Annotated in this window: 34 protein-coding genes and 1 tRNA gene; 25 read left to right on the forward strand and 10 right to left on the reverse strand. The window is 39.5% G+C overall.

Going from position 1 to position 46,927, the window contains the following annotated elements; translation table 11 throughout:
- Positions 1-1,116, forward strand: a 1,116-nt coding sequence (tnpC, locus tag ASJ81_RS05125; RefSeq protein WP_095643547.1) for an IS66 family transposase, incomplete at its 5' end; no start/stop codon positions are given.
- A 509-nt stretch (positions 1,117-1,625) separates the two neighbouring features.
- Here the strand turns inward: tnpC and ASJ81_RS05130 are convergent.
- Together ASJ81_RS05130 and ASJ81_RS05135 are read right to left on the reverse strand one after the other, a co-directional pair.
- Positions 1,626-2,879 carry an ABC transporter permease gene (locus ASJ81_RS05130; protein WP_245859825.1) on the reverse strand — a complete coding sequence of 418 codons (1,254 nt, stop codon included), beginning with the start codon at positions 2,877-2,879 and terminating at the stop codon, positions 1,626-1,628.
- Positions 2,872-3,798, reverse strand: coding sequence for an ABC transporter ATP-binding protein (locus tag ASJ81_RS05135; protein WP_245859827.1), 927 nt, complete (start codon positions 3,796-3,798; stop codon positions 2,872-2,874). The genes ASJ81_RS05130 and ASJ81_RS05135 overlap by 8 nt, the downstream gene beginning before the upstream one ends.
- A gap of 139 nt (positions 3,799-3,937) precedes the next feature.
- Between ASJ81_RS05135 and ASJ81_RS05140 the strand changes: the two genes are divergently transcribed.
- Complete coding sequence (locus tag ASJ81_RS05140; protein ID WP_095643550.1) at positions 3,938-4,609, forward strand: dihydrofolate reductase family protein; 672 nt, start codon at positions 3,938-3,940, stop codon at positions 4,607-4,609.
- Positions 4,610-5,930: 1,321 nt separating this feature from the next.
- Complete coding sequence (locus ASJ81_RS05145; RefSeq protein ID WP_095643551.1) at positions 5,931-6,716, forward strand: helix-turn-helix transcriptional regulator; 786 nt, start codon at positions 5,931-5,933, stop codon at positions 6,714-6,716.
- 14 nt (positions 6,717-6,730) lie between these two features.
- Here the strand turns inward: ASJ81_RS05145 and ASJ81_RS05150 are convergent, their stop codons facing one another.
- The 3 genes from ASJ81_RS05150 to ASJ81_RS05160 form a co-directional block, all read right to left on the reverse strand.
- Positions 6,731-7,105: a response regulator gene (locus ASJ81_RS05150; RefSeq protein WP_275112530.1), complete on the reverse strand. Its 375-nt coding sequence runs from the start codon at positions 7,103-7,105 to the stop codon at positions 6,731-6,733.
- Positions 7,077-10,193, reverse strand: coding sequence for a response regulator (locus ASJ81_RS05155; RefSeq protein ID WP_095643553.1), 3,117 nt, complete (start codon positions 10,191-10,193; stop codon positions 7,077-7,079). The genes ASJ81_RS05150 and ASJ81_RS05155 overlap by 29 nt, the downstream gene beginning before the upstream one ends.
- A 546-nt stretch (positions 10,194-10,739) precedes the next feature.
- On the reverse strand, positions 10,740-13,589 hold the full coding sequence (locus ASJ81_RS05160; protein WP_095643554.1) for a cation-translocating P-type ATPase: 2,850 nt from the start codon (positions 13,587-13,589) through the stop codon (positions 10,740-10,742).
- A 577-nt stretch (positions 13,590-14,166) separates the two neighbouring features.
- On the opposite strand from ASJ81_RS05160, the gene mtaA reads away from it, so the two are divergent.
- Complete coding sequence (mtaA, locus tag ASJ81_RS05165) at positions 14,167-15,186, forward strand: methylcobamide:CoM methyltransferase MtaA (RefSeq protein ID WP_170943203.1); 1,020 nt, start codon at positions 14,167-14,169, stop codon at positions 15,184-15,186.
- Between the two features lie 327 nt (positions 15,187-15,513).
- Positions 15,514-17,133, forward strand: a complete 1,620-nt coding sequence (locus ASJ81_RS05170) for a methylamine methyltransferase corrinoid protein reductive activase (RefSeq protein ID WP_095643556.1) — start codon at positions 15,514-15,516, stop codon at positions 17,131-17,133.
- 121 nt (positions 17,134-17,254) lie between these two features.
- Here ASJ81_RS05170 and ASJ81_RS22620 read toward each other — a convergent pair whose 3' ends face one another.
- A complete protein-coding gene (locus ASJ81_RS22620; protein ID WP_170943204.1) occupies positions 17,255-17,416 on the reverse strand; it encodes a hypothetical protein in 162 nt (53 codons plus the stop codon).
- 624 nt (positions 17,417-18,040) lie between these two features.
- Between ASJ81_RS22620 and ASJ81_RS05175 the strand changes: the two genes are divergently transcribed.
- The gene (locus ASJ81_RS05175; protein WP_095643557.1) at positions 18,041-19,273 is read left to right on the forward strand and encodes a GTP-binding protein; all 1,233 of its coding nucleotides are present in this window, start codon (positions 18,041-18,043) and stop codon (positions 19,271-19,273) included.
- A 749-nt stretch (positions 19,274-20,022) separates the two neighbouring features.
- Complete coding sequence (locus ASJ81_RS05180) at positions 20,023-21,219, forward strand: GTP-binding protein (protein ID WP_095643558.1); 1,197 nt, start codon at positions 20,023-20,025, stop codon at positions 21,217-21,219.
- 125 nt (positions 21,220-21,344) lie between these two features.
- Here the strand turns inward: ASJ81_RS05180 and ASJ81_RS05185 are convergent, their stop codons facing one another.
- On the reverse strand, positions 21,345-22,118 hold the full coding sequence (locus ASJ81_RS05185) for a helix-turn-helix transcriptional regulator (protein ID WP_245859829.1): 774 nt from the start codon (positions 22,116-22,118) through the stop codon (positions 21,345-21,347).
- Between the two features lie 1,178 nt (positions 22,119-23,296).
- Between ASJ81_RS05185 and ASJ81_RS05190 the strand changes: the two genes are divergently transcribed.
- The 11 genes from ASJ81_RS05190 (at position 23,297) to ASJ81_RS05250 (ending at position 38,083) form a co-directional block, all read left to right on the forward strand.
- Positions 23,297-23,965, forward strand: coding sequence for a GTP-binding protein (locus tag ASJ81_RS05190; RefSeq protein ID WP_245859831.1), 669 nt, complete (start codon positions 23,297-23,299; stop codon positions 23,963-23,965).
- A gap of 478 nt (positions 23,966-24,443) precedes the next feature.
- The gene (locus ASJ81_RS22625; RefSeq protein WP_170943205.1) at positions 24,444-24,590 is read left to right on the forward strand and encodes a hypothetical protein; all 147 of its coding nucleotides are present in this window, start codon (positions 24,444-24,446) and stop codon (positions 24,588-24,590) included.
- Between the two features lie 303 nt (positions 24,591-24,893).
- On the forward strand, positions 24,894-25,448 hold the full coding sequence (locus tag ASJ81_RS05200; RefSeq protein ID WP_095643561.1) for a TATA-box-binding protein: 555 nt from the start codon (positions 24,894-24,896) through the stop codon (positions 25,446-25,448).
- A 1,250-nt stretch (positions 25,449-26,698) separates the two neighbouring features.
- A complete protein-coding gene (gene mtaC / locus ASJ81_RS05215; RefSeq protein ID WP_095643564.1) occupies positions 26,699-27,475 on the forward strand; it encodes a methanol--corrinoid protein MtaC in 777 nt (258 codons plus the stop codon).
- Between the two features lie 13 nt (positions 27,476-27,488).
- Positions 27,489-28,874, forward strand: coding sequence for a methanol--corrinoid protein co-methyltransferase MtaB (gene mtaB, locus ASJ81_RS05220; protein ID WP_095643565.1), 1,386 nt, complete (start codon positions 27,489-27,491; stop codon positions 28,872-28,874).
- 54 nt (positions 28,875-28,928) lie between these two features.
- Positions 28,929-29,513 (forward strand): acetate uptake transporter, encoded by a 585-nt coding sequence (locus ASJ81_RS05225; RefSeq protein ID WP_095643566.1) that lies wholly within the window; start codon positions 28,929-28,931, stop codon positions 29,511-29,513.
- A 668-nt stretch (positions 29,514-30,181) separates the two neighbouring features.
- A complete protein-coding gene (locus ASJ81_RS05230; RefSeq protein ID WP_095643578.1) occupies positions 30,182-31,369 on the forward strand; it encodes a cation diffusion facilitator family transporter in 1,188 nt (395 codons plus the stop codon).
- Between the two features lie 407 nt (positions 31,370-31,776).
- Positions 31,777-33,783 carry a hydantoinase/oxoprolinase family protein gene (locus ASJ81_RS05235; protein WP_095643567.1) on the forward strand — a complete coding sequence of 669 codons (2,007 nt, stop codon included), beginning with the start codon at positions 31,777-31,779 and terminating at the stop codon, positions 33,781-33,783.
- A 155-nt stretch (positions 33,784-33,938) separates the two neighbouring features.
- Positions 33,939-35,864, forward strand: coding sequence for a hydantoinase/oxoprolinase N-terminal domain-containing protein (locus tag ASJ81_RS05240; RefSeq protein WP_095643568.1), 1,926 nt, complete (start codon positions 33,939-33,941; stop codon positions 35,862-35,864).
- Between the two features lie 175 nt (positions 35,865-36,039).
- On the forward strand, positions 36,040-36,825 hold the full coding sequence (locus tag ASJ81_RS05245) for a helix-turn-helix transcriptional regulator (RefSeq protein ID WP_095643569.1): 786 nt from the start codon (positions 36,040-36,042) through the stop codon (positions 36,823-36,825).
- Between the two features lie 469 nt (positions 36,826-37,294).
- Positions 37,295-38,083 carry a helix-turn-helix transcriptional regulator gene (locus tag ASJ81_RS05250; protein ID WP_095643570.1) on the forward strand — a complete coding sequence of 263 codons (789 nt, stop codon included), beginning with the start codon at positions 37,295-37,297 and terminating at the stop codon, positions 38,081-38,083.
- 85 nt (positions 38,084-38,168) lie between these two features.
- Here ASJ81_RS05250 and ASJ81_RS22630 read toward each other — a convergent pair whose 3' ends face one another.
- On the reverse strand, positions 38,169-38,339 hold the full coding sequence (locus ASJ81_RS22630; protein WP_170943206.1) for a hypothetical protein: 171 nt from the start codon (positions 38,337-38,339) through the stop codon (positions 38,169-38,171).
- Between the two features lie 647 nt (positions 38,340-38,986).
- A tRNA-Arg gene (locus tag ASJ81_RS05255) sits at positions 38,987-39,058 on the reverse strand.
- A 173-nt stretch (positions 39,059-39,231) separates the two neighbouring features.
- On the opposite strand from ASJ81_RS05255, the gene ASJ81_RS05260 reads away from it, so the two are divergent.
- The 7 genes from ASJ81_RS05260 to ASJ81_RS05290 all read left to right on the forward strand — a co-directional run bounded on the left by ASJ81_RS05260 (position 39,232) and on the right by ASJ81_RS05290 (position 46,283).
- Positions 39,232-40,416 carry a redox-regulated ATPase YchF gene (locus ASJ81_RS05260; protein ID WP_095643571.1) on the forward strand — a complete coding sequence of 395 codons (1,185 nt, stop codon included), beginning with the start codon at positions 39,232-39,234 and terminating at the stop codon, positions 40,414-40,416.
- A gap of 148 nt (positions 40,417-40,564) precedes the next feature.
- Positions 40,565-41,239: an undecaprenyl diphosphate synthase family protein gene (locus ASJ81_RS05265; protein WP_095643572.1), complete on the forward strand. Its 675-nt coding sequence runs from the start codon at positions 40,565-40,567 to the stop codon at positions 41,237-41,239.
- 45 nt (positions 41,240-41,284) lie between these two features.
- Positions 41,285-41,779 (forward strand): DUF5817 domain-containing protein, encoded by a 495-nt coding sequence (locus ASJ81_RS05270; protein WP_095643573.1) that lies wholly within the window; start codon positions 41,285-41,287, stop codon positions 41,777-41,779.
- Between the two features lie 534 nt (positions 41,780-42,313).
- Positions 42,314-43,285 carry a DUF128 domain-containing protein gene (locus ASJ81_RS05275; protein WP_095643574.1) on the forward strand — a complete coding sequence of 324 codons (972 nt, stop codon included), beginning with the start codon at positions 42,314-42,316 and terminating at the stop codon, positions 43,283-43,285.
- A gap of 9 nt (positions 43,286-43,294) precedes the next feature.
- Positions 43,295-43,957: an MBL fold metallo-hydrolase gene (locus ASJ81_RS05280; protein ID WP_095643575.1), complete on the forward strand. Its 663-nt coding sequence runs from the start codon at positions 43,295-43,297 to the stop codon at positions 43,955-43,957.
- 380 nt (positions 43,958-44,337) lie between these two features.
- A complete protein-coding gene (locus ASJ81_RS05285; RefSeq protein ID WP_095643576.1) occupies positions 44,338-45,078 on the forward strand; it encodes an ABC transporter ATP-binding protein in 741 nt (246 codons plus the stop codon).
- Complete coding sequence (locus tag ASJ81_RS05290; RefSeq protein ID WP_095643577.1) at positions 45,060-46,283, forward strand: SufB/SufD family protein; 1,224 nt, start codon at positions 45,060-45,062, stop codon at positions 46,281-46,283. The genes ASJ81_RS05285 and ASJ81_RS05290 overlap by 19 nt, the downstream gene beginning before the upstream one ends.
- A 446-nt stretch (positions 46,284-46,729) precedes the next feature.
- Here ASJ81_RS05290 and ASJ81_RS05295 read toward each other — a convergent pair.
- Positions 46,730-46,927, reverse strand: a 198-nt coding sequence (locus ASJ81_RS05295; RefSeq protein ID WP_141241590.1) for an IS66 family transposase, incomplete at its 5' end; no start/stop codon positions are given.

Genomic DNA, 46,927 nt, shown 5'->3' on the forward strand with positions numbered 1-46,927 from the left:
TGTGGACATACCCTAGAGGATGTTGAAGTTGAAGCTTATGAGAAAAGACAGGTTTTTGACATTCCGCCTGTAAATCTTATTGTTACAGAACATCGAAGTCAGATTAAGATCTGTCCTTGCTGTGGAAGATTAAATAAAGCTGAATTTCCAGAATCAGTAAATTCTCCAGTTCAATATAGCCGTAATATCTTAGCTTCAGCAATTTACTTTAAAAATCACCATTTCATTCCTTACGAAAGGATTTCGGAATTGTTTAATGATGTAATGGGGATAAAAATTTGTTCTGCTACCATTATTAAAGCAGAAAGAGAATGTTTCCAGAATCTTGAAGAATTTGAAAACCTAATTCGAGAAAAGGTAATAGCTTCTCCTGTTATCCATTGTGATGAAACTGGAATGAAAGTTCAAGGAAAAAGACATTGGCTTCATGTAGCTTCTACTGACAAATACACCTGTTATTTTACTCATGCAAAAAGAGGATCCGAAGCTATTGATGCTATGGGAATTCTTCCAGAGTTTAAAGGGGTAGCAGTTCACGATGGATGGAAACCTTACAACAGTTATAATTGTGATCATGCTCTTTGCAATGTTCATCTCCAGAGAGAACTTACTGGAATTGAAGAGAATTATAAACAGCAATGGGCTAAAGATATGAGTGAGCTGTTATCTGAAATGAAAAAGTATACTGATGAGTGCAAAGAGCAGGTCAAAGATCTGGATTTTGAACAAGTTAAGGCATTAGAAAAAAGGTTCAATGCTGTAGTCGCGAAAGGAATTGAAGAAAATCCACCTTCTTTAAATCCTGAAAGACAAGGAAAACGTGGTAAGAATCCAAAAACCAAAGCAAGGAATCTGCTTGATAGGTTTATAGAACACAAAGACAAGATTCTGAGATTCCTGACAGACTTGAAAGTTCCGTTTGAGAATAATCAAGCAGAAAGAGATGTCAGGATGATGAAGCTACAACAGAAAACATCAGGAACTTTCAGAACTACACGGGGAGCGGAAGCTTTCTGCAGAATTAGAGCATATATTTCCACAATAAGAAAGAATGGTTTACCTGTTTTAGAGGGTATTCTCGCGGCGCTCAAAGGAGCGCCGCTAACTATACCCTGAATAGTTACAAGAATTTTTGATAAAAAATTATACGTAGATTTAAAAATATACGTAGATTTAAAAATATACGTAGATTTAAAAATATTCGCAGATTTAAAGATATTCGCAAACTTGGACGCTAGATTAAAAATCAGTAAGAAAAATGTCAGTTAGGTGGTTCACAAGGTTTGTTCTATGTCAATGAAGTTCATTACTGGATCAGTTTTGAAGCTGTCCGGTATTTACCTCCATTTCACAGTACTCCCTTATGAACCAATTAATAGTATATAACTAAAATTATAAAACATTGACGATAGAATCATGATTTATTTAACCAGTCTTATATTAAACAGTTAAGCACCTCCGTTTCCTACAAGAGGTCATATTATTCCGAGATTTTAACAAGTCATTATTAGGAAGCGGCTTTATTATTTGGCTTCTTTTGAAGACCAGACACTCAAAAATCCTTTTTAAATAAATTAAAAGTTTAAAAGTTTTACATGGCAATTAAAAGCACTATTTACTTTCGTTTATCTTGATTCTGTCCGGATATTCTTCCATATTTCCTTTACTTTAGGCCTTTTCCCGTACATGAGCAGATAAGTCCTGAAAAGCCGGCCGGAAAGCAAGATCACAACATAAACCGAAATCAACAGAATAAAGATACTGACAAGAATCTGAGAAATAGGCACGGCTGTTACTCCCATCCTGGTAAGCATGGCTATAGGCGAGGTAAGAGGAAAAAGGGAAAGAAAAACAGAAAATGGACTGCCCGGGTTTGTAAGGATAAGCTGCATGAATATCAGTGGTAATGCAGCTGCAAAAGTGAAAATTCCTGCAACCTGCTGGCTCTCCTGAAGGGAGCCAGTAACCGCCCCTATCCCTGCCATCATACTGGCAAAAAAGAGAAAACCAAGCACAAAATAAATAAGAGCAAAGAGGAGAGTATAAGGTTCTATTTTCACAGGAAGTGCATACCCACTTCCGAATACTACTGCTGCAAGCCATATTCCAATTTGAAGAAGGCCGACTGCACCAAGACCCAGAATTTTGCCTGTAAGGATTTCGGTAGGAGTTACGGAGGACAGCAGGATTTCTATTATCCTGTTTTCCTTTTCTTCGGCAACGCCACGAAGCAGAAAGCCCGACGACGAAAAAATACTGAAAAGAAGTAGAAAAGCTGTAAGAATAGGAAGGCCAAAGCTGGCAAAGATATCAGCAATACTTCGCTCAGAAGACTCTCCGCTTTTTCCTATATTATAAAACTTTATATTAACCGGATTTCGGACTCTATTGAGAGTTGACTCGTCCACTTTGCCTTCAAGGAGGGAAGTAATAACAATATCCGAAAGTTCGGAAGATAATTCAAAATTTGACATAGATGCTTCTTTTTCAGGACTATACAGTTCTATTGTTCCGGTTTTAAGGAAATCTTCAGGAATAACAAGGTAGGAAGAAATCTGACCTGCCTGTAAGGCCTGCTTTGCATTGGAAATTTCCCTGTACATTACAAACTCTATAACTGAGGTTTTTGTCTCTGAGGAGCCTATAGAAAGGCCTTCGTTCTGAATTGATTTTGGAAATTCGAAGGATTCTGTCAGATCAATATAACCTACTTTCTGGTCTTCAGCCGGGTTCATGCCTGAAAGCATTGCCGGGAGAATACTGATTCCTGCAAATAGAAGGGGAAAGAAGAATGTCATGAAAAGAAATTCTTTACGCTTTATCGTTTTCGTGAACTCGTGCCTTGCAACAATAAAGGTCTTTTCGGGAAAACTATTCATTGGAAACACTCTCCAGGGTTTCGATAAAGATTTCATTCAGAGAAGGAAACGTTTTCTCAAAACGTGTTAGGTTTGCTTTCCGGACAAGCTCCTCAAGAAGAAGCTGGACACTTATCCCTTCCTCAGGGAAAAGTTCAACCGATTTTCCATGTTCTATTATTTTCTTTATACCGGAAATTTCCCGAATTGCGTTCAAGTTTCCTTTTTCTGCAAACTCTACAATTAGAGAATTTTTCCCATGCTCCTTTCTGATCTCATCCACAGGGCCGTAAAGTACTCTCCTGCCTTTATTAAGCATAAGGATCCTGTCACAAAGTGTCTGAGCCTGCTCCATCATATGTGTAGAGAGAATTATTGTTTTTCCTGATGCCCTGAGTCCCAGAATTCTAACCATAACGGTCTTCGTGTTTACGGGGTCAAGTCCGGAAAAAGGTTCATCAAGGATTAAGAGTTCAGGTTCATGGATAATTGCCGAAAGAAACTGGATCTTTTGCTGCATTCCTTTTGAAAGCTCTTCAACTTTTTTGTTTTTATATTGATCTAATTCCAGGGATTTGAGAAGAGATTCGGCATTTAGACGAGCCTGGTTTTCCGGTATGCCTTTAAGTTGTGCAAGGTAGACCAGCATATCCAGAAGTCTTGTTTTCTTATACAATCCACGTTCCTCAGGAAGGTATCCTATCCTGTTTTTTGCAGCAGGGCTCAGGAAATCCCCAAAGACACGTATTTCCCCTGAGTCCGGTCTGATAATGTCAAGAAGAAGCCTTATAAGCGTTGTCTTTCCTGCCCCGTTTGGCCCAAGGAGCCCGAAAATCTCACCCTGCCTCACTGAAAACGATATATTCTCGAGAATATTTTTTTCTGAGAAAGATTTCGATACATTTTCAAATTCTACAGCATGCATTAAAATTAAATACATTCCAATACAGATAACTTCTTCGATATATTATAGAAACTACGAAGGAATTAAGAGCTGATTAAGCGTTTAAAAGCAGTTTTCCAGCATTAAAAGATATTGGGAGTTCAATAGGAGAATTAAGGAGAGTTCAGGGGATAGTATGATACCAAAAGTAATTATTCACAACAGTATAAGTCTTGATGGCTCTACTACTGGCTTTGAAGCAAATATTGAAATTCACTACAAAATCCTTAGCAGTTTTCAGCCCGATGCCATGATAGTCGGCTCGAACACTGCAAAAACCGGGACCCAGTTCTTCTGCGAAAAAATTCCTCCTGAAGAGGAATCAGACTTCAAGAAACCTGAAATTCAACCCGATGATCCCAGGGCATACTGGCTGATTGCGGATTCGAAAGGAATCCTTGAAGGGTTAATGCATGTTTTCAGGCGTTCCGAATTCAGCAAAGATGCAATCGTCCTGGTCTCGGAAAGGACCCCCGAAGCTTATATAAATTACCTTAAGGAAAGAAATTATGATTTCATCCGGACAGGAGCAGACCGTGTAAATATCAGACAGGCGCTGGAAATTGCAAATGAAAAGTATGGTTTTGAACTTGTAGTTTCGGATAGCGGAGGAGTGCTGAACAGTATATTACTCGAACATGGGCTTGTCGAAGAAATCAGCCTAATTCTCACTCCTGAAATTGTAGGGAAAAAAGGAACAAATCTTTTCAGAACCCTGGAGAAAAACGGTACTCGGCTTGAACTTTTAAGAGACGAAATTGTGGAAAAGCAGTATGTGCATCTGGTGTACAGGGTTTTGAAAGAATAAAAAACTAAAAACATATTTTTTACAAACTTTTCTTTTAAGAGCTTTCTTCCTATCTAATCAATCCATTCTAAGACCATGGTCACTTAGAAGTCTCATAATTTTTAATATATAATTAGTAATAACGGGTTCCATTTCAATTGAGTTCCCCTTTCAATTGAGTTCCCCTTTCAATTGAGTTCCCCTTTCAATTGAGTTCCCCTTTCAATTGAGTTCCCCTTTCAATTGAGTTCCCCTTTCAATTGAGTTCCCCTTTCAATTGAGTTCCCATTTCAATTGAGTTCCCCTTTCAATTGAGTTCCCCTTTCAATTGAGTTCCCCTTTCAATTGAGTTCCCCTTTCAATTGGATTCCCCTTCCAATTTCTGAGCAATAATCAAATAAGTCTTCATTTGTATTCGGTTAAGGATTTTGAGCTGCTGATCTCGATTTCGACGGAAAAACTCAAACCCAAATGTTTAGTGTTTAAATTGAAATCGATATCAGATTCCAGTTTTGCATTTGATGAATAATTTAACAAATTTTATGAAAATCAATGCAATTGATAACGATTTTTCCTTAACCGATGACCAATGAATAAGTCTTTTACCGTAAAGTTTCACGATAGATGAGGTATTACAACCGATATAATTAACGTGAGAGAATTTCAGGATAAAACAAAATAACAAGCATAATAAAAGTGCTTGAAAATCTTTCATGCTAATAACCAAATGCAAGTAATTCTCTTTTTATTTCGTAGTTAACACAGTCCAGGAACCAGGATAAGATAATGCAAAATTTATATATTAGTTGGAATATTATTCCGCGCTTATTGCCCCTTTCTGGAAAAATTGTTTTTAAGAAAGAAGTTCTGAGTAATAGTAAAAACAGTAAATTCCTGCCGCTAAAAAACTCAATATCAAAATTTAACAGAATATTGTCTTCAGGGGAAAATTAGATGAAATACGAAAATCAGGAGAAAATTAGATGAAATACGAAAAAATCGTAAAGAAGACCACTAAAACATAGAAAACTTAAAAACAATTTTAAAGGAAAAACATAGGAAGAAAGAGAAATTGGGTAAAAAATCTTTTAAAGAGAGAGAAAGATAGGGACATAGCTAAAAAAGATATTTAAATTAAAGAAAGAAAGTGCTTTTTGGAAAAAAATATAAAGGATCAATTGAAAAGTAGCGCAATAATGCTGCGAGAAGTTACTTCAAAGTTCTTCTGGAGAAAGAAAGAACTTTTACTAAAAGAACTCTTACTAATTCAGACTGATTTCTGAAAAGAAATAAAGGGGAAATATCTCTTCTAAATATAAAAATCCCGGGGAGATGGAACAAAATGAAAACATCACTTATTGATCTGGCGTTTCTTTCAGAAAAAAGAAAGGACGTATTACTCCTGCTTGAAGAAGGGCCAAAGACCGGAGACGAGATAAAAACAGCACTTAACGTAAACTCAACATCTATAATGCCCCAAATAAAAAAACTAAAAGAAGGACGCCTGATAGTACAGGACGATAGAAATACCTACAAACTATCTGAAATCGGAGAGATAGTAGTCGAAAAGATGGAGCCTCTACTGAATACCGTAAGGGTTTTTGAGGAAAATTACGATTACTGGACAAACCATGACTTTACCGCAATTCCGGAATATCTCCTTAACAGGATTGACGAATTAAGTAACTATTTCATGCTTGAACCCGACCTTAATCGGCTTTTCGAAATTCCTGAAGATTTTAGGAGTAATCTTCTGGAATCAAGGCACGTAAAAATGTTTCTTTCATATTTCAACCCTCTTCACGTTGAGATGTACCTGGAACTTGCAAGAAAAGGGGCAGAAATATGCCTTATCCTGACAGAACCTGTTTTTGATAGGATGAAAAAGGATTACTACGAAGATCTGAAATTTCTTCTGGAATCAAAAAACATTGAGATTTTTATCTGTGAAAAAAGCGTAACCCTGAAGAACGTAGTTACAGAGCGTTTCTGCTCACTTGTGCTTTTCGACAAGAAGGGAAAGTTTGACCATCAACGCCTGATGAGCTTTGACGAGAGTGCATTGACGTGGTGCGAAGAACTCTTCTCATACTATAAAGATAGATCCACACAACTGGAAAAATTATAAATACCCTTCTGAAGTTAAGATAGGTCTTCTCCCAGATACTTATCTATCAGAGCCCTGAACTTATGAATATCTATAGGCTTGGAGACATAGTCCACGCAGCCCATTTCTATGAAATGTTCTTCACTACCTTTCATAGCATGGGCAGTAACCGCTATCACAGGGACATCTGCAGTCGCAGGATTTTTCTTAATTCGATCGAGAACCTCAAGTCCGTCCATTTTCGGTAACTGCATATCCAGCAGTATAATATCGAATTTTGTTTCAGCAAGACGCTCAAGAGCCTTTATTCCGTCCTCGGCTTTAGTTATACTATGTCCGTAGAATTCCAGAAGGTCCAGGATCAGTTCCATATTCATGGGATTATCTTCGACAATCAGGATTTTTTTCATCATTACGCCTCTTCAGCATAGATAATTGTTTTATTTTATTAATTAACTCTTTTCTTCCAAAATTGCCTTTCTTTAGAATAGAAATAAGATGTTCTTGTAGCTCACTGTTCAATTCTTCGAGATTCTTCTCAGTAAGTTCGCCAGAAGTGCACACAATAAGAGGAATATCTTTCGTGCGTACATCGGCCCTCATGCTGGATATAACGTCAAACCCGCTAACCTCCGGCATTATGAGGTCAAGAATCAGAATATCGGGCTGCTCTGAAAAAAGTTTCTGCAGGCCCTCTTTTCCGCTGTGAGCTTTTATAGCCTTGAAGCCCTCGGGCTCAATCATCGAACTTAATAGTTCTATAGTATTTTCATCGTCATCTACTATAAGAACTTTAGGATATTCGAACCGGAACTTTTGGGTAATTTCTCTAAGAGAATTTACCAGTTCAATTCTATTTATTGGCTTTGCAAAGGAGTAAGTAGCTCCCAGGGTAATTCCAAGCTCGTTATTGTTCGTCATGGAGATAATAAGCACAGGTATAGAAGCCGTACAAGGGTCATTCTTTAGCTGCCTCAGGACAAGCCAGCCGTTGGTGTCCGGCAGGAAGACATCCAGAGTAATGACATCGGGCTTCAGTTTCTTTGCGGCCTCTAAAACTTTTTTCCCACTATATAGAAGAGCTACACCATATCCTGCGTCCTTAAGGATAATGGAGAGAAGTTCGCTAGAACTTTTGTCATCATCAACTATCAGAACAAGTTCCTGCTTACTATCTCCCTTTTCAGGAAGACATATTTCGGGGAGCTCTACTTCTTCCTGCGAATTCTCGGCACTTTCGTTTATTGAAAAAGATGCTGCTTTATTCGTCTCAAATTCTATGATTACATCTTTGATTCCAATCTCGCTGGCTTTCCTGAACTCCAACGGTTTCCTGAGAGGAAGTGAAAAGGTAAAGTTACTGCCCTTCCCTGGATCACTTTCAACCCAGATGTCTCCCTGATGCAAGTTCACGATTTTCTTCACAAGAGCAAGCCCAAGCCCTGTGCCGCAATACTGCTTGGTTGATGAAGCATCAAGCTGGGTAAAGGGCTGGAAGAGCTTTACCTGGTCTTCAGCAGAAATGCCTATGCCGGTATCTATGACCGAAATAAGCGCCCGGTTTCCGCTTTCTTTGTAATATATCGAGACTTTTCCGCCGTTAGGAGTAAATTTTATTGCATTACTTACAAGATTGTAAAGGATCTGAATTAAGCGGCCTCTATCGGCTTCAAGCATTGTGGAGCCGGACTCTACATTAAAAGTTACTTCAAGGGATTTTACCTGTATAAGAGGAGAGAAAACGGTTTTAACTTCTTCAAAAATAGAATTGACAGAAAATTCACTGTAGTGAAGTTCCATTTTCCCGGCTTCCACTTTTGATAGATCGAGAATATCATTTATAAGTGATAGCAAATTTTTCCCACTGGTCGAGATGTTGTTTACATATCGAAACTGCTTTTCGTTAAGCTCGCCAAAAACTTTTTCGAGAAGAATATCCGAAAAACCTATAATTGAATTCAAAGGTGTTCGCAACTCATGACTTACATTTGCAAGAAACTCACTTTTAGCGCTGTTGGCTTTTTCGGCTTCAAGTTTTGCCTGAATTAGTTTTTCTTCCGAACGCCTGTGTGCGGTAATATCTAGTCCTGTTTTCAGGACCCCGGTAATCCTGCCGCCTTCGTCCTTTACAGGAACTGAAGTGACCGTCCAGACCTTTCCGTCCTGAGTAACTGCTTCCCCGAACTCTTCATTCCCGGATTCCAGTACTTTCAACACCGGAGATTTACCTGGGTTTTCTTTATATAAAATATACAGATCTTGATAACGACGCCCTGCAACGTCATCCATTTTCATGCCCATGTGATCAAGGGCTGCTTTATTTAGCCAAATTATCTTTAACTCGGAGTCCATGAAGACTACAAGCTCACTAAGAGAATCAAGGATTAACTTTTTTTCGTGTTCCTGAGCTTTAAATTTATCAGAAGTGGTTCTCAAGCGGTCAAGCGTCTGGTTTATTCCCTCGGATAGCCTTGAGAGCTCGTCATCCCCATCCATATAAAATCGTTCAGAGAAATTTTCGTTCATTCTTACTTTCTTCACGAAATTATCAATTCTAACTATTCGGGATGCCACTTCCCTATCAAGAAGAAACTTGCAACTTGCCCCAATCATGAGGCCTGCGAAAAGAAGGAAAAACACCGTGTATCGGAGAGCCTTCTGACCTTCTGCGTAGATACTGCTGTCCGCATCAGTCTGTATTACAATAGCCGGACTTCCGGAAAGGTCCTCAAGCACGGAATAACAGGTAACATGCTCTCCAGTTACTGTATACTTGAAATTCGGGGCAGAGTTTTCAAAAAAAGCCTGCCGAACGTCCGAGGATGAATTGTTGAAACTGCAAAGCGTAAATGAACTTCCTGTACTTTCCTGAACGGCTTCGATAAAGCTCGAGTCAAGATATTTTCCAAGAATGATTGTACCTGAGCTTTCTTTATTATCTGGTGCAGAGAGTACAGGCTGAATGGAAATTATTACAGGGCTATTTTCCAGCAGAAACAGACCATTTAAAGAAGTTTGAACCCCTTTACAGAGGAAACTGCCATCATTAATTATCTGATGAACTTCGAGAAGAGTGGGAGCATTAAGAGTGGAGGCATTAAGAGTGGAGGCATTAAGAGTGGAGGCATTAGTAGAGGGCTCAAGACCCGGAGTTTCAGAGTACACAACATACCCTGAGTTATTTACCAGAAAAATAAAATCACACTCATTGATGGAGAAGATGTCGCCAAATGCAGTTTTATCGAAATTTTGAGGATACTGATTAAGCATTAAACTCCTGACATCATCTCTTGAAGAGAGAGCAGAATTGATTTTCTCAAGCTGTAGAACCTGAAAGTCAATCATGTTCTCTACCTTCTCTATGTTGTCAGTTGCCTCTTTTTCCTGCAAGTCAGAAAAACTGGAACCGAGAATGCTCTGAGACGCAAAAATAACAACCGAAATAAGAAGAGCAAAGATGATATAGATAATAACAAGGATCTTTCTACTAACGTTCATACTTTAATCTCGGTGCTGAGCTTCGGGTTAATTAAGCCTGGAAATAGATTATAGTTAAGACCTGGGTTAGAGTTTGCAGGGAAGTTTACAAGAGAATATTGACAGATGAAATTAAATTGGAATCTATATAAAAGTTTTCTATATGCATAAATAGCAGAATATCAGTTTAAAGTCAAAATAAATAAACAATAAAGCTTAATCTGTCAATTAATAAAGGTTCTATATAAAAAAAAGACTCAAAAGTTGAACATTAGTAAAATAATACCAATTTGAGAATTCTTACGCTATTTGGTTGATAATATATATTAAGAATGAGGGTCGTGTCCCTCAATTATAGATTAATTCTGAAAAGACGAGTGCATATAATGCATTTGATGAATATAATCGGAGATTCTCTCAACTTCGGTTTTCAATGATTCGAACCCACAACCAGAATGAGATAAAACATATTAATGTAAAACGAAGAAAAAAACAAAATTCGCTTATGTTTGCTGTCCTAATTGAGGTTGTAACTTTTATCGTAAATCACACTCTTTGTAATTTTGATTACCATTTAAGGTATCTGATTGCCCAGCTTACATTCCTTCTCAAGAGATATTTCCTCAACTCATCGATTCCGAGCAATAAAATTGCAAAAGGAACAGCAATCAGTAAATATTTAAGATCGAGGGGAGAGGTATTAAAAATGAGATTCGCAATCGGATTCCAAATAATTAATGCGAGAATCAGGAGCTCACTTACAATCCCTACCAGAACCGCACGATTACTAAATAAACCCATTGAGAAGACTGACTGATACCGAGTTCGGGAAGCAAAAACATTAGCAATCTGGCATATAACTACTGCTGAAAAGAAAGCGGTTATTGACTGCATGTAAAGGGGGTTGTTGTTTGCAAGTTGCTCGCCAAAGCTCCATCCTCCTTCATAGAGTACGGCAAAATAGCAGAAGAAGCCTGCAATAGCTTCTACAGGGCCCTTTACTGCGTAAGCTGTAAGGAGCAGAGGAGGAGTCAACAATTTTTCTTCTCTCGCCCTAGGAGGTCTTTTCATAATATCTCCTTCCCCTTTTTCTTTTCCCAGAGCAATCGCAGGCAACATATCCGTACCCAGATCGATTGCCAGGATAAGCTGTACAGGCATGGGAAGTGGAAGAGCAAAAAGGACGAAGGCTATGAAAGGCAAAATTTCAGGAATATTGCTGGCAAGGATGTATACAATGAATTTTTTAATATTATCAAAAACCGTCCTGCCCTCTTCTACAGCATTCACAATCGTAGCAAAATTATCATCAAGGAGTACCATATCTGCAGCTTCACGCGCCACATCCGTGCCACTGCCCATAGCAACTCCCATATCTGCATTTTTAATTGCAGGAGCATCATTGACCCCATCTCCTGTCATGGTAACAATCTCCCCCTGGGCCTGGAAGAGCTGTACGATTTTTAGTTTCTGTACTGGAGAAGTACGAGCAAATACAATGCTTGGGTTTTTCAATCTTGAAGCAAGATCAGCGCTTGAGAGTGTTGCCAGTTCGTCTCCGGTAATAATCTCAAGGTTTCCAGCATTTGCAAGTCCTACATCCTTTGCTATTGATTCTGCAGTGACCGGGTGATCACCTGTGATCATGACAACTTTGATCCCGGCATCATGACATCTTGCAATAGCCTCTCTGGCTTCGGGCCTCGGAGGATCTACAATTCCTATGAACCCCAGAAAAATAAAGTCCCCTGTATACTCTTTTTGTTCATCTCCCTGCCTGTATGCAAGGGCAATTATACGCTCTCCCTTTTCTGCAAGTCTCAGGTGCCGGGCAAGAAGCTCTTTCTGCTCAACTTCACCCAGTTTCTTGATTCCTTTTGAAGCCAGGGCTGAACTGCACATTTTCACAACTACTTCCGGAGCACCCTTGAGATAAACTTCGAGTTTTCCTTCAGGAGTACGGCAGATAACTTCCATTCTTTTCGTAAGCGAATCAAAAGGAAATTCTTCCAGCCTTGGATAATCATTCTTGAGATTTCTTATATCTTCCAGGCTATTTGCGAAAACGAGAAGGGCTCCTTCTGTAGGGTCACCGGTATATCCAGGAGCAGAATCGCGAAGTTTTGCATTATTACAGAGCCCTGCAACTCTTATGAAAACAGATGGCAACTTTTCAGGGTCCCAGACAGGCTTTTCCAGAGCACAAAACCCTTCAGGACCTGAGTCTGAAAGTTTTTCCACAACAGCTTTGTTTGCGCTTTCTTCGGGCTCTTTCTCTGTAATTGTTTTTTTAGTGCTTGCAGGATTTTCGAGAACGAGACATTCAAAACCGATCATTATAGAATTTACTGCCATCTTATTCTGAGTCAGAGTACCGGTCTTATCTGTACAGATAACCGTTGTCGAGCCCAGAGTTTCCACGGACTCAAGCTGCTTTATAAGGGCATTCCGCGAGGCCATTCGCTTGGAAGCAAGGCTAAGTGCAAGAGTGACTGTGGGCAAAAGCCCTTCTGGCACATTGGCAACAATAATTCCAATCGCAAAGAGCAGGCTTGCAAGAAAAACATCCTGAAGAAAAAAAGCAAGTATAAAGAAAACTATTCCAAGGGAAATCGCAATTGTAGATATGACTTTTATGAAATAATTTATTTCTCTCCGAATGGGAGTGTCCACGCCTGAAGTCTGTTGTGTGAGTGTTGCGAGGCTTCCTATCTGAGTATCCTGTCCCGTAGCGAAGATGACAGCTTTTCCATTCCCGCTCTGTACCAGAGTCCCTGAAAAAACCATGTTCCTGCACTCCAGCATATTTGGATGAGTGCATTCAAGGGACCGAAGCTGAGGCTCGGATTCACCGGTAATAGCCGAGTTATCCACTTTGAGAGCATTGGTTTCAATCAAACGCCCATCAGCAGGGACCTTATCCCCTTCATCAAGAAGGACGACGTCCCCTACGACAAGTTCCGATGCCAGAACATCCCTTACCTTTCCATCCCTTAGGGCCCTGGCATGAGGCGGAAGAAGCTGCCGAAAGCTTTCCATTGTTTTTTCAGCCTGGTACTCCTGTATAAACGTAAAGGTCCCATTGATGACGACGACGCCTAAAAGGGCAATTCCTATATACAGGTTTCCCTGCCCGGGGTCAAGATATTCTCCTATGAAAGAGAGAATAGATCCCACAGTTAACAGAATAGAGAATAAATTCCGGAATTGTCTGAGATACTTCTTTATTATGCTCTCTTTTCCTGTTTCTTTGAGAATATTGGCTCCACACTCTTTGAGCCGATTAGCAGCTTCCTGCTCGCTGAGTCCGTTTTCATCAACGTTTAGTTTTTGAAGAAATTCCGAAATTGAAATACTATGTTCGTTCCCCTGGGGAGAACACATCTTGTCGTTACCGCTAGTTAGATTCTTCCCCATTGAATCCCCTTTGTTATTTAATGCAATAAAAGAATAAGAAACATAAGAATAAGAAGCTTGACATAGATTCCAAAAACATCTCAAAATCCAAAGTTAGAGAGATAGCAAAGAAAAAGAGTAAATAAAGTAGAGAGAATTACATTAAATTCATTACCAGATCAGACCTGATTCATTAACGGAGTAGAGTGAAAAAGTGGAGAATTCTATTAATATAAAAGCTGAACAATTCGGTCAAAATTTATGACCTTGTTTATTAAAAATATGGCAAAAAAATATTCTTGACAAATAGCTTTTATAAGTTGTTAACTAAAAAAATGCCCGTACTCTAATGTAATCAAAGGAGCCTGAGAATTATTTTTAGTACCCTGCTTTCCATCTCTGCTCGGGCGCGATGGAAAAGGAGATTCAATTTATTGTTGATTTCCCAGGCAAAACCTATGATTTTGACTACGTTTCGAAACTTTGGATTTTCCATTCCGAGACGTAAAACCTTTTGGCCTTAAAGGTCTAAACAATAATATTGTCAAGTAGGCAATAAAATCCTAATAAAATAAAGAAATTTAAAAAAGGTATGACCATGAGCGAGTTTACACTCAAAACGAGACTCTTAGCTGCCCTTGAAGGCAAGCCCGTTGACAAAGTACCTGTTTGCTCCGTAACCCAGACAGGGATCGTAGAACTTATGGACGAAGTTGGAGCTGCCTGGCCTGAAGCTCACACCAATCCTGAACTTATGGCAAAACTGGCAATCGCCAATTATGAACTTAGTGGACTTGAGGCTGTAAGGCTTCCCTACTGTCTGACAGTGCTTGTTGAAGCAATGGGCTGTCAAATCAATATGGGTACCAAAAACAGGCAGCCTTCTGTCATAGAACACCCATATCCAAAAAGCCTTGACGGCGCAGCCATCCCAGCAGACCTTCTGCAGAAAGGCAGAATTCCAGTCGTACTTGAAGCCATTAAGATTGTCAGGGAGAAAGTAGGTCCTGACGTGCCAATAATCGGAGGTATGGAAGGCCCGATTACAGTTGCCTCCGACCTGATAAGTGTAAAATCCTTCATGAAATGGTCCATTAAGAAGACTGATCTCTTTGAACAGGCTCTTGATCTTGCCACAGAAGCTGCAATCGCTTACGCAAATGCGATGGTTGAAGCCGGTGCAGATGTTATCGCAATTGCAGACCCTGTCGCTTCCCCTGATCTCATGAGCCCTGACACATTTAAACAGTTCCTCCAGTCAAGGTTACAGAAGTTCTCCTCCAGTGTTAACTCCGTGACCGTACTCCACATCTGTGGTAAAGTTAACGCGATCCTCAGCGACATGGCAGACTGTGGTTTCGAAGGCCTCAGCGTAGAAGAAAAGATCGGTAACGCAATTGAAGGAAAGAAGATAATTGGAGACAGGGCAAGATTAGTAGGAAACGTTTCCAGTCCTTTCACTCTGCTGCCCGGACCTATTGACAAGATAAAAGCTGAAGCAAAAGTAGCTCTTGAAGGCGGAATCGATGTACTTGCACCAGGCTGTGGTATTGCACCCATGACTCCTCTTGAAAACATCAAAGCAATGGTTGCAGCAAGAGACGAGTACTACGCCTGAAAAGGCACAAAAATTTCTTTATTTTTTTAAGGACACGTTCCAGATATCTAAAATACTATATATCTAAAATTTTAGATTTCCTGGAATTGTGTTTTACAATATATTTTTTTAATTTTGTCATGTGGAGTGAAAACTCTAAAGCCAGGCTCTGAAAAGCTATGGGCTTTGAAAGGCTATGAACTGAAGAAAGTCATCCTGAACAAACAATTCAGTATAAATAGCTTTAGATCTTATTCAACATAATACTTATCTAAATATATTAAACTCAGAATATGTCTAAAACAGACAGAATAACAGATCTCAAACTTTTTTGGAGGAGGTTAAGGTATGAGAACAGGAGTTGCAATTGACCTCGGAACCAGCGGTTTTAGGGCCCAGAAAATTGACCTGGAGACCGGGGAGATTAAAAAAACCGTCATAACACTGAGAAATCCCCTACCCGGAGCAAACGTAATGGATCATCTCGATTTTGCAATCCATTACGGGCTTGACAAAGCTCACGGTCTTTCGGCAACTGCGGTAAAAAATATTCTTGCTGAACTTGGAGTGAAACTGGCAGAAATGGAAAAATTTTCAATTTGCGGAAATCCAATTCAACTTTCCATCTTCCAGGGTATTCCAATCGACGACCTGGCATATGCCGGAGAGCGTAAAAAGCAAAAATATCATATAGAAGAGCAAAACAGGGATGCCCGCATAGTACCCCTGGCCGAAATAGAAGGATTTGAAGAAGCTACAAATTGCAAACTATTTGTGCCCCCGTCAATCAAACACGAAGTCGGAGCCGATGCTCTTGCTCTTATTGTAAAAGCTGGCATGATTGAGAGTAATGAGATCGCAATTGCAACGGATTACGGCACAAATGCCGAAATGGCTCTTAAAGCAAACGGTATTATATATACAGGCTCGGCTGCTGCAGGTCCTGCTCTTGAAGGTCAGGAGATAGAGTGCGGGTCCATTGCTTCCCCTCACACCATCTGTGATGTGGAGTTTGAGGGAAATAACCTGCGCTGCTATGTACTCGATCGGGACATGAATACCATCAAGGGAGACCTTGTAAATCCTAAAACAGGGGAAGTAGTGGAAAAAGGTGAGATCACCGCAAAAGGCATTACAGGCACTGGAGTTATTGCCCTTATAGAAACAGCTATGAGAAATAAACTAATTGTGCTGCCAAAAATTCAGACCCCTGATGGCATTATTCACCTTCAGGACGGGGTAATATTTACTAATAAAGACCTTATCGCAGCAGGAAGGGCCATAGGAGCACTCCGGGCCGGGCATATTACTCTCTGTGCAGCTGCAGGCATAGACATGGAAGAACTACAGATCGCTCACATGTCAGGCGCTGCAGGCACTTATATGGACGCTGCAAAAGCCCATAAAGTGGGAATGATCCCTTATAATGCGAGTTATGTTTCCCAGATAGGAAATACTTCTTTGATCGTTGCCAGGGAAATCCTGCTTTCCGAAGACAGGCTCTGGGAACTGCAGGCAATTGCAAAGGAAATTGTGGGCACTCATGTAATGTTTGCAACTTCCGAAGCTTTTAAAGAAGCTTATTTGCTGGAACTTGCTTACTGGAACGAAGGCATGGCTTTCAAGATGCTCCAGAAATTCCTGAAAAAGAAAAAACTGCCCATGATTGGTGAACCTTCCTCTATTCTCAAAATTGACCGCCAGGTTGAAAGAGATATTCCCGAACTCGGAGAAGAAGGGCTTGAAGTGCTTGAAAAAGTCGGAACTTACCTTACAATGGTAATTGAGGATTGTGAAGGCTGTCATAAGTGCGTAAAAGTCTGCCCTAACGGAGCCCTAAGAATGGATGACAAGGGAACTGTAAAAATAAGGACTGATCTCTGTGATGGTGCAAATTGCCAGCGTTGCCTGCACGCCTGTCCTGATGATAGATTTAAGTGGGAAAACCTTACCGTGGCAGGAGTATAACAGAAAGCAAAGAAATTAATAACGAGAGTGGACAGCCCGTAAACTGAAGTTTGCGGACTTTCTGCCTCATGTTCAAGAGTGCAATTCAGAACTGGGGATATCCAAATGGGATGTCCATTATTCAAGATAAATATCCAGTCAGGTCTGAGACCCTGAGTGAGTTTTCGGATAATATTGCAACTATTGTGTTTTCAGCGTTTGTGTTTGCAGCGTATTTTATATATTTTAGTTTTGTTTTAATTTTTCTTATTTTTAATTCTCTATTTTGGCTTTCTGAGCTCATGCTCGAGTATTGACATACCACCAGTTTGGAGTTCTCCTTTTCAACACTTTTCTAACAGTTGAGAGTGTTTGATCCAGATTTATGGATTTTAGAGGTAATTAAGTGCTTTAGTTTCCAGTATTAAGTGCTTTAGTTTCCAGTATTAAGTGCTTTAGTTTCCAGTATTAAGTGCTTTAGTTTCCAGTATTAAGGCAAAATTTGGAGATACACCAAATAATATTTGATAGATACCAAATTTTGCCTTAATAAACAGGATAATAAACAAACTGAGCAAACATTAATAAAACGAAAGAAAATGAATATAACAGTCAAAAAACAAAAATCGACAAATAGATTCCTGTGATATCTTAGAATCCGTAAAACTCAGTAAATTTGGGAATATAAAAAAGATATGGATGACAATAATTTGGACATATACCAAAATTTAGTAATGGAAATGATAAATAGGATAAATAGGCCATCAAAAAAGTTTTCACATATACCAAATTAGGGGTAAAAAGATATACTATGAGAGTAAAGAAGTTAAAGTCTAAATTTCGTGATTAGAAAAATCGTGGAGATTTAAGGTTCCTATCTAAAGATAGAAAAAACCATAAGTAAAAATGGAAGAGAAGAGGACAAAAAATGGAAGTAGTTATTGTTGGTGGCTTTTTGGGAAGCGGGAAGACCACAACTGTCATCAATATGGGCAAATACCTGGCAGAAAAAGGAAAAAAGGTCGCAATAATTGTTAACGAAATCGGAAAAATAGGTATCGATGGAGATATAGTAAAGAAATTCGGATTCGATACAAAGGAAATCACAAACGGTTGCATATGTTGCACTCTAAAAATGGGATTGAAGACAGCAGTCAATGCCATTATGAAGGAATATGAGCCTGACATTCTGATGATAGAACCCACAGGAATTGCTTTTCCGAGTTCCATAAAAAACGAATTCAAATTAATGAACTTGAGTGAGGAAGTTAAAGTTGCCCCTCTGGTAACTCTGATAGATGGGAGCCGTTTCAAACACCTGATGAAGGAGGCAAAGAACTTTGCCATTCGGCAAATCGTAGATGCTGAAATCCTGGGTATAAATAAGGTGGATCTTATTGACACGCTTCAAACTCCTATTCTTGAAGTTTCAATCCAGCAACTGAACCCTGATGCAAGAGTGGTCCTGCTTTCAGGGAAAGATACCGGAAAAAAATTTGAAAACTTTATGCAGATGGTTCTTCCTGGTAACATGGAAGTTACGGAAAAAATTAATACAGCAGAAGAAAAAACCGATATTAAGGCACAGGAATACGAGTCTTCAATTGCCGCATCCGGAGTCGGCAGCTATGCCGCAGAATTTTCGATCGAAAGTAAAGAAGCCGTAAGCAAGGAGACTGCCAGGGAAATTACAACTCAAGTAATGAGCAAAATAAAAGAAAAGGCTCTCGAACTAAACCCCGAATTTTTAGGACATATAAAACTTTTCCTGGATAACGGGTCTGAAACTGTGAAACAGAGCATTACTATTTATTATGAAGAGCCTCAGGAAGATATTTTCAAATCAAAAGAAGGAACTGCACCAAGATTTAAAGTTCTTTCAGCGGTCTCAAATATCGAGAAGGAAGCCATTAAAAGTGCAGTCAACAGTTCGGTACAGGAAGTTTTTGAAAGTATGGGGATAGAAGTACATAAGGTCGACCACAGCCATACTCATGATCACGAACATGGACATCACTATGGTCATGATGAAGAACACAATTGCTACCACGAGCATGATCACCATGAACATCGAGTAGATGAAATACATGAGCATCGAGTAGATGAAATACATGAGTACCAGAGATTATGTGATTATCAGAGGTCGCATAAAGTAAAATAAAAAACATCTGACTAGGGTTAACACATCTCGATGGTCAGATTACGAAAAACTGCATCTTGACCCAAAGTTTCGGTCAGAATTTAGTAAGTAATATCATAAGAAATTGTAACTCAACGACTGATAAGCTTTCCAGTTATGTAAAACCCAATATAATTTAATTTTCTTTAACCTCCAAAAACAGCAAGGTGGTTTCTGTGCTCAGGTTTCCTCCAGACCGTTTACCCGGAAACCACCATATCTTCTTAAGTGTATTGAGTAAAGTTGTAATAGATGAGCAAAGTTATAATATATGAGCAAAGTTATAATATATGAGCAAAGTTATAATGAATAAATTATAATATATGAATAAAATTATGATATGCTCAAATACTTGCTGTTTTACGATTTTTCATGCTAGTGCAGCATATCGAATACCTGTAGCCACATGCTTTCAGCCGAAGGTTCTAATAATGTTTTTGATTGCTTGTAGAGTTCAACCTAAATATGTGACCTCTTATGAAACATGTAACTTCAACCTGAATATGTGACCTCTTAATGAAATATGTAACTTTTTAACATGAGATAAAAATCGCTTTCCTTTATCTTCAAACTGTTTCTAGAGAACGGATTATAGATAAAGAAATATATTTAAGAATAGAGAAATTGACAGTTATATCCCTGAGCTAAAGGTAAAGTTTTATACTAATTTTATAAAAGAAAGTGACAGAAATAGAAAACAGTAGAAAACGGTAGAAAACGGAGGAAAAAAAATGGAAGTTATTGTTGTTGGAGGTTTCCTGGGAAGCGGGAAGACAACCACCATTATCAATATGGGTAAATACCTTGCAGAAAAAGGAAAAAAAGTTGCTATTATAGTGAATGAGATCGGGGAAGTCGGCATTGACGGAGATGTGATAAAAAGGTTCGGGTTCGATACAAAAGAGATCACAAGTGGGTGCATCTGCTGTTCTCTGAAAGTAGGGTTAAGGGTAACAGTTACTTATCTTATAAATGAATTCAAACCTGACATTCTCATGATCGAACCTACAGGAATAGCTTTCCCGAATATAATAAAGAAAGAAGTAGAACTCATGAATCTTGGCGAGCAGGTAAAAATCGCTCCTCTTGTGACCCTGATTGACGGCAGCCGTTTCAAGCATTTGATGAAAGAAGTAAAAGAATTTGCCATGAGACAGATTATTGATGCGGAAATTCTAGGGATAAATAAGATAGACCTGATAGAACCTATCCGGCTTCCAATACTTGAAGCCTCGGTCCAGCAATTGAATCCGAAAGCCAGGGTGGTCCTGCTTTCAGGAAAAGATACAGGCGAGAGCTTTAAGAACTTCATGCAGTTAGTGCTTCCGGATCTTGAAAAGTTACCCGAAAAATCCATAAAAGCTGAAACAACGAAAGCTGAGATAACAGAAACCGGACCTTCTAAAGCCGAACTTTCTACGCCTCAGGAAACCGAGAGTTCGATAGAAGCCTCAAAAGTAGGCAGTTATTCTGCAGAGTTCGCGGTTGAAAACGGAAACCTGAGTACTGAGGCTGCAAGGAAATTAACAACCGAACTGATGAACACAGTAAAAGCGAAGGTGCTGCAATTAAATCCCGAATTTATAGGGCATATTAAGCTTTTCCTGGACAATGGGTCAGAAACCGTAAAACAAAGCGTTACAGTATATTATGAAGAGCCCCAGGAAGATGTAATCAAATCAAAGGAAGGAGCAGCTCCTACTCTCAAGATACTTTCAGCGGTCTCAAATGCTGACAAAGAAGCTGTTAAAGCCGCTGTGAATAGTTCGGTACATGAGGTCTTTGAGAGAAAGCAAATAAAAATAAGCAAAATCGAGCATGAACATAATCACGAACATGAACATAACCACGAACATGAACATAACCACGAACATAATCACCATGAAAAGCATAAGCATGGTGATCAGGAGGAAGAAATTAGTAAGTAAAATGAATTTTTCCTCATATTTTTTTGATCTATTGATCTTCAGTTTTAATTGATCTTTATGATCAACATTCATTGTTTTAATTGATCTTCAGTTTTAACTGATCTTTATAGTCAACATTCATTGTTTTAATTGATCTTCGTAGAACGGTCTATATAATACTGAGCCAGCTCATTGCCCCACTCCAGGGCACCTGGAGTAAAACTCGTGATCTTCCTATGATCGAATTCTCCTTCTTTTCCGAAGAGTTTCAGCATCAGGAAGTTATCTGTAACCATGAAAGAAGAGGGCCTTATTTTGCCGGAATATATATAAAGTGACACTTTATTTTCAAGCAACACATTATATTCTTCTTCAAAATCATTTTTAAATCTGTTATACACTTTTTCATCAAGCATAAGGTGTACTTCGGCCCCGTTTTCCGCGCAGGTAGCATGAATCGACGGGCAATCAGGACAGAAATAAGAGTAAAAGGATTTTATAGTTTTTGAATCATTCAGTCTGTCACGCAAATACCCTGGAAACTCGAAAATGTGGTCAAGATCAGGCTCGTCCAGGTTACATTTTTCCAACATATCAATTTTCTTAATTAAATGTTTTGGAATAGGAGACCTATCATGTTTTGACCAGTAGTCCTTATTTCCGTCAAAAACGTCAAGAACGGATTTAAGAGGAAGCATTTTTTCAACGATTACTGCTCCTATATCCGAAAGTTGGTAGATACTTCCTTTCTGCACTATCATATCCATATCTTTCAGTTTTTTGATTTGAGGCATTAGAGCACAGGAGTTTACGTTGAGAACTTCTTTTATCTCGTTAATATCCATCGGCCCGTTAGCTAACTGAACAAGAAGATTTTTTCTTTTTTCAGAGAAAAAAATCAGGTCTATAAGGGAACTCATGTTTATCAGCTTCCAATTACTCATACATAATCTAAATCGGAACAAATTCGCCAGAATTTACTCCTAAAATCTACCACGATCATGAAGCAGCACAGTTTCAGCCTTTAGTCAAGAGATGATGGAGTAAAAGCGTTTCATATCAACGATACGTATCGCGTTAATCAGTATTAGAAGCAATTAAGATTTTATCATTGCTTATTTGGACCCTGTTCAGACATATATTCGTGTGTCAATGATAAAACGTTCTTGCCTTAAAAACGGAGAATAATGACTCTTCGTTGTTTTGTGTGGATATCCTCATAATGTCCTCATAAAAACCAAGGCGGTCTTGAATTGAAAATTATCTTATCCATAGAGAATGGCGAAGAGCCGAAATAATTTTCAGCCAGAAATAAATTAATGTTGTGAAGATTATATTTACTTTCTGATAATGCATAATATATATTGTAGAGATAATATTTAAAGTATATTGAAAAAGAAAGCTCTTTTAGAGAGGCTATCAAATTACTCTAAAAAATCCAGATCTAATTTAACAACCGTTTTTTGTGAAGATCTCCTATGTGTGTTCTTATCTCTAACCAGTTCTATGCTATTTTACTAGCAATCCAATCTAAGAAAACAGATACGTCCACGAATAGTGAAATAGAAGGTAAGTTTTTATCAAAATTCTAATTTGAAAACCTCTTATATTTATGCCGAATATTACAAGTGCTATTGACCTGTAAGCAGGGTCAATCTCTTCAAAGCTCTGGATACTCAGGACTCCTTTAAATATGCAAATCAAGCCTTCAAATTTTTAATGCCCTTAAATATTTAATGACTTATTTTTTTCGAATCTACATAATTTTATTATCCCTCTTGTAGTATTGGAAATATAACATGTTGGAAATTCAGGTAAGCATGAAATTTAAGGAAAAGCTTGTTTTTAAAAGGGGAAAATATTACATGTCAATAAAAAAACAATGACGGTTAAGCTATATACAATTGAGAGAATATCTAATTGATAATCAGAGAGCCAAAATAAGTAATAATCTCTGGAGATAAATCCTGAAAAAACTCCTAAACCCCAGTTACAGTTTCATGGCAATGTCTCGTCATTTTTTCGACATTCTGTAGAGGCATTGCCATTATCCAGAGATTGATTCGGACTCTGCTTAACTTATGGAAGGTGTAAAGGCATGAAATGTATACTAATCGGAGGTTTCCCGGAAAGCGGGAAAACCACACTGATAAGAAAGCTCGTCGAACACCTGGGAAAACAGGGGCAGAAAGTAGCAGTTATGGTTAACGAGATCGAAGAAATAGGGATCAATGATACTATCTCAAAAGGAGAGGTTGAAACCAGGGAAATTACAAGTGACTGTGTCTACTTTACCCTGAAAATCAGTATGGAACACACCTTGAGAAGTCTCATTTCATCTTATAGTCCGGACACTATTATAATAGAACCCACAGGAATAGCTTTCCCTGGGCAAATAAAAAAAAATATTGAGAATATGGGAATCCCGGGAATAACTTTTGCCCCAATAGTGAATCTTGTGGATGCTGGCCAACTGAGTCAAGAGACAGGCAAGCCGCAAAATTTCATGAAAAATCAGGTAGGTGAGGCTGAGATCCTGGGCATTAATAAAGTTGAACTGATAAACAATCGTGAAGAGCTCCTGGAAATCTGCCTGTTCCTGCGCAAATTAAACCCTAAAGCAAGAATGATTCATTTTTCGGCTCGTCACGGAGGAGAAAATTTTGACAAATTGCTCGAGTTGCTTGAAGAAAACAACAGGAGAAAAGTGACTCTAGGCAAGAAAAACTCAATTCAAATGTCTGGAGTTTCGGTTTGTTCATCCTAATTTGAAATTGCGCTACAGGAGGCCCATCGAAAAAGCAATTTTTGTTTCCGAGTAGATCCTGGAAAGCATAAGAAATCAGGCAGAAAAACTGAACTTTAAATTTGTGTCAGACCATAATTTCAATTCAAATCTGGAAAGCATAAGAAATCAGGCAGAAAAGCTGAACTCCGAATTCATAGGGCACATTAAGCTTTCTTTCAGGCATCAGGAAAATATTGAAAAGGAAAGTGTAACTTCTGCATATAAAATTCCAAAAATGGAAGTTCTTGGTGGAACCTTAATAATCAGTTCATATTTTCCAGGTAGTTACACATTCGCTTTTCGCTCTCATTTTATGTTTTATGACACTTAATTTCCTGTACACAAGTAAACTTAGAAAACAGATGTAACTGAGCAAAAACTAAACACAAAATATCAACCATCTACTAATGCACGATCAAGCTCTTAAAAAGAAAGAAAATCTCAATTAAGAATAAAGATGCTTTCTGCAGTAATGTCCGTGCCCACAGATGAACTTATTAAAGTTGCGGATGGTAATAAGCAGACATCTAAAGAAAGGCAGCTTTCCTTCAAAAAAGTGGAAAGAAAAAGACCAGGCTATAGCCAGGCCACAATCATTTATTAAGTTGGAAAGCTTTGGCCATCCTTTATTATTTTGTTGTTATTTTTTGGAATGCCCTTCATGATGTTTTAAAGCCTTTAGCTTTGCAGTTTGGTTTGTAGCAGACCTCTTTTAACACGTGAAAATAAAATAACTCTTGCATTGGAACTTGATTATGAAAAATCAATCATTTACTGATAGACTACCAATTTTGCTATTTTTACAATACTTGCGCTAACTTTTTGCTCCATACAAACCGCTAATGTTTAACAACTTTGTGACTTAAACCGATAATAGCTTCTATAGAACATTTAAGATATATGTCTCATGGAGCATACAATAACTATAGAGAATGTGGTGGCATCCACCACCCTGGCGGAAGAGTTCGACCTGCAGAAGATTGAGGCAGGGCTGGAGAAAGCAGAATATAATAAAGCGAAATTCCCTGGCCTGGTCTACAGAATTGAGAGTCCAAAGGCTGCTTTTCTAATTTTCACCTCCGGAAAAGTAGTATGTACCGGAGCTAAGACTGTCAAAAATGCTAATATGGCCATAATCAATCTGGCTAACACGCTCAGATCCATTGGCTGTGAGAAAATAAATCCAGAACCTGAGGTTCATATTCAGAATATTGTAGCCACCGCTGATTTGGAAACTAACCTGAACCTGAATACCATTGTTATAGCCTTTGGTATGGAAAACGTAGAGTACGAACCAGAGGTATTTCCCGGGCTTGTTTACAGGCTCGGGGACCCCAAGATAGTAGTGCTAATATTCAGCTCTGGCAAACTGGTGATCACAGGCGGCAAGTCTCCCGAAGATTGCGAGAAGGGACTGCAGATTATAAAGAAAGAGTTTGATAACTTAGGACTTCTTTATTGAATCTTTTTAAACTCGAGAGTAAGAATGATGGGTTTTTCAGCCTGGCAAAGATAAGGACACCAAAGTAGGAAGAACAGTTCCGGTTTGAAAGTTTCCTATTGAGGACAGTTGCGGCATGAACATAGATAAATGATAAAGGAAGAATGTTTCCTGTACAGGACAACCGTGACCTGGCACGCAAAAATTATATATAGGATAAAATAGTCATCGCCCCCTGTCAAGAAGATGACCCTCAAATAGAGAGGTAAAGTACTCTTTCAGCTATTTGGAGAAAACTGACTACGGATCAGCAGCAGAATTTCAAACAGTTATAAAGAGGCATACTTAATGAAAAATTCAATACAGAGACGGAATAACCTCCCAGGAAAATAGCTTGTCTCTGTTTAAAAAAGAGTTGAAAAACGGCAAAATAACGAATCTAAATAAACACCAGAGAGTTAAAAGATCGGAGTTGTGAAAGTTCTCAAGCAGTTCCCACCAAAAGCAAGAAGTTATGGGATTTCTGAGGAGAACTGAACAGGAGATTCATTTCACTTGTGTGCTTTCAAAAACATACCTTGATCATCCAATTTTGCCTTCTCAAATTTCCAGTAAGAAAACAAATCTACTTGATAACCTCCTCGCTCAAAATAAAAACCTCCTTATCTTCACCCCCTGCAACGAAATTTCCTTTGAATGAAAAATAATTGTCACATAAATTTTGATCTCATTGTTTAGATCAAAGAGGGCAAAAAAATACTCCTTTTTAATAAAATCATTTGCAGAGAAAATTGAGAAGAGAATTATAAAATTATAACGATTCAAAAATTAGCATCGGTGAAGGTATATGCAATAAAATCTAACTGTGATCTGCAAGTGCATCCCGGAATACTAAAGGGAGTACACTTATCAGAATTAACTGGAAAAAAGATCATTAGAGCCAGGAAATGGAAAATAAAAAATATCTGGACCTGGCAACTAAAGAGCTTTCTGAGAAGACTTAAAAACGGGAAAAATAACTCAAAAGCCCTTTTCAGAAAGCTTGAAAAACGAGAGAAAGGACTGAAATCCAGATTCTGAATAACCAGTACACCACTTAAAGTTATCTAGTTCCCCCAAATGGAAAGAATTCGATCTGGAGGTTTTCGAATTTTTTGACATTGTATATAAGAAGTATCCGGCAAAAAAGCTTGAGAACTTCAGGGAGATGTAACTTGCAGGGTCAACGATCTGAGCAATCCGAGACCTTTTTGATAAATGGAGGTTAAAATATGTTGGATTTGAAACTGGAAGACATCGATGGCATATTAGTACGCTACAACGTCGCCCTCGAAAAGGAAATGACCCCTGATGAAGCCGCAGAAGAGCTTTATCCAAAAGACGAACTCATCTATCCTGTTGCAAAAGCAATCTATGAGGGAGAAGAGGATGACGTAGTTGACGCACTCCAGGCTGCAATCGATGCAGGCAAAAAGCCAATCGCCCTTATCGATGATGCCCTGATGGTAGGAATGGGAGTTGTAACCCAACTCTACGATGAAGGTATCATTTTCCTCCCGAACGTTATGATGTCCGCTGATGCCATGCTTGCAGGAATCGACTTCTGTAAGAGCCAGACCACCGAAGTACCCGAGCCAAGGGGCAAGGTTGTCTGCCATGTTGCAGAGGGCGACGTCCATGACATCGGAAAGAACATTGTTGCTGCCCTTCTGAGAGCAAACGGCTACGAGGTAATTGACCTTGGAAGAGATGTTCCTGTAGACGAAGTAATCGCTGCAGTTGAAAAAGAGAAGCCAATGATGCTCACAGGTACTGCTCTTATGACAACCACCATGTATGCATTCAAGGAAGTTAACGACAAGCTCCTTGAGAAGGGAATAAAGATCCCATTCGCATGTGGTGGCGGTGCTGTGAACCAGGACTTCGTGTCTCAGTATGAACTTGGAGTCTATGGTGAAGAAGCTGCAGATGCCCCCAAGATTGCTGACGCAATCGTTGCAGGTACTAAAGATATCACAGCATTAAGAGAGGAATTCCACAAACACTGAGGAGGGAGCAAAAATGGTAAAAAAATACACTTCAATGGCTTACGCTAACGCAGATGAACTAATTTTCGGAAATTCAAAGTTCCCTGTAAAAGCAGGGCTTGGCCTTGAAATTGGTGCCGGTTACACGACTCCCGAAGTAAACTACGCCCCAAGGCCTGGAGCCGGTGCATCCAAAGAAAAACTCATAAAAGAGTATGAAAGGATCACCACCGACATTATGGCAAGGATGGTCCAGATCGGAGCTCCTTCTGTTGTTCTTGAAACTGAACACGTTCAGCAGATGTCCAACAACCCCACCTGGGGAGGAGCTGTTGCACATGCCCAGAAGACCATCATGGAAGAATACCATGACGAATATGGCATAAAGTGTGCACTTCGCCACACAATTGGTGATATCCGTGAAGACCGTGACTACCTCCAGCTCAGAGGAGACAAGTACAGCACCTTTATGGAAGCCTTTGAAGAAGTTGCCAACAATGGTGCAGACCTGCTTGCAGTTGAATCAATGGGCGGTAAGGAAGTCTTCGACTATTCTATTCTGAGAAACGACACTGCAGGTATTCTCTTCGGTATCGGTGTGCTCGGTAGCATGGACATGGAAATGGTCTGGTCCGACATTGCAGATGTTGCAAAGAAGACCGGAACTGTAGCTTCTGGTGACACAGACTGTGCCCAGGCAAACACTGCAATGTTCATTGCAGGTGGTCTGCTTGACAAGAACCTTGCCCACACAACTGCAATTGTTGCAAGGGCAATCTCTGCAGCAAGATCCCTCTGTGCATATGAAGCCGGTGCAGTAGGCCCTGGAAAGGACTGTGGTTATGAGAACAGCATCATAAAGTCCATTGCAGGTGTGCCAATTGCTCAGGAAGGCAAGACCTCAACCTGTGCCCACTCTGATCTGATGGGTAACATTGTCATGCAGTGCTGTGACCTCTGGTCCAACGAATCAGTTGAATACCATGGTGAATTCGGCGGTACCACTGTTCAGTGCTGGTCCGAGACCCTTGCATACGACTGTTCCATGATGAACGTTGCACTTAAAACCGGAAAAGCAAAGGATCTCAGAGACATTCTCGTGCTCTCGGACAAATACAGAGACCCGCAGGGCTATGTGCTTGCCTACGACAATGCCTACAAGGTAGGGCAGGCAATCGCAAAGGACGGGGAGAACAACTATCTCCGTTCAAAGAACGCAGCAATCGAATGTTGCAACATCATCGAAGAAGGTACCAACTCCGGCAAGCTCAGACTTACAAGATTCGAAACCAATGCTCTTGCAAAGGTTAAGGCTGACCTTGAAGCTCTCACCGACGATGCTGACAAGTTCATGAGCGACAACCTGACAAAGTTCAAACAAGAAGTTGCAGTTTTCAAACTCGAAAACTACGGGCTCTAAGCCCTAAACTTCTTTTTTTTGATTTTTTTTAGAAAATTGGCTTCAGGTGAAACCATGAGCGAAAACGTAGGAACTGCTACCGTAATAGTTGACAAGACTGCAAATGCTGCCCCCCTTGGTTTTACCGGACTGGGCCTTGCAGCAGTCCTGTTAAGTCTGAGCTACATCGGGGTATACCCTGTAGAATCAATGATTGTCTCGATGGCAATATTTCTAGGTGGGTTCGCCCAGGTGTTTGCAGGAATTATGTGCTGGAAAAAAGGAGATGTTTTCGCAGGGACTGCATTTTCCGCTTTTGGCCTATTCTGGTTCTCACTGGCAGGATTACTTATTATGCCTGCAATCGGATGGGCTGAAGCGTCGTCTGGAACTGCTATGGCCGCGTATCTCTTCATCTGGGGTGTTTATACCTTTGTTATGCTGATCGTTACTATGAAAATAGGAATCCGTGCCCTCCAGTTTGTCTTTGTTACATTATTTTTGTTATTTATATTGCTTGCTGTTGTAAACGCAACCGGCAGTACAGGGTTGCTTGTAATAGCTGGCTATGTAGGACTTGTCATGGGCCTTGGAGCTCTTTATACGGCTCTTGGCATGGTAATGAATGAAATCCACGGAAAAACTGTAATCCCACTCTAAAATAGTAAAACAATCAGCATTTATTGAGTAAAACCTTGAACACCTGAAGAAAAGACCTGCACCAACCTCGAGAACTGTGTTAAATCCATAAAACCGCAGGAATAAATATTAAAAAACAGCGTAAAATATTAAAAAACAGCAAAACATTAAAAAACAGTGTAAAATAAAGTTTAAGGCAGGCATAGGTCTTAAGCCTGTGTTTGCCAATCCTCCCAATATAATTAAATCCATAAAACTGCAAGAAAACAGTAAAAACAGCGTAAAATAAATTCTAAGGCAAGCACAGATCTCAAGTCTGTGCTTGCCAATCCTCCCAATATTATTGCATGAGTGGCTAACCTCTGTATTGTGACCGCGTTGTAAAATATAGGCACTCGAGTGCCTGTTTAATTTTTAGAAATAATATCGTTTTTGTTTTTACCAAGCCTTCTCAAAAAAGGCTTGAGCGAAAACACCAGGATGCAGCGTAATCAATCTATTAACGGATCGGCGTGATCAACCTACACAAAGGATGATCGAAAATCTAGCACTGCTTGAATTTGAGATACTTCCCCTAACCCTATAACCGGCTCAATGGTTGCAGCACAGCCTTTGTGAAAAAGGAATGATCGAAATAAAAAGACACGCTAGAAGGAAGATTGGAAGAACTAGTTAACGGTGAACTTCGAATGCAAGCGGATAAAAAGCTTGACGAAACCCGCAATAAAACCCGCAATAGATCTTATGTGGGGCTTGCTTTGAGTTTGACATTGACACTTTTCAAGCTGCTAGCCGGGACTTTGGGAAATAGTACTTTACTTCTTGCCGATGCAGTTCATTCTTTCTCCGAATTTATCAATGAGTGTACGAAATTTTTGGACTTTTTTATTGGAAGCAAACCTGAGGATGAAAGTCACAACTACGGACATGGAAAAATCACAACCCTCTGCGTGGGAGCAGGGGCTTTAATTCTACTTTTTGCAAGTTTTCATACAATTTCTCTGAGTTCCGGAAAACTGCTCATGTTTTTGCAGAGTAAAGAGCCCGAAACTCCTGAAATCACTGCACTCTATGCCGCAATTGCAGCCTTTGTATTAAGAAATATTATGGCTATTTTGATAGAAAATCCTGAAGTACAAGTTAAAGAGATTTCCTCGAAAGATCATGTCCCCATAAAAGACTTATCAATAATCCAGATAAAAAACCTATTAGTCGTCCATATAAAATACTTATCAATCGTCCTAATGAAATACTTATCAATAATCCAGATAAAAAACCTATTAGCCATCCATATAAAAAACTTATCAATTATCCCAGTGAAACACTTATTAGCTATCCCAATAAAAGAATTATTAGCCGTCCGGATAAAAGAATTACCAGTTATTCCAATAAAAGATGTACTGATATTTGGCTTTGTTATTGCAGGCATAGGCTGCACGTTCCTGCCTGAAAAAAGCTTTAAAATAGCTGATTCTTTCGTTGCACTTTTTTTAAGTCTCTATCTTCTTGGAACTTCAGGCAAACTTCTCTACAAGACTGCAAACGAGCTGATAGAAGCCTCCCTTGATGAGGAAAATAACCTTAGAATTAGGGAGATTATAGACAAAACCGAAAACGTTACGGGTTCCGGGGAACTTAAAACCCGCAGGATAGGAAAGAATATAGCAATTAATGCTAGTGTCAATGTGAATAATTCCCTGAATGTTCTGGAAGCTGCAGAGATAGCAAACCTGGTAGAAGAGAGGCTGAAAGCAGCTTTTACGGAAGATATATACGTACTGATAAAAATCGAGCCAGTCGAGGGAGTGAATAAGAATTTCAAAAACAAAGATAGATTCGCTAATGGGAAGACAGGAGAAAAGGCAAATTTATTTTAATAAAATAAAAACGACTCAGTACCAAAATCTAGTGATGAATGTAAAATTCAAAATCACTAGATTTTGTAATTGGTCACAATTCTTGTGATATAACTGAGGGATTGAAGTCTTTAGATATCGAATATTGATCTTGACGAAAACTGGAGTCTTCTTGCGAAATCAGATTTTCAATCAAAAAATGCAAAAATCACTAGATTTTGGAACAGAGTCATAAAAACGTAGAAAAAATAAAATAATATGGTAATAATGGTGTGAAAAAACCGGATGTGGACTTTCCGTATATAGGTTTAAATCGATACCAGACTTAAGAAAAGTATGAATTTTAACGATTGCTAAGAAATTAATTACCTGAAATTAAATAAATCTGGAAATACTGAAAGTTATCTAGTTCGCAAAAGAGGTTGAAAATGCACTATAGTCTTGGAATCGATGCAGGAGGCACTTATACTGATGCCGTTATCGTTAGGGACTCGGACGGATCTGTCATCGAATTCAGTAAAGCGCTTACTACTTATCCCGATCCACTCCCTGGAATGAAAAATGCTATTGATGCACTTACTCCGGAGTACCTTAAAGACATTAAACTGGTATCCGTATCTACGACCCTGTCTACGAATACTATCCTGGAAAGCACCGGGTTTCCAGTAGGGTTAATTATGATAGGGGATTATGTGATTCCTGAGAAACTTCCTACGGCTTACTGGGTGACAGTCTCTGGCGGGCATAACAATGACGGGGAAGAGTTACAGGCTCTTGACATCGCTTCCGTAAAAGAATTTGCCCTAAAGGTAAAAGATAAGGTTTCTGCTTTTGCGGTTTCTTCATACTTCAGTAACCGCAACCCGGAACATGAGCTTGCTGTCAAAAAAGTAGTAAAGGAACTTACAGGGCACCCTGTTGTTTGCGGACACGAACTTTCTCAGGATCTTGGAGCCTATGAAAGGGCTATAACTGCATTTCTTAACGCCCAGTTAATTCCTGTTACTCACAAGTTTATTCAGGCGATAGTCAAGGAATTTGAAATCAGAGGTATAAACGCAAACCTGTTGATGTTGAAATGTGATGGGTCAGTGGTAGGGATAGAAGAAGCCCTGGAAAAACCCATTGAGACAATATTCTCAGGGCCTGCCGCAAGCCTTGTTGGGGCATCTCATCTGAGCAGGTTCAACACCTGTGCTATGATCGACGTTGGCGGTACGAGCACGGATGTAGCCATGATGGTGAATGGGCTTCCCCAACTTAGCAATATAGGTGCCGTTGTCGGAGGCTGGCAAACCCGAGTAAAAGCTATTCGTATGGAGACCTCTGCAACAGGGGGAGACAGTCATATCTGGGTAAAAGGTGATCGAATTTATATCGGTCCTCGTCGGGTAATTCCACTCTGTCGGGCTTCGGTCATTTACCCCGGTTTCAAGGAAAAACTGAAATTGAACAAGGTTGCAAAAGGGTATCTCTGTGAAAGCATCCAGGTAACAAAATTTTATGTAAGGACCGATTTCAAACCTATTGAACTGAAGGCCGGAGAGCGGGAAATCTACAGGCATATAGGAAAAAAGCCTGTTTCCTTCGGGGATCTGCTCATAGCCCTGAAAAAACGCCCTTCTCCATCGATTCTGGACTCATTAGTCCAGAAAAGGTTAATCCAAGCAATAGGCTTTACCCCTACTGATGCCCTTCATGTGCTTGGAGAATATACCGAATGGGATATTGAGGCTGCAACAATTGGGGCTTCCATGCTTGGGAGAATACTGAAGCAGAGCCCGGAAACTTTCAGTGCGGAAGCAAAACGCAGGGTTGCCCGAAATATTGCCGAAGACCTTATTGCCTATCTTATAGAAGGAATGCCAAAAAACGAGATTGATAGGGTTCTTCTTGGAAGGAACTTTACCCGTTTCAGAGTTGAAATTCCTGTAGTGCTTTTAGGAGGACCTGTAAAGGCATACGTTGAGGATCTGAGAACTCTTATAAATGCTGATTTCATAGTTCCAGAGCACGCTGAGGTTGGTAATGCTGTGGGAGCCCTTGTCGGAAAAGGAATTAAAAGGGTAGAGATTCTTATAAAAACAAAAGTCATTAAATCTCTTGAAGGTAAGGCTGAGAATATAGATAATGAGGCTCACGAGAAGTGTACTGCAGAAAATATCTTGCCGTATGAAACTAAAAATGAGTTCATTGTCTTTTCCCCATCTGAAAGAAAGAAATTTGAAAGCTATCATGAAGCTGTTGAGTTCGCAGAAAAGCTTGGAAGACAGCTTGTTATGGACTACATGGTGAGTGCAGGACTTCAAAAGGAGAATATAAATATAGACGTAAGCCGGAAGCATCTAGCGCCAAGCGGCTGGACTGATGTGCCCCTGGAAACAAAACTTGTTTTCGTAGGAGTAGGAATCCCAAAAACTACGATTACAGCCTGAGAGGACAAAGTAAACCGGAATATCAGCAGCCGGATAATATAAACAGAAATATATATCTTGAGAATACCTTTACAATTCCGGATAAAAAGGATGTACACAGCTAAAAAAAAGGATCTGAAATGTGTAACATAAAGTAAAAATGGGGCTGTTTTGATATGCAATATAGTCTGGGTATTGACGCAGGCGGAACCTGCACCGATGCTGTAATTTTAAGAGATTCGGACAGCCGGATCCTTGATACCAGCAAGGCAATTACTACCTATCCGGACCTTATGGTCGGAATTCGAAATGCAATTGATAAACTAAATCCGGAGTATCTTAGCAAAGTAAAACTGGTATCGGTTTCCACAACCCTGTCAACAAATACCATTCTCGAAAAAACAGGGTATCCTGTTGGTCTGATTCTGGTAGGGAACTATAATGTCCCAAGAGAACTTCCAGCAGATTACTGTACTACTGTAAAAGGAGGACATGACAGCAATGGAGATGAGCTGCAGCCTCTGGACCTTACTGCCGTGGAACAGTTTGCAGTAAGCCTGAAAAAGAAAGTCTCCGCGTTTGCGGTGTCTTCGTACTTCAGCACAAGAAACCCGGAACATGAGCTTAAAGTAAAGGAAACAATTCTTAAATTGACAGGTCATCCTGTGGTTTGCGGACATGAATTATCTCAGGAGCTTGGAGCTTACGAACGGGCAGCTACCGCTGTCTTAAATGCCCAGCTAATTCCTATAACATACCAGTTTATTCATTCCATCACTGCCGAAATAAAGAAAAGAAACCTTGATGCGAAAATCTTTATGCTGAAATGTGACGGCTCGGTTATAGATATAAAAGGTGCAAAACTACGCCCCATTGAAACCATATTCTCAGGCCCTGCTGCAAGTATTAAGGGAGCTTCTTACCTTTCAGGGCTGGATACATGTGCCGTAATCGATGTGGGGGGAACAAGTACGGATGTTTCCATAATAAAGAACGGAGTCCCTGAGCTTTGTGAGAAAGGAGCAGTTGTAGGAGGCTGGCAAACCCGAGTAAAAGCAATAAGAACAGAAAGTTCGGCAAATGGAGGAGATAGCCATGTGTGGTTTAAGAAATGCATCAGGATAGGCCCGAGAAGAGTTATGCCACTCTGCGTTGCTGCTGTACTGTACCCTCACTTTAAAGAAAAACTTGAAAATAATCCCGTGCCCTTAAGAACTATGCTCAGTGAGCATACTCAGCCCACAAAATTCTTTGTCAGCACCGGAGCAGACCCTATTAGTCCTACAGAAAGCGAGAAGAAGTTACTTGAAATTATAAAAGACGACCCTCTTTCTATTCACGAAATTTTAAATAAAATGAAGCGGTTTCCCTCTCCAGCAGTCCTTGATTCACTAGTTCAGCAACGTGTAGTCCAGGCTATAGGCTTCACACCGACTGATGCCCTGCATGTGCTTGGGGAATATACCGAATGGGATGTGGAAGCTGCCCAGATAGGAGCAAAAAAACTTTCGCGTTTTACTCAAATGGGAGTTCATGCTTTTTGCAAAAAGATAAAGCAGCAAGTTGCAAAAAATATGGTTTACAATTTGATGTCTTATATCATGGAAGGCAGGGGAAAAGAAGGGATAAAGAAAATGCTGGAGGAAGATGTTCCTGTCCAGTACAAATTAAATATTCCCATAGTCCTGCTCGGAGGCCCTGTAAAGGCTTATTATGAGGATATCAAGGCACTTATTGATGCAGAGATTATAGTTCCTGAGCAGGCTAGCGTAGGAAATGCAGTTGGAGCTCTAGTAGGAAAAGGAATTAAAAGAATTGAGATAATTGTAAGACCATCCTCAATGGAAAATCCAGACCAGAACTTCCTGGTATTTACCCCTGCAGGAAGGAAGAAATTTGAGCAGTATCAGATGGCAGTAGAATATTCCTATAAAACTGGCGAAGAACTTATTCTGAACTCAATGAAAGATTTTGGACTTCCAGAAGGCTCAATAAAAATAAGCACAAGTATGGAATACCTTTCTCCACCTGGCTGGAAACATACGCCAATGGAAACAAAAATAACTTTTATAGGTGTCTGTACTCCGGGGGACTTAGTTTAATAAATCGAATATTATTTATATATAAAAGTTAATTTAAAAAGCTGGAGAAATATTCAATTTGGAAAAAACAGCCAGAGAAATACTCAATTTGAAGAAGAACAGCCAGAGAACCAGCCTGCCGGAAAGAAGGATCGGCTACAACTGCAAGTTACTGAATAACAGGAAGTAAGAGAACATGGATTCTTCACTTATTGATCTTGTTTTCCGCTCCGATAAGAGAAAAAACCTTCTTATACTGCTGGATAGCGGCTCAAAAAATATTGACGAAATCAAGAATACACTGGACGTTACAGCTACCTCGATCCTACCTCAGATAAAGAAACTGATCGATCATGATCTTATTGTCCAAGAAGACAAAATGTATAAACTCACAGTTCTGGGAGAATTCATTATCAAGAAGATAAAGCCCCTAATAAGTGCTCTTGAAGTAATTGAGAAAAATAACTCATACTGGACAGGTCACGATCTGAACGCAATCCCACGCCACTTGCTGGAACGTGTATCCGAATTAGGAGACTGTACCTTTATAGAGCCGGACCTTAATCACATATATGAACCTTCTCAAGAAATAATTGATAGTATGGCCAATGCAAAGCATGCTTCGACTTTTGCTTCATATTTCAACCCTGCCTATCTTCCCCTGTATGTTGAACTTGGCAGAAAAGATGCTGAACTTTCCCTGAATTTTACTCAATCTGTCTGGGACCATCTATCAAACGAACACTCAAATATGATAAATGAATTAATGGGTATGGATAATGTAAGCCTGTATGTTTCCAAAGAAGGAATAAAGCTTACTGAGATTACCGTGACTGATAGGACAATGTTGCTGGGTCTTTTTGATAAAAAGGGAAAATTCGACCAGCAATTCATTATAAGCTCCGAATCCAGTGCTCTTTTATGGGGCCAGGAACTGTTTGATTATTTCAAGAGGCTTTCCAGACAAGTAAATAAGATATGAAAAGATACAGAGCTATATAATCCCCAACTACTTTTAAAATATATTAATATTAAGTTAATGAGGGAAGTACGCCATAAAAACTGTCAGATAGAAGTTTTTAGGAACTAATCAAAGGATAATAAAAATAATATATTTACAAGTAATATTATGGTATTATGATATTATGATATTATGGTATTATATGATATATGATATTATGGTATTATAATATATGATATTATGATATTAAGTTATACGAAATTATGATAGTATGACACATAAAAAAATGGTAATTTTCTTTGTATCACAAGTATAAATCTCAAAAGCCCTCAAAAATGAACCCCCAAAAGAACCCCAAAATTCTCCCACCCCTGAATATCCTTATCCCATCAAAAACTACAATGGCGTGGATAAAAAATTCAGAATGTTTTAGTATAGAGATATATATGATGTCACATATAATAGGATGAGACCTAAGAGAGGGAATTAGATGGATTCATCACTACTGGATGTTCTCTTTCTTTCAGAAAAAAGGAAAAATCTACTTTTACTGCTTCTGAACGGACCTAAGAACATCGAAGAAATCAAAAATACACTTGATGTCCGCTCAAGCCCAATAATGACCCAGATAAAGATACTGATGAAGCAGGACCTTATTGTTGAGAACAACAGGCTCTACAAACTTTCCAGTATCGGAGAGATTCTAGTTCCGAAGATGAAGACAATTCTTGAAACATTTAACGTTTTTGATAAAAACCACGACTACTGGATAAATCAGGATATGACATCAATCCCTCCTGAGTTTCTCGACGAGATAGGAAATCTTGGAAACTATATTGAAGTAAACCCTGACCGAAACCACGTGTTTGAATATCCAAAAGAAGTTGTAAAACATCTGTCAGAATCGGAAAAGGTGAGAATTTCGTCCTCCTTTTTCCTACCCATCTATCCGTCACTTTGCATCGAACTTGCCGCAAAGGGCACGGACATAACACTGGTGTTTACAGAATACGTTTATGATAGAATGCTCAATGACTACAAAAAGGAACTTGAACATTTCCTGAACCTGAAACATACCAAACTCTATGTCTGCAATAATAATAATATGAAAATTGCTTCAAGCATAGTTACGGAAAAGTTCATGGCACTCTCTCTCTTCTGTAACAGTGGAATTTACTACAATCATAACCTGGTAAGTTTTGATGAAAGCGCACTCAAGTGGGGAAAAAACCTTTTCAATCACTACAAAGGTATAGCAAGACCTATAACCAAAGTGTAAAAAATCAAGACATTAATATTTCTATATTACTTTACTATGGTATACGTTTTCTGTTTTGTTCTCCAATTCGTGTTTTCTAGCCTAATTAATAAAAGGACATGCCTCCAATAAGTTTAACCAGATCAATTTTTACTCTGTACTCGCTAAAGCAGTTCAGTATTTCTTCAGGAATCGAATCTTCAATTATAAAAAAGAACTTTTGTCCTCCTTCCAACCGATAAAACTTACTTTCCGCAGATGTCCCTACAATTTTCACAATTTTTCCCGTTATCGTTTTTGTCTGGTAACTGCATATAATGTCAGAAGAATATATTTTTAAAACGTTCTACGATTTTCGACATTTTTACCTTCAATGAAAACTTTCAGCTAGATTTTCCAAAACTTCAGTTGATAATAACAGGAAATTTTTGAGAAATTCTCCAAAACCGATAGCAGGAAAATTGTTGTTTTTTGATGACATCTGCGGAAGGTCGGATAAAAAATAACCTTTGAACTTAAACTCGTCTACCTCATTTTCGGATAACTTTACCCATAAATTTCATGTTCAGGATGCCAGGTACACAGATTATATCGAAAATAGATCTTACAAACTTCAGCAGTACCTTTCATTAAATAGGAAATTAACTGGCTGAGCAGGTCTGCTCTATGCCCGTTACGGAACCAAACTAAAAGAATTATTATTAAAGTTTCAACTCCCGATAAGCATAAAGGATAACTAATAATTAGGATAGATACCCTTATTGGAGAACACTTTTCAGGAAGACGCCTCAAAAGCTATTGTCATTATCTTTCGCTTCACATTTGCATTCTCTGCAAAACAATGCTTCCTGCCTAAATTTCTACCTAAAGCAGTATGTTAAGATAAAGAGAAGAATAAAAAAAGAGAAGAATAAAAAGAATTTACGTCCCGACTGAGACTTGAACTCAGGTCTAAGGCTCCGCAGGCCTCAAGGATATCCACTACCCTATCGGGACACAAGCGAGCAACACTGATAAGCACATTCAAGGATATAAACTTTATTCTTCAAGAGACGACCTAACCCCTAATTCTCAGATCTGAGCTCGGCCCGGAAGTTGAAGAAAAAATCCTATTTCTTCGACATCACTATCAATAAAGATTAAATGCAACAAGTTCGTTTTTATAATTTATGTCAATGACTATAGGACTTGCAGGAAAACCCAATGCGGGGAAATCCACTTTTTTCAAAGCTGCTACACTTGCGGACGTTGAAATTGCAAATTATCCTTTTACAACTATCAATGCTAATCATGGAGTCACCTATGTTCGAGTTGAATGTCCCTGCAAAGAGAAGGAAAAGAGATGCGGAAAGTGTGTGGACGGAGTGAGGCTTGTTCCGATTGATATAATTGACGTTGCCGGACTTGTCCCTGACGCATGCAAAGGAAGGGGACTTGGGAATACTTTTCTGGATGAACTCAGGCAAGCTCAGGCAATTATTCATGTAGTAGATGCCTCAGGCGGGACTGACGCTGAGGGCAACCCTGTAGATATAGGAGATCATGACCCTCTTGAAGATGTAGCTTTCCTAAATAGGGAAATCACAATGTGGCTTTATGGCATTCTGGAAAGAAACTGGGCCAAACTTGCCAGAAAAATTCAGGCTGAAGGGCTCAAACTCGAAGTCGTAATTGCAGAACAGCTTGCTGGAGCAGGAATAAGAGAGTCCCATGTTAGTGCAGCTTTGATAGAAACAGGGCTTTCAAGACTTGACCACGTTAAATGGAGCGAAGAAGACATGATCCGGCTCTGCGACACAATGAGAGAAATTAGCAAACCTCTACTTCTCGCCGCAAATAAAGCTGATATCGCTTCAAGAGAAAACCTGGACAGGCTTAAAGACCTTGATAGAATAGTAGTCCCTGTAAGTGCAGCAGCCGAGCTGGCACTTAAGTCTGCAGCAAAAAACGGGCTCATTAAATACAGTCCAGGAGACAGAAAATTTGAAGTGCTTGACGGGGACCTTACAAAAGCCCAGAAAAAGGGGCTCGAAGCTATTTATAAAGTTATTGAGAGACTTGGCAGTACAGGTGTCCAGGAGTGCATAAACAGGACTGTCTTCGAGCTTCTAGACCTTATTGTTGTATATCCTGTAGAAGATGAAGGAAAATGGTCCGATAAAAGTGGGAATATGCTTCCTGATGCCTACCTTATGAAAAGAGGATCTACCTGCCATGACCTTGCTTACCAGATCCATACTGATATAGGAGACCGATTTTTATATGCAGTAGATGCAAGAACAAGGCTCAGGCTTGGGGAAAAGCATGAACTGAAAAATGGTGATGTAATCAAGATTGTATCCACTGCAAAGTAAACAACAAAATAATAACCTGATAAACCGAAAATGTTGTTATCCGAACAGGTAATTCGGAGCAGGTCTGGAAAGGACTGTGAAGTTAAGATGAAAAATAGAAAAGATGAAATAGTGGATTGCTTTAGCTTGTCAGGGAGGATATTTTCCAGTGGATCTACGTTCTTTTGCATATCCGATTTATGAAAGGTACCTGACCTGGCAAATAGCCAGGGAATTCTCAAATCTTCCCGGACATGTAGCAATCATACTCAAAGAAACTGACCTTTTTGACCCTGAAGGAATAGAGAGGCTCATATCTACACTTAGTATTTTTAGAAAATTCGGGGTTCAAATCGTGAGCATCTATGTTGACATCCTGAAAACTGATCCGGCTTTGAAAGCCGAAGTCGCATCAACGCTCAAAGCACAGCTGGAAAAGAGCTTTTCTAGCCTTCCTGCTGGCGCAGGTTATAGAATTTATGGCGCTGACGGAGAGATAAATAGCACTGTTCCTGGAAAGGACTTTTTTGTTTATGTATCATTGGGATTTGGAGGAAGAGATGAAATTATGAGGGCTGTACTGACTATCCTTTCCAAAGTTGAAACCGGAACTGTCAGGCCTGAAGAGGTGGATGAAAAAATGCTCGAATCTCATCTCCTTGTCAACCACGAACCTGATATCATGATTCGTTCTGGAGGGCAGAATCTTTCGGATTTTCTGGTTTGGCAGTCAGTTTATTCGGAACTTTATTTTACAGATGTTAACTGGAAAGATGTGCGAAAGGTCGACCTGTTGAGAGCTATGAGGGACTTTCAGAAAAGAAAGAGAAGATACGGAAGGTGAGTTGAGCTGGAATCCGGACAAAAACGCAAAAATTTTCGCTATGCAGTGATTGTATGCCCAAAATGCCGACAGCATGCCCAGATAATAGAAACTGGAAAAAAAACACTGAAATGCCAGAATTGCGGTGCTCTCCTGCAAACCCGAAAACTGAGAGTATTTCACTTCTCCGAAGATCTTGAAGATTCAGTGCTTTTTCGAACTCGTCTGCAAGCTGAAATATCAGGAAAGGGCAGCGAAGACTTTTCAGTGAATTTTCCCTCCACCGAGTCTGAACCTTTAATCCCTGAAGTTAAAACTCCCATAAAAGAACTTGAATTTCCAGAAAAAAATAATTCCAGCTTCCTTCCTGCAACAAAAGACCCAAAATTAATCCTTCTCAAAATTTTAAAAATTACAGGTGGGAAAATAGAAAAAGAAGAACTTCAACAGAAAGCCTTTGAAAAAGGAATAACTCAAGAGAAATTTGAAACAATTCTCAAAAACCTCCTGGAAACAGGAGAACTTTACTCCCCTCAACCAGGAATTATAAAAATTGTATGAAATATCAATAATTTCAACACAAAACCCACACAAACTAATAACTAACCCAGAACTCGACAACCAGATCGAACAAGGAAAATCCAATTCAAACGGAACAGCCACTGAAAACACGTAAATTAGCAACTTTTAAATTAGTCCATCTGAGTGAACCAAAGACATTGAGCTTATCCCAAAACATTATCTAATCTACTATTACCGCCAATATTATAACTCCTATTCTGGTATTATATTGGTTTTGGGATAGGCTCATTCTATATCGAAATTCGTTCTCCTCAACAAAAATTGAAAAATAATTTTTCTTACATTACTCAGTCCTCTTGAGCGAAGCGAAAGAGGCAACATGCTCCCGAAGCGCAATTTAGGAGATAAAATATATTAACTACGAAAAGATTTACTATAATTGAATATAAAAAAGAACAGAATCTATTTCAGGCAAGCTAAAAGATATAGTGTTTGCTCGAAAATGTTTGAAGAGTATAGAATTTTGTCATGATTACAGATAATGTTTTATCATAAAGTATAACGGTGTTAAACATGATGGATCCGCAAATTGAGCGAAAACTCATTGAAATTATGAGGGTGATTCACGAAAGTGACAAGCCTATAGGTGCCCGGGCAATAGCTGATGAACTTAATAACCGGGGCTATGATATAGGAGAGCGGGCTGTCCGCTACCATCTAAGGATCCTGGACGAGAGAGGGTTCACAAGCAAGCACGGGTATGCAGGACGTACACTTACCGAACTTGGAGAAAGGGAGATGAATGAAGCCCTCATAGCAGACCGCTTTGGTTTTGTAATATCCCGAATAGAAGAGATGGCTTTCAGAACCTCATATAACTCCGAGACCAATGAAGGAGTAGTGCCTGTAAATATTTCATACTTTGATAAGGACGATTTAGAAACTGTTATTGAAATTGTTTCATACACTGCACACGAAGGGTATATGATAAGCCCAAGAGTGAGAATAATCGAAGAAGATGAAGAGCTGTTTTCCCTGCCTCCCGGAAAAATCGGAATAGCTACGGTCTGCAGCGTTGCTTTTGACGGGCTCCTTCTCAAAGCGGGTATCCCTGTAGAACCTGCCTACGGTGGAATTCTTCAAATCGAAAATCGAAAACCTGCACGGTTTTCAGATTTGATTTCCTACAGCGGAACCTCAATTGATCCCATACAGATTTTCATGAGCAGAAAGACTACTTCTGTCCTTGAAGTACTTGAAAAGGGAGAAGGCAAAATCCTTGCCAATGTTCGACAAATCAATTTATCAGCTTACGAAAAAGCAAGAGAAATTATGGAAAAGGCAGAAAAAGTTGGCCTTGCAGGTTATTTTCCTCCGGGAGAAGTAGGCGAAACCCTACTTGGAGCGCCTATAGAAACCGGAAAGTTCGGGATTGCAATCGTAGGAGGCATTAATGGCATCTGCGCCCTTGAAGAGACCGGAATTAAAATCAAGACGAACCCTGTTTCTACTGTTATGGAATATAAAACCATGACAGAAATCTGAGGAAACCCGATGTTCAGGCTTACTGTTATCTATGACAACAAAGCCAGCCAGGGCTTTACGGGAAGCTGGGGTTTTTCAGCTCTCATTGAAACTAGTTGTGAAACCCTTCTTTTTGATACCGGATGGGATGGGCTTCTCCTCCTTAGACATATGAAGAGGCTCAACATTGATCCAGAAGGTATCGAAAAACTGATTATCTCTCACCAGCACTGGGACCATATCGGAGGCCTTCCTGAGGTTCTTCAAGCAAATCCTGGGCTTGAAGTCTATGTTCCTGCTTCTTTTTCGGAGAATCTTAAAAGAGAAATTGAGAAAAGAGCGATTCTTACCGAAATAAAGGAGCCTGTAGAAATCTCTCATGGTATCAGGAGTACAGGAGAACTCGGAGACAAAATAAAGGAGCAAGCGCTTATTCTAGATACAGGAAACGGATCTTACGTACTTACAGGCTGCGCTCACCCCGGAATTTCCACAATCCTGGATACTGCCAGTCAGTATGGAAAAGTAAAGGGAATTCTTGGAGGGCTTCACGATAACGAGGAGTTTGAAAGGCTGAGAGGAATGGAACTCATAGCAGCAGGGCATTGTACTGCTCATAGAGAAAAAATAAAAGAAATTTTTCCGGCAAGTTTTATAGATATTGAAGTCGGTCTGCGCATTGACCTGGAATAAATTGAAAGACTCTAAAGAATCAAAAGCTTCTGTTTTAGAAATTTTATTTTGTAGTCCTGTATCTTAAGTTCATTTTATTAATTTCTGGGTTTTAACTCTTTAATTTTAAAAATTACAGGAAATTTACAGAAAGTTTACAGAAAAATTTACAGAAATTAGTAAAGAATCTATAGTTAGAAATAGAATGTCCTATAAAAAGAATATAGTATTTGGTGGGAAATAACGGAAGGTGGGAAAAGACGCTAAAATTGTCCGGCTCTTGACGTTTTTCCAGCCATCTGAAGTGAATTTTGAATAAATTTATTTTCAAGCATTATTTTTTCAAGCGGACGAAAATAGAGGGGAACCATATTAAAAGTGAGATAAAGGGAGAAATGTCGATGCTAAAAATAGAAGATCTGACTGTAGAGGTAAACGGAAAACTTTTGCTTCATGACGTAAACCTCGAAGTCAAAAGAGGATATACTAATGTGCTTTTTGGGCCAAACGGAGCCGGAAAGTCAGCTCTGATGAGAACAATCATGGGTTTCAGTGAGTACAGAGTTGTGAAAGGTAGAATTCTGTTTAACAGGACAGATATCACCGGGCTGCCAGTAGATGAACGAGCCAGACTCGGACTGGGAATTATGATGCAGCGCCCTCCAGATATGTCCGGAATTAAACTGAAGGATCTTGTAAAGGTTTTATCGAAAGGAACTAATCCAGAGACTCTTGCCAAGAATCTTGATATGAAACGCTTTATGGACAGGGATGTGAATGTGGGCTTTTCGGGAGGAGAAATTAAACGTTCAGAACTTCTGCAGCTTGCAGCCCAAAACCCGAGCCTTTACCTGCTTGACGAACCTGAATCAGGAGTGGACCTCGTAAGCATAGAACAGGTAGGAATGACAATTAAGGGACTGCTTGAAGAAGGGCTGAATTGCCCTGGCGAGAGTTGCGAGAAAGGTAAATCTGCCCTCATAATCACTCACACAGGCCAGATTCTTGATTATGTAAACGCAGATAGGGGATACATCCTTTGCAATGGAACGGTTATGTGTTCAGGAAACCCCTTGAAGATGCTGGAAGAAATAAAGAGTAGAGGGTATGAGGAGTGTATAAAATGCAGACTGATGAAGTGAACCTGAAAAAGCGCGCTGAAAGCGCAGTCGAGAAAAAAGCAGCTTTTGGAGAAGATATAGAGCTGGAAAAATTTGAAGAAGGTTCCAGAGTTAGCAGGCCTATAGAAGACCTCCAGACCCTTGACGAAGAAAGCAAAAGAACACTTCTTCAGGTAGGAGTAGTACCTAGCGAGGAAGGCCGATCTGGCAGTCTGCTGGTGCTTGATAATGCAGTATCGCATTCTTCCCTGAAAGACAAAAATGTAGAACTTATGTCTACCCAAAAAGCCCTGGAAAAATACGAATGGCTTAAAGATTACTCCTGGAAGCTTGTATCTGTTGATACCGATAAATATACGGCAAAAACTTACCTTGAAAATGCGGATGGATACTTTATCCGGGTGCCTGCTGGAAAGAAATCGTCCTTGCCAGTTCAGACATGCCTTTTGCTTGGTAGAGATAAAGTTTTCCAGACCGTACATAATATTGTGATAGTCGAAGAAGGCGCCAGCCTTGACATAATTACAGGTTGTACGGCTAAAAAGGGAGTGAAAGAAGGTTTGCACCTGGGAATTTCTGAGATGTACGTAAAAAAAGGAGCTACCCTGAATTTCACAATGATTCACAACTGGGCTGAGCAGATAGGGGTCAGGCCAAGGACAGTAATTAAAGTCGAAGAAGGAGGAACCTACGTAAGCAACTACATCTGCCTGAAACCTGTCCGTTCTGTGCAGACATATCCGACTGTCAAACTTGAGGGAGAAGGAGCAGTGACCAGGCTAAATACTATAGCCATTGCCCATCCCGGTTCCGAACTGGATCTCGGAAGCAGGGCGATATTCAATGCGCCTGGCACAAAGGCTGAGCTTATATCGAGGACAATTACAATCGGCGGAAGAATAGTTGCAAGAGGAGAAATGATAGGCAATGCAAAGGGAGCAAAAGGACACCTTGAATGCAAAGGACTTGTCCTTACCGACAAAGGAAGCCAGCTTGCAATCCCAATCCTTGAAGCAAACGTAGACGATGTAGAACTTACTCACGAGGCAGCCGTTGGAAAAATTGCTAAAGACCAGGTGGAATACCTTATGGCAAGAGGCCTAACCGAAGATGAAGCTGTAGGCATGATTGTGCGCGGGTTCCTGGATGTCGGGATAAGGGGGATTCCTGAGGAGCTGAAAACTGAAATCGAAAATACGATTACACAGACAGCCTTTGGAATGTAATTCTAAACGAATGTATCCCAAATAGAATATAGGATAGGTCCGATTAAAAAAGAAGGGCTGAAAAAACAGTCTCAGTTAACGTCAAATGAGAGTATAGAAAAGAACTGAAGAATAAAGCTTCTTCAGACCAGAATATTCCGGAACTGAGCTTGTGAAGCCGGCAGGGGGAAAATTGGGTGTATAAAACCGGCAGGGAAAAGGAAAAACCTGCCGGTCCTTTATTGAGTGTTTGTGGATTTTAATGAGCTAAATATAAGAAGACTAGGGTTTTCCTATGAAAAAGAAAGGGCCGCGTACGCGAGTTATTGATCAATTCCTAAAAAGCAAGTACATCCATCTAATTTGAGGAAAAATGTAGAGAGAGTCTTATGCATATTTTTTCAATAACTCATACCCACTACCAGAAAAAGAGTAAATGGAAATTTTGGAAAAAATAAGGTAACTATTCAGGGTATAGTTAGCGGCGCTCCTTTGAGCGCCGCGAGAATACCCTCTAAAACAGGTAAACCATTCTTTCTTATTGTGGAAATATATGCTCTAATTCTGCAGAAAGCTTCCGCTCCCCGTGTAGTTCTGAAAGTTCCTGATATTTTCTGTTGTAGCTTCATCATCCTGACATCTCTTTCTGCTTGATTATTCTCAAA

The organism is Methanosarcina spelaei (assembly GCF_002287235.1).
Taxonomy (GTDB): domain Archaea; phylum Halobacteriota; class Methanosarcinia; order Methanosarcinales; family Methanosarcinaceae; genus Methanosarcina; species Methanosarcina spelaei.

What these genes read in the sequence shown, in the direction of transcription:
- ASJ81_RS05290 (WP_095643577.1), top strand. Translation starts at nt 45,060, where the DNA reads ATGCAGACTGATGAAGTGAACCTGAAAAAGCGCGCTGAAAGCGCAGTC.
- ASJ81_RS05260 (WP_095643571.1), top strand. Translation starts at nt 39,232, where the DNA reads ATGTCAATGACTATAGGACTTGCAGGAAAACCCAATGCGGGGAAATCC.
- ASJ81_RS05180 (WP_095643558.1), top strand. Translation starts at nt 20,023, where the DNA reads ATGGAAGTTATTGTTGTTGGAGGTTTCCTGGGAAGCGGGAAGACAACC.
- mtaC (WP_095643564.1), top strand. Translation starts at nt 26,699, where the DNA reads ATGTTGGATTTGAAACTGGAAGACATCGATGGCATATTAGTACGCTAC.
- ASJ81_RS05285 (WP_095643576.1), top strand. Translation starts at nt 44,338, where the DNA reads ATGCTAAAAATAGAAGATCTGACTGTAGAGGTAAACGGAAAACTTTTG.
- ASJ81_RS05200 (WP_095643561.1), top strand. Translation starts at nt 24,894, where the DNA reads ATGGAGCATACAATAACTATAGAGAATGTGGTGGCATCCACCACCCTG.
- ASJ81_RS05140 (WP_095643550.1), top strand. Translation starts at nt 3,938, where the DNA reads ATGATACCAAAAGTAATTATTCACAACAGTATAAGTCTTGATGGCTCT.
- ASJ81_RS22625 (WP_170943205.1), top strand. Translation starts at nt 24,444, where the DNA reads ATGCTTTCTGCAGTAATGTCCGTGCCCACAGATGAACTTATTAAAGTT.
- ASJ81_RS05135 (WP_245859827.1), bottom strand. Translation starts at nt 3,798, where the DNA reads ATGTATTTAATTTTAATGCATGCTGTAGAATTTGAAAATGTATCGAAA.
- ASJ81_RS05145 (WP_095643551.1), top strand. Translation starts at nt 5,931, where the DNA reads ATGAAAACATCACTTATTGATCTGGCGTTTCTTTCAGAAAAAAGAAAG.
- ASJ81_RS05190 (WP_245859831.1), top strand. Translation starts at nt 23,297, where the DNA reads ATGAAATGTATACTAATCGGAGGTTTCCCGGAAAGCGGGAAAACCACA.
- ASJ81_RS05250 (WP_095643570.1), top strand. Translation starts at nt 37,295, where the DNA reads ATGGATTCATCACTACTGGATGTTCTCTTTCTTTCAGAAAAAAGGAAA.
- ASJ81_RS05175 (WP_095643557.1), top strand. Translation starts at nt 18,041, where the DNA reads ATGGAAGTAGTTATTGTTGGTGGCTTTTTGGGAAGCGGGAAGACCACA.
- ASJ81_RS05230 (WP_095643578.1), top strand. Translation starts at nt 30,182, where the DNA reads ATGCAAGCGGATAAAAAGCTTGACGAAACCCGCAATAAAACCCGCAAT.
- ASJ81_RS05225 (WP_095643566.1), top strand. Translation starts at nt 28,929, where the DNA reads ATGAGCGAAAACGTAGGAACTGCTACCGTAATAGTTGACAAGACTGCA.
- ASJ81_RS05170 (WP_095643556.1), top strand. Translation starts at nt 15,514, where the DNA reads ATGAGAACAGGAGTTGCAATTGACCTCGGAACCAGCGGTTTTAGGGCC.
- ASJ81_RS05240 (WP_095643568.1), top strand. Translation starts at nt 33,939, where the DNA reads ATGCAATATAGTCTGGGTATTGACGCAGGCGGAACCTGCACCGATGCT.
- mtaA (WP_170943203.1), top strand. Translation starts at nt 14,167, where the DNA reads ATGAGCGAGTTTACACTCAAAACGAGACTCTTAGCTGCCCTTGAAGGC.
- mtaB (WP_095643565.1), top strand. Translation starts at nt 27,489, where the DNA reads ATGGTAAAAAAATACACTTCAATGGCTTACGCTAACGCAGATGAACTA.
- ASJ81_RS05150 (WP_275112530.1), bottom strand. Translation starts at nt 7,105, where the DNA reads ATGAAAAAAATCCTGATTGTCGAAGATAATCCCATGAATATGGAACTG.
- ASJ81_RS05155 (WP_095643553.1), bottom strand. Translation starts at nt 10,193, where the DNA reads ATGAACGTTAGTAGAAAGATCCTTGTTATTATCTATATCATCTTTGCT.
- ASJ81_RS05130 (WP_245859825.1), bottom strand. Translation starts at nt 2,879, where the DNA reads ATGAATAGTTTTCCCGAAAAGACCTTTATTGTTGCAAGGCACGAGTTC.
- ASJ81_RS22620 (WP_170943204.1), bottom strand. Translation starts at nt 17,416, where the DNA reads ATGAGCTCAGAAAGCCAAAATAGAGAATTAAAAATAAGAAAAATTAAA.
- ASJ81_RS05245 (WP_095643569.1), top strand. Translation starts at nt 36,040, where the DNA reads ATGGATTCTTCACTTATTGATCTTGTTTTCCGCTCCGATAAGAGAAAA.
- ASJ81_RS05185 (WP_245859829.1), bottom strand. Translation starts at nt 22,118, where the DNA reads ATGAGTTCCCTTATAGACCTGATTTTTTTCTCTGAAAAAAGAAAAAAT.
- ASJ81_RS05235 (WP_095643567.1), top strand. Translation starts at nt 31,777, where the DNA reads ATGCACTATAGTCTTGGAATCGATGCAGGAGGCACTTATACTGATGCC.
- ASJ81_RS05275 (WP_095643574.1), top strand. Translation starts at nt 42,314, where the DNA reads ATGATGGATCCGCAAATTGAGCGAAAACTCATTGAAATTATGAGGGTG.
- ASJ81_RS05160 (WP_095643554.1), bottom strand. Translation starts at nt 13,589, where the DNA reads ATGGGGAAGAATCTAACTAGCGGTAACGACAAGATGTGTTCTCCCCAG.
- ASJ81_RS05280 (WP_095643575.1), top strand. Translation starts at nt 43,295, where the DNA reads ATGTTCAGGCTTACTGTTATCTATGACAACAAAGCCAGCCAGGGCTTT.